Here is a 57,671-nt window from a genome sequence, read left to right as displayed (position 1 = left end):
AATACCTCAAATCCTTTAGTCTGTACAGGCGATTGGTGCGGAGGAAATCGCGTTGAGAGTGCATTCGAGGCTGGACTAGCGACAGCAAATTATTTGAATCAACAACTCGATCGTCGAGTTCTTCCAGAGCAATTTTGGCTCCGACTTTAGACCAACGCCATCAATCGCCTCACCGCAACAATGAATCGCTAACTCAGATTGCTCATTTTCTGCGTGAGCGATCGCTAGGGTTAAGGCACTCGGCTGAAGACTTCTCGAATGAATTCTTCGTCGGTAATTTGTCGAGCTTGAAGACTATTTTTTAGGGTAATGAGGTCGCTTCTAAGCTTTCGTAGAGTCTCCAATTCTGATGAAGGAGAGGGCGTTGGAGAAGGGGTTGGAGCCGCGCCTCGTGCTTCATCATTTAATCGTCTACGAACCGTTAGAGTCGCGATGCCCGTGACGGGTAAGCCGCGGGTACGCTGATAGGTTTTAACTGCACTGTAAGTCGTGCGGCGGTAATTTCCGCTGAGTTCGATCGAAATCCCCAATACTTTTTTCAGGTTGTCTTGCAGAATTCTGACCGTTTTTTCGATCGCGCTTCTGAGCTGCGGCCCGTCGTTTCCGGTTGCAGCCATGTTGCTATCGAGTTGATATTGCAAAATGGCTGCACGGGTGTAGTCTTCGATGTTGGCAAGTTGCCGCAGGGAAGTCGCGTTGCAGTCGATCGCGCCTAGAACCTCGCGATCGCAAGCGCTAACGCTGTTTCCTAATCCATCCAGTCCTCTTGGCCCAAGATAATATCCAAGTCCATCTAAATTCTCTCTAAGATCCTGTAGTGACGTGACTGGCATACTCTTGACACTCCTTTTCTAGTCAGCAAATGCGCGTGATTACAAACGGTGTATGCTCATTTTGCTACAAGAAGCAGCAACAAAATCCGTAAATAATTTGAAGCCAAAGGGCTAAACATCGAGAGTTCACAATCCTCGGTAGAATATCGCATAGTACGTTAAATGCGCTATGACTCCTGAATCTAAAGTTGATCCGGCTGTTGTTCCTTCAAGTTCTGCTCCAAAATGGAAAACTTGGTGGGAGAACTTTCAAATCCTATTTATTGCGTTGATTCTGGCGTTTTTAGTGCGATCGTATATTGCAGAACCGCGATTTATTCCGTCAGATTCGATGATGCCAACGCTGCAAATTGGCGATCGTCTGGTGGTTGAGAAAATTTCCTACCGCCTGCATCCGCCGGAGTTTCAAGACATCATCGTTTTTGATCCACCCACCCAGTTACAAGAACTTGGATATTCTAAAGATCAAGCCTTCATCAAGCGGATCATTGGCAAGCCAGGACAAACGATCGAGATTAAGTCCGGTAAGGTCTTTGTAGACAATCAGCCGCTTCTAGAACCGTATATTGCTGAAGCGCCGTCTTATCAAATGCCACCTGTCCAAGTTCCTGAAGGCTGTTACTTTGTGATGGGCGACAATCGCAATAACAGCAACGATTCTCACGTCTGGGGATTTCTGCCGCAGGAGTTCATTTTAGGTCGGGCTTGGTTGCGATTTTATCCGGTCGATCGACTTGGGAGAGTGTGAACAATGTTAACTGTTAAAGATTTAGAGCAATTTCAGGAGCAACATCCCGACTATCGGATGGAGCTAGTAAATGGAGAAATCATCGTTATGAGTCCGTCTGGCTACGAGTCCGATGAAGTCGCATTTCGGATGGGCGGCAAGTTGTTTAGCTGGGTTGATGAAAGACGACTCGGACGAATTACCGGATCTTCAGCCGGATTTGTCTTGCCAAACTCTGACACTCGCGCTCCCGATGTTTCGTTTGTCCGAGCTGAACGCTTGCGTCAGAGTCCTCGGGGTTTTGCAGAATTAGCTCCTGATTTGATGGTAGAAGTGAAATCTCCAACGGATAGGCTTACCAAATTGAGAGAGAAGATCCAGCAATTTCTGGAGCTAGGAACGCAAGTTGGAATTTTGCTCAATCCTGAAACTCGAACTGTGGAGGTTCACCGTCCAGGGCAAAAGACGATCATGCTTCAAGACGGTGATATTCTCACGATTCCGGATCTCTTTCCGGGGTGGCAAGTTGCCGTCGAGGAGTTGTGGTCGCCCCGGTTTGATTAACCCATTTGATTAACCAACAGGTGCAACTCCAACCTCTTCTGGTGCAAGATACGGTGTGAGAACCTGACCATCTTTGAACCAAATCACGCGACGGGTACAGCGAGCGACATCCGGTTCATGTGTCACCATCACCACGGTCATTCCACTGGCGTTCAATTCGGTGAAAATGCTCAAAATCTCTTGAGTTGTTGTAGAGTCAAGCGCTCCAGTTGGTTCATCAGCTAATAGCAAAACGGGGCGATTGACGATCGCTCGTGCGATTGCCACCCGTTGCTGCTGACCTCCAGATAACTGCGTCGGCTTATTCTGCAATCGCTTTTCCAATCCCACTCGAATCAGCGCCTCTGTCGCTCGATCGCGCCGTTCTGCTGCGGGTACGTTTGCGTAGACCATCGGCAACATCACGTTTTCGAGTGCCGACAACTGCGGCAACAGATGAAACTGCTGAAACACAAAGCCAATTTTGCGATTGCGAATGTGAGCGAGGGCGAGATCGTCGAGTTGAGCAACATCCTCGCTGTCGAGATAGTAGCGTCCAGCAGTCGGGCGATCGAGGCAGCCGATAATGTTCATCATCGTAGACTTTCCCGATCCAGAAGCGCCCATAATCGCGCAATATTCCCCTTGTTCGATCGTTAAATCAACCCCTGCTAAGGCATGAACGGTCGCTTCGCCAATCCCGTAAACCTTAGTGATTTCTTCTAAACGAATGATGACAGACTTCGGCATATTAAGCACTCCGGAGCGCAACGATTGGGTCGAGTTTGGCAGCTTGACGAGCGGGAATCACACCGAATCCGAGACCGATCGAACCCGATACCCCAACTGCCAGAATAATTGCTGCAGGCGAGACGATCGCCTGCAGCGGAGTAACGGCAGCGACGATTACAACTCCTCCGATTCCAATCACCGTTCCAATCAAACCACCCGCCGCGGACAGAATGACTGCCTCGATCATAAATTGCATCAAAATGTCGTTTCCAGAAGCCCCGATCGCTTTTCGCAGTCCAATCTCTGAGGTGCGTTCGGTCACAGAAACCAACATAATATTCATAATGCCGATACCGCCGACGAGTAGAGAGACTCCTGCGATCGCGGCTAACATCACAGTTAAGCCACTGGTAATCGTGCCCACAATCTGCAAAATGTCTTTCTGAGTTTGCACCGTGAAATCATCTTCGTTGACGATTTTGTGTCGCCGTCTCAGTAAGTTTTTGATCTGAAATTCTGCGCCTGGAATACTCGCTTCATCTCTAGCAGAAACCGAGATGAATGTTAGATTCAACCCATACGGAGAAGTCCGTCCGGTGAGTGTACTGGACATCGTTGTGAGCGGCACATAAGCGGCATCATCCTGGTTACTGCCCAGAAACGAGCCTTTTGCTTGCAGGACACCCACAATTTTGAAGCTGACATTACGGATGCGGATTTCTTCGCCGATCGGATTCTTATCCCCAAAAAACCGATTCGCTAAATCTGCACCTAACGTCACTACGCGCTGATTCCGCTTCAGGTCAATCTCTGAAATAAAACGACCCTTTGCCACATCAAAGCTCCGAACCGTCAAAAATTCGGGAGTGGCTCCCACAATCAGCGATGATGAATTCCGATTTCCATAAACCACCGGAAACTGAGCGCTTTTCTGAGGGGCAACGCCTGAAGCCGTCGGAACTTGTTCAGCGATCGCCTTGGCATCATCCCAAACTAGGGTTTGCGGTAAGTTCGTGGTTCTCTGCCGCGCCTGTCCGCTTCCCGGAGTCACAAACAAAACGTTGGGTCCCAACGATTCAAACTGCTCTGAAGCTAACCGTTGAGCCCCCTGCCCAATCCCGATCATCGCAATCACAGACGCATTGCCGATAATCATGCCCAGCATCGTCAAACTACTGCGAAGCTTGTTGGCGGTAAGCGTCTTTGCCGCCATCTTTAAACTTTCAACAAAATCCATTGCTCGTTGCCTTAGCTATTTGCGTTGTCGATTTTCTGACCTTCTGGCGGCTGTACGAAAATGCGATCGCCCGCTTTAATTCCATCTAAAATCTGAGTCTCGTTGTCAAAACTCAATCCAGTCGTCACGCGCTGGAATCGCGGTTTATTGTTCTCACCCGGAACCCAAACGCCCGTTTGTCCCCTCTGTGTCGAAAGTGCCGCCGTGGGAACAACCAGCGTATTTGGAATCGAATCGCCCAAAAAGTTGACGTTGGCATTCATTTTCGATCGCAGCTTATCGCGCCCCGTGAGAATGTCGATCCGCACCGAGAATGAAGTCACATCTCGCTCGGTTACGGCTTCCGGGGCAATCAATCGCACCCGTCCCTTAAAGGATTCCTCCGGATAGGCATCGACTCGAATATCGACTTCCTGACCGCGCCGGATTTGCCCGATATCGACTTCCGGCACTTTCGCCCGCACTTCTAACCCATTTGCCAGCGCAAAGATCGAAGTCGAGGCAGAACCATCCGCTCCTGCGGTTGCCTGTGTCGTCGGGGTCACAAATGCGCCCACGGTCGCGTACCGCTGCGTAATCACTCCTGAAAACGGAGCGCGAATGTACGTGTCTTCGAGCCGATTTTGTACTTGTTGAAGCTGCGCGATCGCCGCTGCTAACTGCGCCTCAGATTGCCGAATTTCTTCTGGTCTTGCACCGTTCTGCCGCTGCGCTAATTGCTGATTCGCCTGATTGAGTTGCGCCTGTGACTGGCTCAATTGCGCCCTAGCTTGGCTCAAAGTTTGGTTTGCATTCTGCTCACGGCGAATAAATTCATCGAGCGAATTTGTCGAGATTGCCCCTTGGTTTGCCAATTCACGCTGTCTTCGGGTTTGCGTCCGGGCAAACTCTGCCGCTTGCGTTGCATCTGACACAAGACCTTGAACGCGATCAACCTCACCTCTTGCCCGCGCCACTTCTGATTCTGCCTGCCGCACCTCCTCGACACGGGTTCCAGCTCTGAGCTGATCTAACCTCGCTTGCGCTTCTGCGACTCGCGCCTGAGCCTGAGCGCGCTCAGCTTCAATATCTTTGTCGTCCATTCGAGCAACCACCTGCCCTTGCGCCACCTGATCGCCTTGATCCACAAGCAGTTGGGCAATTTTTCCGGTCGTTTTGGGGCTGAGATTGACCGTCCGAATTGGAATTACTTCTCCACTGGCTGAGATGCGTGCCGTCACCGTCTTCGATTCAGCAGAAATTGTGGCGGCTTCCTGACGCGGGGCAAACTGCCGTGAAACTAGAAAAGCACCCCCTGGAAGCGCGATCGCGCCTGCTGCAAGTAGCGCCAATAGCCAACGGGTCGGTTTTTTACTAACTTTGCCAAAAAGGGGAACTTGCATGAATCAAACTCGCCAAACTGAGAGCGAAGCGATAATAAGAGCACGAACTTATCTACATTTTAAAGATGCAACTTGAGTGCGAAAGATTCCTGAAGGTTGATTCTGTAAAGGATAAGACCCTTCTTTACAAATTTTAACGCGCTTTTTTAAGGACGAGCGCTTTCTAAAGCAGGATTGGTTCTCTGCACTCTTCTATGCGATAGATTTCAATGTTGAGATTTTCAAACTGGCGGAATGCTGATTCTTTCGTGTTGATCTCAAACTAGCCAGGGGAAAACTTAAAATTATCTATTCGAGAAATCGAAGAGCGCAGCATTAGAAATCAGTATCATAGGCATAGTGCTATTGCTGACACTGTGCCGGAAATGCTAAGAAGTTCTATAAACTGTCTTATTTTTTATTATGGCAGTTTTACCAGAACTAGGGAGATTCCGAAAAAGATGCAAAGCTGGGTGAGTTTTTTGTAAACCCGTTGCAAAGCGTTCGGATTCCGTTAAATCAGCCTGCATTCAGTACAATAAGCGCCTGAAATGCTTTTGCCCTCAGCCTGTGACGATGACAGCCTATGAGTCCCTTGCCAAACCGCCCACCCCAGCCTCCTAAACCCTATGCCGCTCAGAATGCGGCTGAAGGCTCTACCATGCCCCAACCCTCAGAAGCCTCTGATTCAAAACACACGACTGTTCAGCGCCCGTTGGTGCGCCCTGTGGCTCGTCCACAGTCGCCTGCTCCGGCTCCGCCTCCAGCAGTTGAGTCTCCGTCAGAACCAGCGTTTGATCCGGCGAGTTTGAGACAGCAACCGATTCCTGCCCCAAGCGAACCGATGCAGTACCGTGCCATTGGGTTACTGCGCGGTCGGTATAAAGCCTCGGACGAGCAATTCACCCGCGGCGAGATGATCACTGCCGATGGCACGACGATCGAAGCGGTATTGCTCGGTCGCGTCATGAGCCTGGTGAAAAATCATTTAGACCTCGAACAAGAGCATCTCTGGGTTGTGTATCCGCGCACTCGCGAAAAGCAGGAAGATTTGCACGTTCAGATTGTCGGAGTTTGGGAGCCTGAAAATCTCAGTAAGCCTGACGAGGAAGAAGCAGAATCGCCTGCATATCTACCCTCTTCGGAAGTTGAAGATAATTATTTCTCGATTCGGGGAGAAGTTATCTTTCATACACCTGAAGAGAAGTCTGTTGTGGTAAAGATTCAGCAGTCGCCGCGCAAGAAAGACGATCGAGCGAAGTCTTTTAAGCTAAAGCTCAATGGTGAGTTGAGCGGAAAAGTGGTCGGTTATTTCTGGGAACTCAACGTCCAGCGTGAAGGAGCCGATCTCGTCATCAAGAGCGCTAAATCGATCGGAATGATTCCGCCTCGCAAAAAATCGAAGGAGGAAAGCGCTAGGGAGCGCTTAGGCGGTCGTCCAGGATTTCGTCCGGGCGGAAGACGACCGTTTAGTCCGCGTCCGGGTGGAGGTGATCGCCGACCCACAAGTGTCGCTTCTGCGCCAGAAGCACCGCGTCGATCGGAACCGTTGCCCAAGCCCGTGAAGCGTCGGGCTGAAAGCAGTCCTCCTGCGGCAGATAGCGCGATTAGTGAAGCATAGGTTGAACGGGCGGTCTTCGGATCGCCCTTATTTTTTGTAAACGATGAAGCCTGCGATCACATCAAGTAGCGCTTCAGGTTCATCCACTTGAATCAAATGTCCGCTGTTCTCGAAGATGCGGAGATCTGAATTAGGGATCGCTTGGGCAATTTCTTCAGAGAATTCAGGCGGACAAATCCAATCGTGGCGACCTGCGATTACGAGCGTTGGAGCCGTAATTTTGTGGAGCTGATCGAGGACATTGTACGATCGCAAAAATCCGCCAAAGGCTTCGTTAATTGCCTCGATCGAGAGAATTGATCGACGCTGAACCGCTTGAGTTGAATCAGCCGTAAATGAGTAAAGCGGGTGCATGATGCGGAAATAGTCGCTGAGTTGCTCTTCGGTTTCAAAGTTACCATTCCAGAGATATTGTGCGATCGCGATTTGTTCGGGTGTGCCGCGTTCTTGCAAGATTTCCTGGGCACGTTTGAGAAAGCGAGAATCGGGGACTGTGGCAATCACGATCAAGTGTGAGAGGTTTTGGGGGTAGCGAGTTGCGTAAGTGAGCGCCACCATACCTCCGTAGGAGCCACCAATCGCAATGATTTTCTCTAGCCCTAAATATTGTCGCAGCGCTTCCATATCCTCGACGTTTTGATCGAGTGTGTAAGTGGATTTGTCGCCTCTTGCCGATCGTCCTTGTCCACGATGGTCGAAGTAGACAAGCTGCATCTTGTTGTTTAATGCAGAAAAGGTCGGTTTGTAGGAAGTGTGATCGGCTCCAGGCCCTCCATGAATCAAAAAGGCGACTGGTTTTTCGCGCATTTGATTGCCTTGAGGAACAAGTCCTGCACCTTCAATATCGAAATAGATTTGTGTGCCTCGAATGTTGGCGTACATGAGCGTCTCAATGAGGTTTGCATCGGGAGCGCGATCGGCTCAGCAAATTAAATCCGCCGCAGAGTTCAATTTGCTGAGTTTCCGCACGGCTCAACCCGAAGCGCTGTACTTTTCTTCGTGGTTTCAGCATTTAAGCCGAAACTTTGGAGAATCCAGCTCTACAAGGTCAAGCTGCTGTTCCCGATAAAGCTCGATCACAGCATAAATCAGGTTAATGTGTAATGCTTGTAGGCAAAGATTTGCACTAAGTAAGACGAATTCTGATTCACCCGCCCAAATCAGTCCCAAACCTGCTGGATCAAAAGCTTGATTGCTAAATTTTTTCTCCAATTCAATTTTGATCTGATTGATTTGATGACGATCGATCTGCTCACCAGAAGCCTTATTAACGATAAACACAACTTCTAATCTCTTTCCGAGGTATTCTTAATTTGACTTTACATTAGTAATTTGAAACGAATCAAGTAGGACGTGAAAGCCCCGTCAAATTACCGTTAGATCAGATTAGATCTAAGCGAAATTGCTTATATGGTGACCTGAATTAGTTGTGAAGTGAGGAGTGGGGTGTCGTTCCCTTTTCAGCCCCCTACTCCCTACTCCTTTTAGCGTTTACAACTCAAACAGGATCACTATAGTTTTCTTCTACTCTCCAAAGGTATTCAACTGCCGCGCATATCTTGCGGAATAAATGTTCGATCGCTCGGAATCGGTGCCACTGCCTCGGTCAAAGTAAACGTTCCTGACTTGATCCAATGCTTCAACTCAAGGGCGACCTGTCGCGATAAATAAACGCTGGCAAGTGGAGCAACCCGGACAGATTTACCGTCGATCGTTAATCGACCCGATTTCAACTGAGCGTAACTTACAAGCCCAAAGGTTGGACGCACGCGGCGAGGAATAGAAAAATCAACGATCGGAGCCACCAAATCTTTATCGCGAACGGCACAATGAGTGATTACTTCTTCACTCAGCACAGGCAATGGAATGCCAACACCCAACATTAACGAAGCACCATAGCCGCGAAAATAGCAACCCCGTACCCATTTCGCGTCCATTTGTTTCGCATCACCAATCAGCGCCAGTGTAGAAGCAGGCCCGATCGGGGTGCGGTTTGGTAAGCGCTTTTGCAGCGGAAAATGTTGCGTTCCTTCCCAAGCAATATAACCCACTCCACCACCGAGAAAGATTCGTGATCCGATGCCGATTAATTGCAGATCTGGATCGTTGAGCAATGGCGAAATTGCGCCCGGATTTGAAAAGACGGCATTCCCTAAACGCGGTTGAAGTGCGCCTAGATAGGTGTACAAGGGACGATCGCCGCCGTTTACTCCAACGATAAAGTTTTGGTACAGATTGCGAGGATTGAACAAATAGAATTGATTAATCGTATCGCGGGTAATCGTCGTTTCGAAGGACGAGCGCGGATAACAGTCCGTCACCTGCCCGATCGCACGTAGGTTCACCGACTTTCCGGCAATCAAATCCTCGATCACATGGCCGCCGCCGCGCTGTCGTTGCCGTACATCTGGAGACTCGCGATCGTCACTATCGAGCGGCTCTCCTCCACTGGGGTATTCAACTAATTGAGACGCGCCTAAATACAAATCCACCGCTCCAAACCCTGCATAAGCAGGCACGCCATCAATCCAGCACTGGCGAATTTTGATTGGCGGATCGGTCTGTCCTAAGTTCAGAATTGCGCCTGAAGCTTCCATCGGCTCGAAAGTTCCAGTCGTAATCACATCAACGACTTTTGCCGTTTCCGTTATGCCCATTTCCGCCACTTGAGCTTTCACTTCCTCAGCAGTGCGAACGATCGCGGTTCCACGCTGAATTTTTTGATTAATTTCGGCAAGAGTTCGCATACAGTTTGGATAGTCTTGTGATCAGGCGCAATTGAATTATGCAGAATACTCGACTGAGTACGATCGTGAATACCACTGCGGCACAACTTAATCAGGTGTTTCGCAATCCTTGGCGGCGCACGTCCTTGCTGATTATCGGATTGCTGCTCGGTTTTTTCCTTGGTAGTGCCATTTCAACCAGTGCAGGTCAGAAAGCGGAACTCGATATCGTGGAAGCATTTTTTCTGCTGTTATTAACAGAAGCGGTGAGTCGGTTTACTTACAGCGGAAATGCTCGCTTGCGTCGATCGCTTCTGATTGAAGTTGCGAATGCGCTCAAGCTCGGATTGATTTACAGCTTATTTCTCGAAGCCTTCAAACTTGGAAGCTAACCGTAGGTTGATTCTCGCATACCACGAGGGAGATAGGTACGATCGTCGATGCCCGCTAAAATAACAAGTGGGTAGACTGTCGCTACTGCTTGAGAACACCTGATTAACGACTCTGGAGAGACCATGACGGAAATTAACTGCGCTGAAATGTGTCAAAACGGCTGTGTTCTGGGGGATGACTGCCCAAACCGTGAGTACACCGAGAAAGCCAGCCAATTTATCAGTGATACGCCGCTCGATAAGCTGCTGGAAATGGCAGATCAAGCGGTACGGAAAAAATCGCTAGAGCGCATGTCAACCCCGACGCAATGGATTCTCCCGGAAGATTAGACGGGTAAGTCCTTCCGAGGATTAAAAGTCTCAGCTTGCCGCAGCTTCTCATAAAGTTCGCGTTCTTGTTCGCTGAGTTCTTTTGGGACGGCGATCTGAATTTCTACAATTTGGTCGCCCCGATCGCCGTTCACGTCGGGGTAGCCTTTGTTTGCCAGTCGCAAGCGCTGTCCCGATCGCACTCCGGCTGGAATCACCATCTTCACCAATCCATCGAGTGTCGGCACTTCAACGGGTGCGCCTAAGACCGCTTCACTCGGCGTAATCGGCAGTTTACAGCTAATGTCTAATCCTTCTAGTCGGAAAAACGGATGCGATGAGACTTCAATTTTGAGATACAGATCGCCACCGTTCACGCCTTGCTCCCGCAGCCGGACTTTTTGCCCAGTCATCATCGCAGGCGGCATATCCACTTCGAGCGATCGACCATCTTCGAGTCGAATGCGCTCCCGTCCCCCAGAGTAAGCCTTTTCAAGCGGAACTGTTAACCTTGCTTCTGCATCTCGCTTCGGTTTGGGAGGTCTCACGGTGTAACTTTCCTTCGAGGTTCCCGGACGAAATGGATCAGGCTCTTGTCTCGGAGGCGGCGGAGGTGTCGCAGTACGGACGGTGCGGGTGGTTCGGGTCTGACGTGGAACCGGATCGAAGTCTGGCTCTGGTGCGGGAGTCTTCCGGCTGAGAACCTCATCGAAGAACTCATTGAACGTCTTAAATTTGCCATAGGTCGATTTGTCGTCTCGTCCCCCACGCCCGGTTTGAAAGCCGCGCTGTTTCCAAAAACCGCCGTATTGATCATACTGCGCCCGCTTCGTTGGGTCAGACAATACGCCATAAGCTTCTCCCAAAGCTTTGAACTTGTCTTCTGCTGCTATGTTTCCTGGATTGAGATCTGGATGATATTGTCGCGCTAAGCGTCGATACGATCGCTTAATTTCATCAGCCGATGCATCATTAGCAACGCCCAAAATCTCGTAATAATTGCGGAAACTTTGCATAGGAAAACAGAGCTAGGAGGGTTGAAAAGAAGCTTAGGGACTAGAGTGTAGCACTGTTTTGAAATCTCGGCGCATTCCTCTTTGTCCCTGACTTCTCGTTACAGCCAGTCGTCTTCATCATCCCAGTTGTCTTGCTGATAGTTGGGGCGACTGGGACGCTTGCGAGGGGTATCATCGCGGCGAGGCTGATCGCTGCTGCGGGATTGGCGATCGTTGTAATAATCGGCATCGTAATCGGGACGCTTACGAGTTGGGGGTGAATCATAGCTGTCCCGACGCGGCGAATCGTAGTCGCTGTCTTGTCGGGGTGAACGATCCGATTGGGGGGAACCGTAGTCGTAATAATCGGAACTGCGGGATGAACGATCGCTGGTGCCGTAAGAATCCCGCGAACCGTAAGCATCGCCATACGGATCAGCACTGCGGCGCGGCGGCGTGCTGAAGTCAGAATCACGGGTCGATCGACTAGAGCCATAATCAGCATCGCGGGTCGATCGACCACTTGAGCCGTTAGCATCTCGCCCGCCTGAACTGTACGGATCGCTGTAGGAATCCCGGCGCGGATAATCTGGGCGATACAAATCAGGCTCACGAGCGGGATTCAGCGCATAACCACTGCGTCCACCGCTCCAATAGTCATCTCGGTAATCGCGGCGATTGTCGTAGTAGTAATCGTCGTCGTCTTCGAGGAAAAAGTCTTTGATTGATTTGAGGATGCCGCCTTCGCCTTCTTCCTCTCTGTTTTGCTGATAAACTTCACGATTTAGATCGTAAAGGGCATCTCTGAGGTCGGCTTCTGCGATATCAACTCCGCGATCGTCGTTGTTTGCGAGTGCTGCTCGCAGTCGCTGCACCAGCGGTTCAATGCGATTGCGGTAAGGCTGAACAAACTGGAATCCGAAATCTAGAGTGGCTTCTCGCAGTTGGCGCTCTGCCTGATAGGTCATGGCTTCGGCGCGGTTGCGCTTCTCGACTTTGGCTTTGCGGAGTTCATCAATTTCGGCAAATTCTTCGGCGCTGCGAATCATTTGCTTAATCTCTTCGTCGCTTAAGTTCGATGCCCCTTGAATGGTGATGCTCTGTTCGCGTCCAGTGGTGCGGTCCATCGCCGTCACTTGCATAATGCCGTTGGCATCAATATCAAACGCGACCTGAATTTGAGGAATGCCACGCGGTGCAGGCGGAATGCCCATGAGCTTAAACCGCCCTAGCGATTTATTCCCGGATGCCATCGGACGCTCACCCTGTAGGATGTGAACTTCAACGACGGTTTGGTTGTCTTCGGAGGTTGAGAAAACGTCCGATCGCCGAGTTGGAATCGTGGTTCCGCGTGGAATCAGCGCTTTCATAATGCCGCCGATCGTTTCCAGCCCAACTGAGATCGGAGTGACATCGAGCAGCAGAATGTCTTTGACTTCGCCTGCTAGAATTCCAGCTTGAATGGCGGCTCCAACCGCAACCACTTCGTCCGGGTTGACGTTTTGATTCGGCTCGAGATTGATCAACGATCGCACGACTTCTTGCACCATCGGCATTCGAGTTCCGCCGCCGACGAGCACGACTTCATCGATATCGCGGGGACTCATGCCTGCATCGCGGAACGCTTCTCGCAGGGGAAGTCTCAGGCGCGAGAGCAAGTCCTCGCATAAGCCTTCAAACTGCGATCGGGTTAATCGCGTCTCTAAGTGTTTCGGGCCGTCTTTATCGGCTGCAATAAAGGGGAGATTAATCTCCGTTACGCCCACGCCGGAAAGCTCGATTTTCGCCTTTTCTGCGGCTTCCGTGAGTCGCTGTAACGATTGGCGCTCTTTGCGTAAATCAATGCCTTCGCGCTCTAAAAACTGCTCTGCTAGCCAATCAACGATCTTTTTATCGAACTCGCCTCCGCCTAACTGCGTATCGCCGCTGGTGGCTTTTACTTCAAACACACCATCGCCAACATCAAGAATCGAGACATCAAACGTACCGCCACCGAGGTCAAACACAAGAATGGTTTCGCTTTGCACGCGATCGAGTCCATAGGCCAACGATGCCGCAGTCGGTTCGTTAAGAATGCGCTTTACTTCTAGTCCGGCAATTCGCCCAGCATTGCGGGTTGCTTGACGTTGAGCATCGTTGAAATAAGCCGGAACTGTAATCACTGCACCCGTCACAGGTTCGCCCAAATATCGAGCGGCTTCGTCGGCTAATTTCTTCAGAATTTGTGCGGAAATTTCCTCTGGGGCAAAATCACGATCGAGTCTAGGGCACTTCAGCTTGATATTGCCCGCTTCGTCTTTACGGATTGTATAAGGAACGCGCTTCGATTCGGGGTTAAGTTCGGCATATCTGCGCCCCATAAACCGTTTCACGCCAAAAAACGTATTCTGCGGATCAAGCACCGCCTGACGACGCGCCAATTGTCCAACGAGACGTTCGCCTTCTTTACTCACGCCGACTACCGATGGCGTGGTTCGCATTCCTTCGGCATTGGCGATGACTACTGGCTTACCGCCCTCCATGACTGCCACGACCGAGTTGGTTGTTCCCAGGTCAATCCCAACGACTCTACCCATTCGCTTCTTTAACCTTTACTGCGATCATAAGGTTTGCTGGACTTATTCTATCCTGTCGTTTCCACATCCGCTGTTCAGGCTGATCAGATGTGCCGATCAGCGCTTGATTATTTTAACCAGATGATCAGGAATGATAGAAAAAGCGTGAAAGGTGAGTGAGATGAAACGAATTTTAGCTCTCGTAAGCGGATTTTTGCTGATTGGTGGACTGCCAGTGCTAGCGGCTCCAGATTGGCGATCGACGGCTGAAATTCAACTGTCCGAACCAGAGGCTGCACCCTTGCGAGTGGTAATACGGACGAAAGCACGGCGAGCGTTTGTATATGAAGGAAAAGCGGTGGTTGCAAGTTATGCGATCGCGGTGGGTAAATCAGGCTGGGAAACTCCTCCCGGCGAATATAAAGTGTTCTCGAAAGAAGTGAATCCGGTGTTCAAAAACTTTAGAACCGGAAAAATCATCAAGCCCGGACGAGATAATCCCTTGGGTGTGCGTTGGATTGGGTTTTGGACAGATGGAAAAACGCAGCTTGGATTTCACGGTACGAATGAACCGGAGCTAATCGGACAAGCGGTATCGCATGGATGTATTCGGATGCGAAATAAAGATGTGGTGGCGCTATTTGAAAAGGTGTCGATCGGGACTCCTATTATCGTTGAGCCTTAGATTCTTGATAACCTAGACGTACTACTAACCTGGGGGATTTCGTCATGACAACCGAGGTTTTAAGACGACTATTTACGGTTGAGCAGTATCACCGCATGATCGAAACCGGAATTATTCAAGAGGGCGATCGTGTCGAGTTGATTCGAGGGGAAATTATTGAGATGGCATCCATTGGGACAAGACACGCAGCGGGGGTTAATCGGCTGAATCGGCTATTCTTCAAAAAGTTTGGTGATCAAGTGATAGTCGCAGTTCAAAATCCAGTTGAAGTTGATGCACATTCAGAACCTCAACCTGATATTGCAATCTTGAGACCGCGTGAAGATTTTTATGCGTCTGCTCATCCCACTCCAACTGATGTATTTTTGCTGATTGAGGTTTCAGACTCAACCATTCGCTACGATCGCACTGTCAAAATTCCGCTCTATGCCGAAGACAGCATTGCTGAATCTTGGGTTGTTGATGTGAATGCAGAACTAATTGAGGTGTATCGGCAACCAAGTGCTACAGGATATCGATCACTTCAGACCTTTATGCGGGGTCAAGCGATCGAGCTTTTGGCATTTCCCGGAGTCTCAATTACAGCTGATGAAATTTTAGGATGAGTTTTAGCTCAGAAAATTATATTTAGCTAAGTTGCAAGGGCAGTTATTCTTGCAAAGTTTTGACTCTGCCCTGAGTCCGCCAGCGTGTGACGAACTTTGTCAGTCGATAGAATCCAAAGCTGAACAATCCAATCACCAGCAGTCCGGCGACGATCGGGGCGGTGAGCGCTAACACAGAAAGCAGAACTGCGATCGCGAGTTCTACCGCAGCGAAGATCGGATTCGTCAAGCCACCCGAAGCAGCCGTCGATGTGCCTCTGAGTAAGTTTGTTAATAACTTTGTAATGCCTGCGGTTCCGCCTCCTGCAACGATCGCTAATGTCCATTGAATCAATGGATTCATATCCGGTGCAACCGAAGCAGCGACAACCGTTCCGGCAATCATCGCGGCGGGAGTTGCAAGCACATCGAGCGCATGATCAAACCAGGGAATCGAATATCCAATCACTTCGAGAATGCTGGCGATCGCAAACAATCCAAATGCTTGAGAATTTTCCAGCCAGTCGAAGTCAGCAGGTAAATCGTAATGTCCGAATACAGAAACACCACTCACAATCAGCAGGGGAATAAACACGCGAAATCCTGCTGCCGCACTTAAACTGATGCCCAAAAGAATTTCAATAATCGTGTGAAGTGTCGAGTCCACTGACTTTATCCAAATTTCTAATTCGAGTGTAGGGCGCGATCGCGCATTCCTGTCTCTGCTAACCGAATCAAATCGAGTCGAGAAATCCCTCCCAGACGGTAGAGAACTTCGATCAGATACTTAAGATGCAGAGATTCAGGTGTTTGGGATGGATAGTTTAGAAAAAGGTTTTGAATGTTGTCAGCGAGAAGAATATTTAGAGGCAATCAAGCATTTTGATCAAGCAATTGGAACTGATGCAAGTTGCTCGAAGGCTTGGAACTTTCGTGGGAATGCGCTTTCTGCATTAAAACGGTATGCAGAAGCATTGAGTAACTACGATCGTGCCACAGTTCTACAGCCCAATTATCATCAAGCTTGGTTTAATCGTGGATTGTTATTGATGGAAATGGGTGCGTATGGCAATGCGATCAAGTCATACGATCGAGCAATCGATCATTATCCTGATCCGGCTTACATTCATGCGAGAGCGTCGATCGGACTAAAGCACAAATTAGTTTTTGCATAATTAGCGTCGCCTTACTTTACTGATCATTTTGCGCGAGAGTCGGAGGGTGAGATCTTCCTTCTCTGCCCAATCCTGTAGTAATCGATAAAAGGTTTGCCGATCGTCATTCTTCAAGACTGCAACCTGATCGGCTGTCTCAATCACATAAGGATATCCGCCTCCGATCGCCACTTCTGCGCGTACCCAATCTAAAACGCGATCGTGCCAGCCTTCTTCGTAGATCCAGACAGGTAATTCAATTCGAGCCGGATAGCCATCTTGTGTGGTTTTTAGATAGGCGAAGGCAATGCGATCGCAATGTTCAAAATATAAATCTCGAATGCCAGGACGTTGAGAGAGAAAGATCGGAGTGCGATCGCCCCATTGCATCTGGTTCTTAGCGCGATTGAGCAATTGGGCATCATGGATGGTTTTGCGTTCAGGTAGCTGACACAATCGCTGTAGCATTTCTGTGAGATCTCGCGCTGTGGAAGTATCGACATAGCCCACGACAGGAACGCGATAATCTTCACTCGCTTGTAATACCGTGCGAATACATCTGACATAAAAATTCTTTGTCTCTTCGTCGAATGCTTCTGCAAACGTTGCAATCAGTGAGCCATCGAAGAAGGCAAGACAAGATCGACTTCCAGCGTGTTCTTCTATGTATTGAACAATACGATCGCACTCCATTTCAAAGCGACGTAAATTGACTCGTCGATCGGCAAGATCGCCCCGTCCCACTTTCAGATCATTCGGGGTCATCACATCGAGAGCAATGTCTTTTTCATACTTGCCTGATTCAAGATGATCGTTCTCGAACCAGCCAATTTGCACTAAGGCAACCGGAATTGAGAAATCTTTGCTTGGATAGATTTGAGAACCATCGACTGAAAAAGTCGAAACTCCGGTAATGCGATCGCGCACCCACTCTAAACTCTCTTCGCGATTTTGCCAGCTTAGATTTGAGTGCATCATCCATTCGGGAAACAAGCCCAACGGCTCTAACGGTCTTGCCCCACAATCTTTTATCCCCTCTAATGCTTTGAGTAAGGCTTGATCAGACTTTTGCGACATCTGAATCAATGCGGTTCCGTACTGCTGAAGCGCTTGGAGGGCAGTACGATCGAACGACATAAACTCCTCGCGCTTACGATCGAGCAAGCTCAAAATCTGGGAAGGTTTGATAGGCATGAGCAACACAGTTGGTATTTGGGTACTATATCAAACCTTTTGGAGTACAGCGAAATCGAGCCGCAGATCTTGGTATGGTGGAGATTGATAGCAATCTAAATTTATCAATGCCTGCCACGATCAATTCTCAAATTACTGCTTTTCCTCTCGCTGCCGTTGTGGGTCAAGAAGCGATCAAACTGGCGCTGCTGCTTGCTGCGGTTGATCCCGGCTTAGGTGGCGTGGTGATCGCGGGGAGACGCGGAACCGCTAAATCTGTAATGGCGCGAGCAATTCACGCGCTCCTGCCGCCGATCGAAGTTGTGAAAGACTCAGTGAGCAATTGCGAACCGGGTGCGATCGCAGAGTGGGACGACTTCACGCTGGAGCAATTTGGCGATGCCGAAGATGTGCCAACTGAGGTGATTCGCGCCCCATTTGTACAGATTCCTTTAGGTATAACTGAAGATCGATTACTCGGCTCGGTAGACGTGAGCCAATCGATTAAACAAGGCGAAACGGTGTTTCAGCCTGGATTGTTGGCAGAAGCAAATCGCGGCGTGTTGTATGTCGATGAAGTTAATCTGCTGGATGATCAAATTTCAAATTTATTGTTGTCAGTTCTAACCGATGGACGAAATCAGATCGAGCGTGAAGGCATCAGTTTTCAGCATCCTTGTAAGCCGTTATTGATTGCAACCTACAATCCTGAAGAAGGAACATTGCGAGAACATTTGCTCGATCGTATTGCGATTTCTTTGTCGGCAGATATGGTGTTGGGATTAGACGATCGTGTTCAAGCGGTCGAACAAGCGACTAGCTATTCCAATTCGCCACAAGCATTTCTTGAACAATACAACGAAGACATTGACGCGCTGAAAACGCAGATTCTCTTGGCGCGGGAATGGCTCCAAGATGTGCAGATTAGCTTGGAGCAAATTGAATATTTAGTCACAGAAGCCGTTCGCGGTGGGGTTCAGGGACATCGTGCCGAACTGTTTGCGCTGCGGGTTGCGAAAGCTCATGCCGCATTAGAAGGACGCACACAGGTTAATGCAGAAGATTTGAGAAAAGCGGTGGAATTGGTGATTATTCCACGATCGACGATCGTTCAAACGCCACCCGAAGAAGCTCCACCTCCACCGCCGCCCCCCCCTCAAGATCAATCGGATCAAGAGCAAGATCAGCAAGAAGATCAAGAAGACCAAGACGAACCGGAAGATCAACCAGAGCAAGAGACTCCGAACATTCCAGAAGAATTCGTCTTTGATCCAGAAGGAGTGATTCTCGATCCAGAAGTGCTGTATTTTGCACAGATGGCAACGCGGCAAGGGAAATCCGGCAGTCGAACGATCGTGCTTTCCGAAGATCGGGGACGCTATATCAAACCGATGTTACCGAAAGGTAAAGTCCGGCGAATTGCAGTGGATGCGACTCTGAGAACGGCAGCACCCTATCAAAAATCAAGACGATCCAGATCTCAGGAAGCCTCGACTGGACGCAAACGAGTGTTTGTCGAAGAAAGTGACATTCGGGCAAAGCGACTGGCTCGAAAAGCCGGAGCGCTGATCGTTTTTGTGGTGGATGCGTCTGGCTCAATGGCACTCAATCGGATGAACGCTGCCAAAGGTGCGGTTCTAAGCTTGCTGACTGAAGCGTATCAGAACCGAGATCAAGTGTCGTTGATTCCATTCCGGGGTGAACAGGCTGAGGTGCTATTGCCGCCGACTCGATCAATTGAAGCCGCGAAACGCAGGCTCGATCGCTTACCCTGTGGTGGCGGTTCTCCGTTGGCGCATGGACTCACGCAAGCAGTTCGAGTTGGACTGAATGCAAAACAATCCGGGGATATCGGGCAAGTTGTGATTGTGGCAATTACGGACGGGCGCGGCAATATTCCACTGGCTCGATCGCTGGGTGAAACCCTCCCTGAAGGCGAAAAACCTGATATCAAAGGCGAACTTTTAGAACTTGCAGCGAAGATTCGCGCCTTGGGCATTCAGCTTTTGGTGATTGATACGGAAAACAAATTCATTTCAACTGGATTTGCTAAAGAACTTGCCAAACAAGCGGGTGGAAAGTATCATCACTTGCCGAAAGCGACGGACGCTGCGATCGCCGGAGTTGCCCGAAACGCGATCGCCGATATCAAAACCAAGTAGCAGAACTTTGTGAAGTTTTGTACGCTTAAAGAGTACGACTACTTCACAGCGCCATCATGCTAACGGCTCCCACAGTTTCAACCGAATACAAGATCTGGATGTGGAAGGGGTTCCAAGTTGCCTATCAAACTCAGGGAACTGAAGGAACTCCAGTCGTGTTAGTGCATGGCTTTGGTGCATCGTTCTTTCATTGGCGCAAGAACCTGCCAGAACTGGCGAAAACTTGCCGCGTGTATGCGATCGACCTCGTTGGTTTCGGCAAATCGGCAAAACCAAAACCTGTTGAACAGATTGAATATACGTTTGAAACTTGGGGTGATCAAATTGCAGATTTCTGTCGCGAAGTGGTCGGAGAACCTGCGGTTTTAATTGGCAATTCGATCGGCTGTATTGCCGTGATGCAGGCAGTGGTGGATCATCCTGAAATTGCACGATCGCTCTCCTTGCTCAATTGCTCTTTACGGTTGCTGCACGATCGACATCGGGCAACCCAACCTTGGATTAAACGCATTGGTGCGCCCATTCTGCAAAAAGTGCTGAAAAATCAAGCGTTCGGGCAATGGTTTTTCAGCCAGGTTGCCAAACCAAAAGCGGTGCGAAACATTCTGCTCAAGGCATACGCTCGACCCGAAGCGGTGACTGATGAATTAGTTGAACTCTTGCTTGGAGCCGCAAGCGACCAAGGAGCCGCCGCCGTTTTCATTGCATTTACCGGATATTCTTCAGGGCCGTTACCCGAAGATTTGTTCCCGAAATTGCCTTGTCCAACGATCGTTCTCTGGGGCGAAAACGATCCGTGGGAGCCGATCTCGCTCGGTCGCAAATTTGCCGAGTATCCTCAAGTCAAAGAATTCATTCCGCTGCCACAAGTTGGTCACTGTCCGCAGGATGAAGCCCCAGAATTAGTGAATCCTATTCTGCAACGGTGGATCGAGCAAACGACTCATGGTTTTCCGCCTTCGGAGCCGTCACTGTGAGATAAATTCCACCTAAAACCACGACAAATGCGATCGCGCTTCCGATCTGAATCGTTTGCCTGAATAACACCAGCGCTAATCCGGCTGCAATAATCGGAACCGCTAAGAGCGCAACCGAAACCAGTCCGGCTGAAAACTTCTTCAGACTGTACGTTAACAATCCATGCCCTGCAACTTGCGTAATCAATGCGGCAGCAATCACCGCTGAACCACTCTGCCAAGAAGGTGGAAGGATGGCCGAACCACTGAATAGTATTGCGGGAAGAATTAAAACAGCAGCGATCGCCGCTTCGCACATCGCGATCGTTGGGGTTGTCAGTCGCGTCCGCAGTTGTTCGACGATCAGCATTTCGATCGCAATCAATACTGCCGCCAGTAAAGCCGCAGCATCCCCCCAGATTGTTGCATTCGACAAGCTAAAATCTCCCGCTCCGATGGCAACTGCACCCGATAATGCAATGACTAAACCCATCCAGAACTGTGAGCTAAATTGCTGCTTGAGAAACAACCACGCTCCCAAGGTTGTGAAGATGGGCATCATGTGAGTCAGTAATGTCGCGGTTGCGACTTGAGTATGCGCCAGTGCCCAAGCCAGCGAAACGATAAATCCTGCAAAACTAGCACCCGCAGCAATCAGTAACCTAACCTCGCGCCAACGGATTTGATCGGATTCTGGCTCTTTTTTTGAGACAACGGCTCGAATGCTATTCCAACTTGCAAACACGATCGCCGCGATCGCCACTCGATAAAATGCCACTTGATTCGCGCTCATGTCTTGCCGAGCGATCGTCATAAAGATTGAACCACTTGCAAGGGCAAACAAAGCAAAACAGAGCGTGAGGACGGAAAGAATGGACTGTAGGGTGAAAGTTTGAAACCGAGCAGGGCGCTGAATCAAATCGGTCTGAGGTTGGGTCATAACGTCGAGAATTTGAGGATGGCAATGCGATCAACACAGGCTGTTCGCCTCTCTCAAAGTATATTCTTTAAGTTTCTTAACGATTCGACCCTAAATTGTGTTTAGCCAAAATCTGCGACGGAATTTCAATAACCAAAATTGCTAAGATGGCGGAGCCGCCAGAGTACAGAGTGATCAGTGCCAGGATGAGATCTGAGCAGCTCGGAGGATCACGGATGCGTTGCTTAGAATGTGCCCCTTGATCAGTGGATCTGCTATCAGGAATATACTCATATTTTATGTCTATCATAAGACAGATCCCGTCTAGCACAGGCTTGAGTTTGACATGAACGATGCCACTGGCACCCGCGATCGCAATCGCGGCTTCAAGCAAAATTGGCTGCCATTGCTGCTTGGTGCGGGTGGTCTTGTATTCGCACACTACGCCGCACTACTGTTTCGGATACACCCAGCGGTATCGCTCTGGTTTCCGCCGTCAGGAGTCGCGATTACATTAGCGATTTGGTTTGGACCTGCCGCCGCGATCGTTGCTGGACTCGTCTCTACTATTCTCGCGCCGCTCTGGGGCAGTAGCGGCTGGATGCAGTGGGTTGGTATGACCGATGCGGTTGAACCCTTCGTCGCATGGTGGTTTTACCGTCAGTTTTGGCAACGATCGCTGTTTCTGGGGCGGCTCAAGGATGTCAGCGCCTTTATTTTGAGTGCGCCCGTGTTTGCTTGTGCAAGTTCTGCGGTTGTAGGGAGTTTGTCTTTAGCTTTGACTGGCACAATGTCTTGGCAAGCCGTAGTGAACACAATCCCACCCTGGTGGCTGGGAAACGCGATCGCAACGATGGTGCTTGCCCCGATCGCGCTTCTGACGCTGACTCCAACTCTACAGCGCTGGCAATGGTTACCAGAAGATCTGCCTGCTCCGTCTCCCCAGTGTCAAGATTCACCCCGACTGAGAGCAGAGAAGATTGTGATTGTCGGTCTGTGTTTTGCGATCGCGCTGTTGAGCGTTTCCCAAACCAGTCAAACAGGATTTGCGTTTCAGCAATTTTCTTTTCTGAACTTTGTGCCGATTCTCTGGGCAGCACTGCGGTTTGGAACCGTGGGGGGTGCCAGTACAGCTAGTCTTTGTGTCATCTCCGCCTTACTAAGCTATGTGCTGAAATATCCTCAAGCACTAACCTTGCCTGAATTTCCGATTAGTTCAGACGTGCTGATGGTGCATAAGCTCAGTTTGCTGACTCAATGTGTGATTGGATTGTTTACTGGAACCGCGATCACTCAACAGACTCAAGCGCAGGTTAAACTCGCAATTTCTCAAATTCAACTTGCAGAATACGAAGCCCGATCGCGCCTGAACGAAATTCTAGAACAAACCAATCGCGCCTTAGCAAAGACGAATGCTCAATTAGAGCGAACGAATCTAGAAAAAGATGAGCTGCTAGTGCGAGAGCAAGCAACTCGATCGCAAGCTGAGATAGCCAACCGCATCAAAGATGAATTTCTTGCTGTCGTTTCGCACGAACTGAGAACGCCGCTGAATCCCATTTTAGGCTGGGCAAGATTATTACAGAGCGGTAAGCTCGATGCCAGCACCACGCAAAAAGCGATCGAAACGATCAGTCGAAACGCCAAACTGCAATCGCAACTGATCGAAGATTTGCTCGATGTGTCCCGGATTCTGCGTGGCAAGCTGGTGCTGCGACAGATTGAACTAGAGATTGGGTTAGTGGTTCGATCGGCGATCGAAACGGTTAGACTATCCGCAGAAGCAAAAGGCATTTCGATCGCGTTTTCGCCTCCAAACTTGGAGTCTAAGCTGTTAGTCCACGGCGATCCGAATCGATTGCAGCAGGTGGTTGTTAATTTGCTGACGAATGCGGTTAAATTCACCCCACAAAACGGACGAGTCACGATCGCACTTGAATATCCTCCGAACGAGACACCCAGTTTCGTGCAAATCAGCGTCAGTGATACTGGAAAAGGGATTCATCCAGACTTTTTGCCGCACGTATTTGAGCGATTTCGGCAGGAGGATAGCGGCACAACTCGGAATTTTGGTGGGTTGGGGTTGGGTTTAGCGATCGTGCGGCACTTGGTCGAACTGCATCAGGGCAAGGTTGAAGCAAGAAGTGAAGGAGTGGATCGCGGTGCGACCTTCATCGTGAAGCTTCCTGTATTGAATCCTAGTGCTGAATTGATGCCTGAAGTGATTTCCCTGACTCCACAGGTAACTGGATGTCTCAGCGGCTACAAAGTTCTAATTGTTGAAGATGAAGCAGATGCGAGAGAGTTGCTGCGATTTATCTTGGAAGATGAGCAAGCGATCGTTTCGCTCTCGGACTCGGCTCAAGACGCGATCGCTAAATTCTCGTCATTCGCGCCCGATTTGATTCTCAGCGATATCAGTATGCCGGGAATGGATGGGTACGATTTTATCCAGCATATTCGTGCTGTTGAGTCTTGCCGCATCCCGGCGATCGCGCTGACGGCAAATGCGAGAGAAGAAGATCGACTAAGCGCGATTGCCGCAGGATTTGATGCTCACATTGCCAAGCCGATCGTGCTGGAAGTTCTATTCACTGAAATCAAAAATCTGCTGCAATTAGCGTGTCCGGTTCCGTCGGCTCAAAACCGCGAGTCTGCTCCACGATCGTGATCCCTGCGGTAGAGATGGCGCTGATTCGCAATCGCTATTGTAGTGAGTAAATGTTGGGCTAGGGCAGAAATGAGCAGCGTAAAACCCGTGATCATTGTTCATGGCGGGGCGAAAACGATTTCAGAGGACAAAGTGGCAGCGAATCAAGCAGGTTGTCGATCAGCAGCCGAAGCTGGATGGGCAGTGCTGAGTCAAGGTGGAAGTGCAGCAGAAGCCGTCGAAGCCGCGATTCGGGTACTAGAATCGGATCAGACTTTTAATGCGGGTTTCGGTTCGACGCTGAATCGCGAAGGTGAAGTCGAGGTCGATGCTGCAATCATGGACGGAGCAACATTAGGGTGGGGGGCTATCGCTGCGGTTCAGGGAGTACGTCATCCGATCGCAGTTGCTCGAAAAATTATGGAAAAGCGCTCCCGCTTCTTGGTGGCTCGCAGCGGAGAACGGTTTGCTCACGAACATGGCTTAGAGATTTGTGCAAAAGAAGCCTTGGTGAGCGGAGAACAATACCAGGAGTGGAAAGAAGAGGCAGAAGTTTTGGATCGTCCAAATACAGTGGGATGCGTGGCGCTGGATGCGAATGGCAACCTGGTTGCGGGGACATCCACAGGTGGAATCACGGGACAGCCTCAAGGTCGAGTGGGCGATTCGGCCGTGGTTGGGTGCGGACTGTATGCCGATAATCAGGTCGGTGCTTGCTCAACCACAGGCGATGGTGAATCGATTATTCCAGTTGTGTTAGCAAAGACTGCGATCGATGCGCTCAGACACCAGCATCCAGATGAGGCAGCCCAATTTGCGATCGAGACCTTAGTTAGTCGTGTAGAAGGTGAGGCGGGATGTATTTTGCTTGATTCTCAAGGGCGGATCGGTTGGGCGCACAATTCTCAGGATATGGCAGTTGCGTACATGAATGAGGATTTAGAGCAACCTGCTACTTTTACTCGCAAAAAATAACCTCCGCTTCCGGTTCACTATGTCTTTTCAGCACACATTTCAATTTTTTCAAGGGAATTCGCTGTCTGATTTGTTCGCTCAAGACATTCAGCGCGATCGGGATGCGTTGATTTTGAACTATCCTGCAACTGCAAGCTGGGCGGCATATCCAAACACGCGAAAGTATTTTTTGCAGGATGGTAGCAGTGAAGCGACCAAAACTTCGTTTGATAAGATTTGCCAAAAAGAACCTTGGAAAAATTTAGCTGTGTTGGGCGACGGGTTGCCCGGTGTGATGATTGTTCCGCCACCGCCTTTATTGATGCAATACTGGCGTGATCAGTTTGGCTTTCAATATAGTCAGATCGAACGATTGGATTGTTCCACCTATCTGGATGATCTCAGCGAGAGTGGACAGATCGATCGTGTGATTACTCTGTTTCCGTTCGATCGATTGCTTCCCGAAAAACACGCAGTTGATCCAGACATACACTATCATCTGCTGAGTAAAGTGACTCTTTCTAAGCTAGGAGTGCCTTGTCCGAACTATCAAACCTATCAGCTTAAGCAAACTCGTCTTGACGAGATCCAGCTTCCAGAGCAGTTTCCTTACCTGATCAAAACCTCGCATGGTCTTTCCGGTGAGGGAACTTATATCATTCGTAACCCTAGTGATTTGCACTATTGTCTGGAAGAACTAAAGAAGTATCTAAGAATTCATTTATTAGAAACAATCATTGTTTCAGAGTTTGTTCAACACGAAGTTCAAAACTACTGCATTCAGTTCTATGTGAATCAACAGGGTGAGATTACGTTAATCGGTGTGACTCAGCAGCTTACGACTTCTACAGGGGACTATCTGGGCGGCTTGATTGACTATACTGACGACTTGAGCCAGTTCTCTCAATTGATTGCCAACGTCGCGCAGTATGCTCACCAACAAGGCTATTTTGGCGTGATTGGTGTAGATGTGTTGGAAGACCGAGACGGGCAACTGTATGCGATCGATGCCAACTTTCGCATTAACGGCTCTACTCCTCTGTGTCTACAGCGCCATGAGTTGTTGAAGTTGGATAAAGCGATCGCTAAATACTCTAGCGATTACCGGATGGAAGGCACATTAAATTCTATCTTGACCCGCTTAAAGCCAGAGCTAGAGCAGAAAGACTTTTTAATCCTATCAGCCCTAGAAAAAGTGAAATACGGCAAAATCTACACCGAAATTTATGGCATTGTCACCGGAGCCACAATAGAAGAAATGCAGCAAATTGAGCGGCATTTGCACAACAAAGGATTGCAGCGCTCAAGTTGAAAACGTGCTTCCTAGAGTAGAGGAAGGGTCGTTTTGGAGTGAGTATTGTAGCGACTGTAAGCCTTTCAGAAGAGAGGAAGTTATGGTGATGCCGCTAAATGCCACAAACAGAGGCGCGATCGCAACACAGTTATCAGAGATGCGATCGCTGCAACAATTACTAATTTCTAATGATCAATGCTTAATTAACTTAGTTAACGATGATCATATTCGCCAGCGATTGCTAAAAATGCTGGAAGACGATCAAAAAAACTTAGGCATTCTAGAGACCGTGATTATTCAGTCCGGTATTCAATCTCAGCCTAAAAGAAGTATCCAACAGCAGCTAGAAGAGATTCAAACTCAGATGCAAGGTTCTAAACTGTCTGTGTTTGAGAAAGTCTTTCAGCATGAGCTTCTCAAACATCGGCAAACAATGACGGGTCTCACGATTCATAAAGCAGCACAGTTGGTTGGGGCTGATGTTGAGGCTGCGATCGCTCCGATTCACACGGTTAATTTTGAAAATCGCGCTCATCAAGAACAACTCAAAGGCATTTTAGAGATTTTGGGGGTGCGGGAACTGACCGGACAAGAGCCAGATCAGGGACTTTGGGCGCGGGTGGAAGATGCGATCGCCGCGCTCACGGGTGTCGCAGGCAGTGTGATTACTCGCACGGATGATGAGATGTCGATTCGGGATCTGTTGCTGATGGATCACACCAAGTCAGATATTTTGTTTGCTGAAATTCTGGCAACTGATGATCCGGAAAAGATTCAAGAGTGCTTTGTCCAACTTTACAAGGATGTCAGCATTCATGGTCTTGCAGAAGAGCAGATTGTTTATCATGCGGCTAGTCCCTACTATCGAGCTATGCCGGATATTGTGGAGCAAACCGATGAGGCGATCGGAATGTTAGATGAGGTGCGATCGCTTGATGTTAGAGATCCAGACTTCAAATCGAAAGTGAAGCAAGTGAGACAGGCTGTTCGAGACCATATCAATCAAGAAGAAAAAGATATCTTTCCAATTTTGAAGCACAACTTTAGCCCGGAACAGCAAAAGCAAATGGCAACTGACTTCAAAGCAGCGAAAAGCAAACTACAAGCACACGAGCAGCTTCCACATCTACTGCAACAAACCAGCGATCGAAATCATAACCATCAATGGGAGGAAGGTTCGATAAACAATGCAATGAACAACGCAATGGCTTGGAAACGGATGTTTCAAGTTAAAGCAGTGATTAACTGGATTGAAGCGATCGTTTTTCTCTTTGCCGATGGTTGGATTCGGACTGCCTTGAATACTGAATCTCTCATGAATCCTGAATATAACCAACTATTCTATGGTTTTGTAATTGTGATCGGGATTGGTTATTGGTGGGTGGGTCGCGATATTTCTCAAAATCACGACATTGTTAGGTTAGGGATTATTGGTCAATCAAGCGTTTTTGCAATTCTGGCATATCACACGCTGCTGGGTAAGCTTCACCCGTTTTATCTACTTTCTGGTGTGATTGATCTGACCTTTGCAATTCTGTTTATTGTGTTTCTTTCGACTTATCGCGATCGCAATAAAACTGCTCAACTCATTTGATATTTGATATTAGAGGGTGTTTGAAAAGCATCGGTTATTGCGCTCACTCGCCCGAATTCCATTCCGGGGCGAAATCGAACGGAACGAGGAAGCTTTTATACTTTTCAAGCATTCTCTAAGGTGACGTGAGTTCGATACAAGTCTTGGCTGCGTTTGGATCTGCGGGTAGCCCCCTAAATCCCCCACTCGTGGGGGACTTTGAAGGTTAGAAGGCTCCTTAAATTTGGGGAATCGCGATTCTCTAAGTCCCCCACTCGTGGGGGATTTAGGGGGCAGATCCGCTCAAATCGAAGCGAAAAAACTCATCGAACTGACGTTAAAGCGGTTTCGGCATCATTCCCAATCGATCGATAATCAGCTCCTCATCGTGCGATCGTTCTGGATTCGGAGCCGTTAACAGCTTCGCACCCGTAAAAATCGAGTTTGCTCCTGCAAAGAAACACATGGCTTGCAGTTCATCACTCATTTGAGTTCTACCTGCGGACAATCTCACCATCGCTTTCGGAAACAGAATCCGAGTGGTCGCAATCATTCGCACCAAAGCAATACCATCGATCGGAGTCGCAGTCTCAAGCGGTGTCCCTTCAATTGGAATCAAGGCATTGATTGGGATCGATTCAGGGGGCGGATCAAACGTCGTCAGAGTTTCGAGCAGCGAGAGGCGATCGTTCACTGATTCACCTAGCCCCAAAATGCCACCACAGCACACCGAAATCCCTGCCTCACTTACCGCCCGAATCGTCTCTAAGCGATCCTGATAAGTCCGGGTGGTAATAATCTTGTCGTAATATTCTGCGGACGTATCTAAATTGTGATTGTAGGCTGTTAGCCCTGCCCCTTTAAGTTGTTGTGCCTGATGCGGTTTGAGCATTCCAAGCGTACAGCAAACCTCCAGATCCAGCGCTGCCACTTGACGCACCATCTCCAGAACGCGATCGAACTGTGCCCCGTCTCGCACCTCTCGCCAAGCGGCTCCCATACAAAACCGCGTTGACCCGCCTGCTTTTGCCGCCTTTGCTTCTTCAAGCACCGAATCAATCTCCATCAGCGGCTCCGGCTTCAAGCCCGTATTGTGATGCACACTCTGAGCACAATAGCCGCAATCCTCAGGACAAGCACCGCTCTTAATATTTCCTAGAGTGCAAAACTGTACCGTGCGCGGGTCGTGGTGTTCGCGATGAACGCGCTGCGCCTCAAACAGCAAATCAGGGAACGGCTGATGATAAATTTGGGCAATCCGATCGCGAGTTTGAACAGCAGCAATCATAAGTCAACGCTAAAGAACGATTCTTTATCATTATCGATTCTGCCGTGCGATACAATCTCCACTGCCGGATTTTGCGATTGGCACTTCCCGTACACGACTGATGGAAAACTTCTTCACGATGACTCGTACCCCCTCCCGCCGCCCCCCGGCCCGATCGCGCCCCCGATTTCGGATTACGATCACCGATTTGATGTGGGCACTGATTGGACTGATGTTGACGATCGGAGGAACGTTGCTGAGGGCATCAATTGTGGGGCTTCCCTGGGCATCGCAATCGGTTCCGCTGTATTTTCTCGGTGTGAGCTATCAAATCGGAGCCGTGCTGCTGGTGGGTTGCCTAGGTGGGAAAAATGCGGCAATCATGTCACAAATTGCTTATCTGACGCTGGGACTGGCAGGACTTCCAGTGTTTTCGCAAGGGGGCGGGCTTCAGTATGTCAGCGCTCCTAGCTTTGGGTACTTACTGGGATTTGTTCCAGGTGCCTGGATTTGCGGCTATCTTGCATTCAAAACAGTACCCCGCTTGGAAACTCTCGCATTTAGCGCGCTTTGTGGGCTATTCGTGATTCACTTGGTCGGCATTCTATACTTGCTGGTCGGTTCGGTGCTGCGCTGGGTGGATCTCGGAACGGCTTCGATTTGGCAAGCGTTTCTCACCTATTCCGTGAATTTACTACCGGGACAATTAGCTGTGACTTGCGCGATCGCTGTTCTAGCCTTGGTGCTGCGCCGCATCATGTTTTACTAAGCGGATCAATTTTCTGTGAGAATTGGAATCTGCTCCTCTTACCGTCACGTCATGCTAAAAAACCGCTTTTTCTGGATCGTCGCGATCGCGGGATTGATCATCGATCGGCTTACCAAGCTAATCGTGGTCAGAACGATGGCGCTGACGATTCCGCCCCAGGATATTCCTGTCATTCCAGGGATTTTGCACTGGGTTTATGTGATTAATGATGGAGCCGCATTTGGCATTCTCTCTGGCAGTCCGATCTTGCGGTGGTTGTCGCTGTTAGCGAGTGTGGCGCTGATGGCGTGGGCATGGTTTGGCAGACGAATGCTGCGCTGGGAGCAGATCGGCTATGGCTTGATTCTGAGCGGGGCCCTAGGCAACGGCATCGATCGCTTTGTGTTGGGTCATGTGGTCGATTTTATTAAAGTTCCGTTTGTGTATGTCCCTTATCCGAATCCGTTTCCGCGCTTCATCTGGATTCAATTCCCAATTTTTAACTTTGCCGATATTTTTATCAATGTCGGCATTATCTGCTTGTTAATCGGAATTTATCGCACCCCCGACCCGCAAAAGCACCCAAATTAAATCCGTAATACTTCTAGTCTTCTAATAAATTTTCCGTAAATTCTTCCCGGTTAGCGAGGCAAAGTCGGAGAAAACAAGGTAGTTGTCAGAATAACTGCGCGTCCTCCGTTCAGGATTGCCCCGTTGCAATTCCAAACTTAGGGTATGCTGCATAGCTAGATCGAGCCATCCCGCTAAGGTTTACCCCAGCATGACGACCAATCGTTTTCTCAAAAAGGCAATGCGCGTTTCGCGTTCGTATTCGCGCCGTCTTCCCGATCGAGCGAGTCACTGGTTTAAGTGGCTGTCTCCGGGTTTGCTCGTCAAGCGCTGGATGTTTATCAGCGTCAGCGGCATTTTGATGGTGTTACTGGGTGTAGCAATCTGGAGCCGATTGACTCCGGTGTTTTATATTATGCAGTTCTCCGGCGAGTTGCTGGAGTTGATCACGAGCCTGATTCCAAACTACATTAGCGGCCCACTGGTACTGATTCTGGGGCTGCTGCTGGTGTTTTGGGGACAGACGCGCACGTTTGGATCGATTACCGAAGTTTTGATGAGCGATCGCGATGAAGATTTAGTCGATGTGCTGATTAGCCACCGCAAGCTGAATCGAGGCGCGAAAATTGTAACGATCGGAGGTGGAACCGGGCTGTCAACGCTGCTGCGAGGACTAAAAGGCATTAGCGCAAATATCACGGCGATCGTCACGGTGGCGGATGATGGCGGCTCGTCGGGACGCTTGCGGCGCGAAATTGGTGTGTTGCCTCCGGGAGATATTCGCAACTGTATTGCGGCGCTAGCAGACGAAGAAAAACTTCTAACCGAACTGTTTCAATATCGATTCAAAGCAGGCGACGGACTGGCTGGACACAGCTTTGGAAATCTATTTCTCACTGTACTCAGCGACATTACCGGAGATTTTGAAAGAGCGATCGCAGCGAGTTCCAAAGTGTTAGCGATTCGCGGTCAGGTGCTACCCGCCACTTTAAGCGATGTGAAATTGTGGGCAGAACTTGCCGATGGTCGCTACGTTGAAGGCGAATCGAGCATCACGGAAGCGCGAGGAAAAATCGTTCGCATTGGCTGTAAACCCGAAAATCCCCCTGCACTGCCAAAAGCGATCGACGCGATCGAGGACGCAGACTATATCGTAATCGGGCCTGGAAGCCTCTACACTAGCGTTATTCCGAATTTACTGGTGCCTGAAATTGCCGAGGCGATCGCGGCTCGGCAAGTCCCCTGCATTTATATTTGCAACATCATGACGCAACCCGGAGAAACCGATGATTATTCGGTTGCAGATCATATTCGGGCGATCGATCAAGCTTGTGGACAGCAATTATTCGATTCGGTCTTGGTGCAAAAAACGCCGCCTTCCTCCAAGGCGCTCTTACGATACGCTCAAGAACAGTCTCGTCCGGTTGATCTCGATCCAGATCGAGTGATGCAGCTCGGACGAAGGGTGATTCGCGCCAACATCATGACCGAGGATGAAGAAACAGGCTATGTGCGTCATGATTCGCGCAAGCTCGCACGGGTCATTCTTCGCTGGTATGAACGCTCAAGACGATGAAAACGATCGACCTCAAAACCGCCGCCGATACCCGATTGCTCGGTCTTCAGTTCGGGCAGCAATTGCCTGCGGGAACGGTGCTTTTATTGCAAGGCGATTTAGGCAGCGGCAAGACCGCATTTGTGCAGGCATTGGGTGAGGGATTGGGGATCGAAGACTCGATCGAAAGCCCGACATTTACCTTAATTAACGAATACCTTGGCGGACGAGTGCCGCTTTATCACTTCGATCTGTACCGGTTAGAACTGCACCAAACCGCCACGCTTTACCCTGAGATCTATTGGGAAGGCATCGAAGTAGAACCAGGAATCTGCGCGATCGAGTGGGCAGAACGACTCGCCTATAAACCAGAGTCTTACCTGGAAGTTTGCCTAAGTTACCAAGCCACCGGACGTAAGGTAGAAATTCGGGCGATCGGCGCAGCAGTCATTCCGAATTTAGAATTCCGAACTTAGAATTAAGAAAGTTGCCCTTTCTCGCGTGTCTTATGTCTCACACTCCTGCAAAAGTTTGTATTCTCGGTGGTGGCTTCGGGGGCTTGTACACTGCGCTCCGTTTGCATGGTCTTCCTTGGACAAAGACCGAGAAACCAGAAATTACGATCATTGATTCGCGCGATCGCTTTGTTTTCTCTCCGTTGCTCTACGAAGTCGTTACCGGAGAACTGCAATCGTGGGAAGTCGCGCCACCTTACGAAGAACTGCTCGCAGGCACGTCGATCCGGTTCCGTCAGTCGGCGGTGACTGAAATTAACATCGAAACGCAGCAAGTCCGGCTAGAGGACGGCGGATTGCTCGACTACGATCGCCTAGTTTTAGCAATGGGCGGGGAAACTCCGTTGGATCTCGTTCCAGGTGCGGCAGAATTTGCGATTCCGTTTAGAACAATTCAAGATGCCTATCGGCTAGAAGATCGGCTCAGACAGCTAGAAACTTCAGATGCCGATAAGATTCGGGTTGCGATCGTCGGGGCGGGCTACAGTGGCGTAGAACTCGCTTGCAAGATCGCCGATAAGCTCGGCGATCGCGGTCGGGTTCGGTTGATTGAGCTTTCGGATCAAATTTTGCGATCGTCCTCTCCGCATAATCGCGAAGCAGCCACGCAAGCCCTTGAAAAGCGCGGCATTTGGACAGATTTAGAAACTTCAGTGGAATCGATCACGGCTGACAGTATCTCGCTGCTCTACAAAGGCGTAGTCGATACGATTCCGGTCGATTTGGTGCTTTGGACGATCGGCACTCGCATGAATGAAGTCGTGAAGAATCTACCCCTTAAGCAAAATTCACGCGATCAAATCGTCGTTACGCCCACGCTACAAGTCGTCGATCGGCCTGAGATTTTCGCGATCGGGGATCTCGCCGACTGCAAAGATGCTGACAATCAGCAAGTTCCCTCCACGGCTCAGGCGGCATTTCAGCAATCGGATTACGCAGGCTGGAACATTTGGGCATCGCTGAGCGATCGGCCGCTTCTGCCTTTCCGTTATCAATATCTCGGTGAAATGATGACCCTGGGCATCAATGAAGCGACCCTGACTGGGCTTGGAATTCAGCTCGATGGTACCCTAGCTCATCTGGCTCGTCGCTTAGCTTACCTGAATCGAATGCCAACCCTCAGACATCAACTCCGCGTTGGGTTCAACTGGATCACCCGCCCGATCATCAACACATTGACCCAAAACAATTGATAATAGTGGTTCGATTCTTTATTGAGTTTGGCGTGATCGAGCGATGAAGCGTCCCCGTGTGGTGTTTTTTGATGCAGTTGGCACACTGTTTGGGGTGCGAGGCAGTGTCGGTCAAGTGTATCGTGACATCGCTCAGAAATACGGGGTCGCAGTCAATGCTAGCGTGATTGATAGTGCCTTCTACGAAGCGTTCAAAGCGTCTCCGCCCTGCACCTTTCCGGGAGTGGACATCTTAGAAATTCCCCAGCTTGAGCAGCAGTGGTGGAACACGATCGCACAGCAGACCTTCGATCAAGCGGGCGTGTTACACCAGTTCGAGGATTTTTCCGGCTTCTTTTCCGATTTGTATGTGCATTTCGAGACGGCTAAACCTTGGATCGTTTATCCCGATACAGTTCCAACACTGACAAAACTCCGGAGTCTTGATATTCCGCTAGGCATTCTCTCGAATTTCGATTCTCGACTGTACAAAGTTCTCAGAGCGCTGGATCTGGCAGATTTCTTTGCATCGATCACTATCTCAACAGAAGCAGGAGTCGCCAAACCTGACCCGAAGATTTTTGCGATCGCGCTTGCTAAACATCAGTGTGAGCCTGGCGATGCGTGGCACATTGGCGACAGTCTGCAAGAAGACTACGAAGCCGCCAACGCTGCGGGATTAAGGGGAATTTTGCTCAGCCGATAAGACTGGGCTGAAAATTTTCATTAAAAATCTCCGGTTTCGGAATGAAACCGGAGATTTTTAAGCTTCAAACTGCGAAATGCTAAGCCTCAACTGCCTCAGCGACTTCCGGCTCCTCTTGCTTCACCGTCAAATACCGAACCACCTCAGTACTTAACCGCATTGCTCGCTCCATCGGCGCAATCTGGTTGCCATTCGCCCGGAAATTCATCTGCACGTAAATTCCTTCGCGCAGTCTGTCAATCTCGTAAGCCAACCGCCGCTTACCCCGATGCTGAGTCTCGATAATCTCCCCACCGTTCTCTCTCAACATCGATTGATACTTCTCGATCGCCTGATCAACCGCTTCGTCCCCGATGTCAGGACGTAAAATATACATCGTTTCGTACAACTGGCTCATTAAACAACTCCTTACGGACTAAATGGCTCTTTCAAGTTATTCGGGCAACCGCATAAATTAGTGATTCGCACTTGATTTAGGCAGAGAAACCCCAATAATGAAAGGGCAAGGAATTACAATTCTATACCAGTTTCTCGTGAATTCGCCGCGCTCATTGATCTGGTCTACCCCTATCGATTCTGGTTATTCTTATGGCACAGCGTTATGTCCGCGTTCAAACTCCTGATGGCAAAATCTACTATGGATTGCTGCAAATCGATCGCACCGTTCAGGTTTTAGACGCTCCCCCTTGGCTAAAAGGACAACCGACCGATCAGCGACTCACCAACTACCATCTGCTTGCGCCTTGTGCGCCCTCAAAACTCATCGCCGTTGGCAAAAACTACGCAGACCACGCTGCAGAAATGGGAACTCCAGTTCCCCAAGAGCCGCTCTTATTTCTCAAGCCTCCAACGACGGTGATTGCACTGAATGCCGAAATTCTATATCCCGCGCAATCTCAACGGGTTGACTATGAAGGCGAATTAGCACTCGTCATCGGCGATCGCGTCAAAGACTGCCCTGCCCAAGAAGCGCACAGCAAAATCTGGGGCTACACGATCGCTAACGATGTCACAGCGCGAGATTTGCAAAAAAAAGACGGGCAGTGGACACGCGCTAAAGGCTTCGATACGTTCTGTCCGCTAGGTCCTTGGATCGTGCGCGAAATCAATCCCAATGCGCGGCTGCAAACCTTTCTCAACGATCAGCCGGTGCAGTCGGCTTCGATCGGAGACATGGTATTCTCACCGGATAGGCTTGTGTCATACATCAGCCAAATTATGACCCTGCTTCCGGGAGATGTAATTCTCACCGGAACTCCAGAAGGCGTGGGGGCAATGCAAGCAGGCGATCGCGTTCGAGTTGAAATCGAAGGGATTGGATTTCTCGAAAATGGAGTCAGCTTGCGATCGCCGCTTTATCAAACCCAATTACAGGATTAGCGGACGTAGGTGTAAACGGCATCCGAAATCGTGGGAATCTCGGCATAACGCCCTAGAATAGTCTGAACGATCGAGTATCCAACTGCTGCAATCATGCCTAAGAAAACGGCATTGAACAACGTTTGGGTAAGCAGTGTCCCGAATACTGGAGAGAGTGCAAACTGCCAGATAATCTCGACCAAGCTCAGCACAATTCCAAAGAAGATCGCCTGTAAAGTATTGAATCGGATAAAGTGCGGAATGTTTTCGTTTCGCACAACGAGAGCAAACAGCGCAATAAACACAATAAATGGGACAAAGCCTGTGTAAATCGAGAGGAGAGGTCTGAGCGGCGTTTCAACGAGCACAATGAGTGGACTCAGAACAGAGCCTGTGAGCCTCAGAATCTGTCCCACAAAGCGCAGGACATCTAACAGCGGCAAAAGATAGACCAGAGAAGCAAAGATGCGATCGGACACCGTTGTAGATCCGCGCCACGACATAACTAAATTCTCCTAAGCGTTGTCATGCAAATAAGCTATGCCCAGAATAACGCACTTCGCTGACGATGAAAGAACACAGTCTCCGCCTATCACGTCTACAGCCAACGATTACTCGATATTGGCGACTCTAAATCCCATTTGGCACTCAAACTGCGCTGGCAGCTTTTCACCCAATCGGCTAATCGCTTGACCGCAGCGCAATTGCCCTTGTCGCCATCGGGGTTGGCCGCTTTGGTCTGCCATTAAGCAGCCTTGACAGACCTGGTGTACTGAAAGGAGTTGATCGCCCGCTAGAATGACTAACATCGCGCCTCCAACATTTCAATTAAATAACAACTTAAATTCAAACCTGCTTCAGATGATGGGTTGAAGCATTGCTTTGCCGTTTCTGCGTTCATCGACTCAAGGAAGCATTACACCAATTCTAAAGCAGCTTTCCCAAAAAGAAAGATATAGCGATCTTAAATTTAGGTGGGGAGTGAGATGTCGTTCCCTTTTTAGCCCCCCACTCTCTACTTCACTTCTTTTAGCGCTGACCACTCAAACAGGATTCGCCATAGCCTCTTCGCCTAAACGTGATTCTCAAGCTTAATGTACTTTTGAAACCAAACCAGTTCATTCGTCGTTTGCATCTCGATCGCTTGAATAAAGCTGCAAAAGGCTTCGATCAGCTCTGGATTGCGCCAGCCTTGGTTGGTTTCTTTAACAATTTTTCTCAGGGCTTCTTCAGAAGAAAATGCTCTTTTATAAGGACGTTCGCTCGTCAACGCATCGTAAATATCGAGAACCTGAAACACTTGCGCCAGAAAGGGAATGTCATCGCCCTTCAAGCCATCTGGGTATCCAGAACCATCCCACCGCTCATGGTGATGCCGAATAATCGGCAAAACGCCTCGCATCGTCCGTAGCGGCTGACAAATTTTTTCGCCAATCAGGACGTGCTGTTTCATAATGCTGAACTCTTCTACGGTGAGACTGCCTTTTTTCAGCAGCACCGCGTCTGAAATGCCGACTTTGCCAATGTCGTGGAGGTAGCCGCCCCACATCAAATCGCGGATCTGCGATCGCGTTAACCCTAAGTATTCTGCAAACGCTTTTCCTTGCAATACCAATCGTTCACAATGATCCCCGGTGTTGGGGTCGCGGCTTTCTACGGTGCGAGCGATCGAAAATAACACTTTCTCTGCGTGGTCGAGGTCTTCATTGAGCCGTTTTTGTCGAACTAGCGATTTGACTCGCGCAGAGAGTTCGAGTTGATCAAAAGGTTTCGTGAGAAAGTCATCGCCGCCTGCTTCGATTCCCTGCAAGCGCGATCGACGATCGTCGAGTGCCGTAATAAAGACAACCGGAGTTAAACGAGTCTGCTCGTCTTCCTTGAGGCGGCGGCACACTTCGTAGCCGTCCATTCCTGGCATCATCACATCGAGCAAAATCAAATCTGGAGCGGCTTGGTGCAGTTTTGCTAACGCTGAAGCGCCGCTCTCGGCTTCGATCACGTCGTAGCCTTCGATCGTCAGTAGCGCCACAGCCGTCATCCGGCTTGAAGAATGATCATCTACGACTAAAATTCTGGGTCGCTCTAAGTCCAGGTCGTTCACAAAGACAATGCCTACGTCACTGAAACAGTTTGTAAGGTGGGCAAATGACTTGAGCGCTTTAAGAAAGACCCGACACGCTCTTCTAGCCCTTTTGTCAGTATGAGCAAAGTTATGGCTAAAGCAATCAGGTATTCTACGGAGAGAACTCTTTAATTGTGGTGAATTCGTGCTTGTTACTGGGATTGTGAAGGAATGGTAATTCTAAATTCGGTGCCCATTCCTGGCTTTGAAATGCACTCAATGTGACCTTTGTGACGCTCTGTAATAATTTGATGACTGATTGAAAGCCCCATGCCTGTTCCTTTTCCAACAGGCTTTGTGGTGAAAAAGGGATCGAAAAGCCGGGATTGAATTGGTTCTGGAATCCCGATGCCATTGTCGCTGATGCTAATAACGACTAAGGTTGAGTCGAGTAATGCAGTCGTGATTCTGATTTGAGGACTGAAGTTCGGGTGCTGTTGAGTATATTCTTCTAGAGCATCGATCGCGTTACTGATGAGATTCATAAATACTTGGTTGAGTTGTCCGGCATAACACTCAATGAGCGGGAGGTTGCCGTATTCCCTGATAATCTCAATCGCTTTTCGGCGCGGGCTTGACTTTGTACGATACTCCAGGATCATTAAGGTGCTATCAATTCCAGCATGAAGATCGACGGCTTTACAGTCGGCTTCGTCCATGCGCGAGAACGTCCTCAAGGATGCAACAATTTCTTTGATACGATCGGCTCCCACTTTCATTGAAATCAAAAGTTTTGGCAGATCTTCCAGCAAGAACTCTAAATCGATTTCTGCGGCTTTGGCTTGAATGTTGGGCATTGGCTGCGGATAGCAAGCTTGATACAGCTTGAGTAACCCAATCAATTCATCTGCGTACTCGCTGGCATGAACCAGATTGCCATAGATAAAGCTGACGGGATTATTGATCTCATGTGCGACTCCGGCAACCAGTTGACCCAAGCTCGACATTTTCTCACTCTGAACCAATTGGCTCTGGGCTTGCTGTAGTTCTTGTAGCGTTTGTTCGAGGGCTGAGGCGCGATCGCGAATTTGAATGTAAAGATTCGCTTGGCCAATGGCGGATCGAACGCTCTGTAGCAGATTGATTAGACCGAGAAGCGAGTCGTCATCCGGTTGAATGCGCTGATGGTATTTGGCTCGCGTACGCCTGTTGCCAATCAGAATCAGAAATTCAGGCAGCGAGGGTTTCCCGATCGCAAAGCCGACAAACTCGTCCATCTCGATCTGTTGGCTCAAGTCTTGCAGCACCGAGTCATCGTTGTCTTGCTGCACCAGAATAAATTCTGCTCCATTCACAAGCGGCTGGAAGGCTGGATGCTGCCAAGCAAGGACAAGAGATGCGATCGCAGAATCATCGTCGTAGTAGCCTTCACACTGTTCTACGGTGAAGACCTGCTCAGAATTTCTATGTAGAATCAGACAACGCTCAAAATTGTATTCGTAGACGACGAATTGCACAGTGCGCTGAAAGATTTCAGCGATTGAAAACGTTCGGCTAAACTGTCTACCGATTTCATTCAGTCGTCGGTACGTGACGACTTGAGCATCGCGTTTTTCTTGGGATTCAATCATGCGGCGCTCTGCCCGAACGAGTCGTTTGACTTGTTCAGAAAGCTGCTGATTCTCGGCTCGAAGCCGGACAATCTCTTGCTCAGTTGAGGATAAAGGAAGCATACAAATCAATATCGACAAGCGTACTGAGGCTGCTGAAGAATACGCGAGTTCGACAGAAAGAATTCGCTCGACGCTGAATATACCTAAATTTGATAAAAAGAATTCGCTTCGATGCTGCATCCGGGTTGCTCTTAGTCCCCCACTTGTGGGGGACTAAGAGCAAAGAGATTTTCTAGACTTTAGTGATGACTAACTCTTAAAGTCCCCACGAGTGGAGGATTTAGGCGGCAAGAAGCCGCGTAAACCGCAGCGAAGAATCTGTCGAACTTGCGTTAATAAATTGCTGCAAGAACCAGTGTGTAGTTGTGAAAGCTATTTCTATTCTGAAGTGGAGCAATTTCGCCGTGAGTGTACAATCCAATCCAGGGAAGGGAGGTACCAACCTGCTGCTGCAAATGTTGCTCAAGGTGCTGCTTTTTCACTTCACCTAAAACAGATTTTCCGCGTCCGTAGCAATCAAACTGGAAGATCAGCTTCGCAGGTCGATCGCCAAGTTGCGTATTCACAGTTTGAGCAATTAAATCAATGCCTTGTGTAATCTTCTCGACATCGCGGCGAGTAATCCAGATGCTACTTCCTTCTACAACTTCGGTTTGCAGCGTTACGGAACCTGTGACTTCATCTCTACTGGGCAAGTATCGAATGAAAAATTCGTCTTGTGCCTCGTTGGGTGCTTTCAGCCCAAAGCAAAAGGCAACGATCGTTCGATCCCACGCCTTGATTTCTTCGTCGGTGAGATACTCTCTCAGCACGTTGAGTACGGGTTGACCATCAATTTCATAAATTCGGTTCCCTTCAGCACGAGTGATTTTACGCTCATAGCCGATCGGAACGCAGCCATGATTCAGCGCCCAAACCAAATTGCAGTGGCCGGAAATCAGCGTGGCAACGACTCCATCGGAAAACACTTGATCATTGCAGTATTGGAACGTCTCCCGCATTTCAGCATCACTGCCTGCGGCTCCCCCTAAAATGGGAAGTGATCGCGGTAGTTCCGATTCGATGCCGTCACGTAGGAGATCGAAATTTACCGCCATACCATCGGTGAACACGAACATCGCTTGGCTGTCATCGCTAAGATCAACCGATAATTTACTGGCGATCGTTTTTCCAACCTCGGTGGCATCGTCTTTCAATCCCACCGCATACCGAGTGGTGAAGCGAATTTCGTCGGAGCGAATTACCATCACTGCGATCGAGAAATTCGATTCATCGGCTTCGTTTTGCACAATAACGCCTTGCCCTGAACAGCCCGCTAAAGGGCAGTTTCCGGTGGCTTGACGCACGATTTCAACCAATTTTTGCTGATCGTATCCAAGCGAGGCAAAGAGAAAAACGAAATCCGGTTGATCGATGTGGGCAGCGCTGAGCGCTTTCTGTACTGCTTCTTTTGCGGCTTGGGTGACGTTGCGAAGATGACTAATTCCAACCCCAGCTTGAGTTCCCATTACAAGTTTTTGAAAACACTTCAAACTTAGAGTGCCCAATGTATACTCTCGCGGACATAAAATTACTCCACCCCTTCATTCACCGGGAAGCGATCGAGCAGTTGAATGGCGCGATTGGCGTTGGAGCGTAGCGCTTGTGTGAGGTGTGGGGTGTGGGGGATTTGAGAGAGCAAATCTAAGGTGCGACGTAGGATTCTGACGACATCGCCTTCATCGAGGCTGGTATTGCTGCATAGTTCTAACCAGTCTGTGCCCAGCGCCCATTGCTCTACCAGTCCCAGCATCTCGTCTTCGAGCCAGACGGGAAGAGCAACCTCATAACGGCGTTGGATCTGAAACAGTTGACGACGAATGCTGCGGAGTTCGCTCAGGGCTTCGAGCACTGGTTCGGAGACATCGTAACGTGTCCAGGTGTCTGGACGTGAAACCTCAGTTACCAGTGCAGCACAGGCGGCGGCGAGATGATGTGGGTCAAGATGATCGAGATCACCAGACATCAGCGCTAAACCGAGCCAGAGTTCGTTATCCCCCCGGATTGCTGCGGTCGCTTGTCCGAGAGTTGTGGGAATCAAGTCGTCGAGGCAGCCAAATCGCCGCAAGATTTCGATCAGCGCGACGAATTCATCCCAGTGACGCTGCGTTTTTTCGTCGAGTTTAGCTTGACGATCGGTGATCTCTTCTTGCAAGCTTTGCATCCTGCGTTGACGTTTGAGCGTTTGCGGACGATCGCCCCGTTGGTGAACAGGATGCGCTTCGATTTGGGCTTGTACGGCTTTGAGGCGTTGCCCTTGGGCGTAGACTTCAGGTGCTTCGTCGGGTAGCCCGGGTGGATCGGGAACGAGTTCGGCGATCGCTAAGCTGTCTTCTGTCCCTTTGCGGGCTTGTCCAGCCTTGAGCACCAGTTCTGGCGGTGGTGTAAGATGATCGACCTCTTTTAAGCGAGGAATTTCACCGCGCAGGGCGGCAACATCTGAAACCGAGGCAACATACCAGCGATTGTTCTGTCCTAAGCAGACGAGATAAGGAAACTGACCAGAGCCAGAAACTTTCGTGACGAGAACGGCAGGAATGATTGTGCCTCCGTCACCCTTGAGCGCCAAAATCGTACCCGCAACCGCAAACTGTAGCGCGATCGCTCGTTCTCCCGCCTGCATTTCATCCGCTTGATTTTGCAGCGTTTTAAGTAGGCGTTTTTCTTCTTTGAGGCGTTCTTGCAGTTTTTCGTACTGAGCAAGCAGTTTCCAATCCACCTCAGAGACGATCGATTGCAGTTGTTTGAGTTCAAGTTTGCAGCGTTCGAGTTCCTGCTGCTGCGGTCGCAGATAGAGCGTAGAAAGATATTGCCCGAAGCTTCGTTCGATTAAGGCTCTGGTTTCTTCGATCGAATGCGTTTGCAGCAAGTTCAACACCATGCCGTAACTCGGTGTAAATTGGCTCACCAACGGATCAGCTCCGGAGGTTGCAAGATATGCCGCTTCTTTTGACCCCTCGAATGGAGTTTGCACTGTAACGACATAGCCGCGATCGTCCATGCCGCGCCGTCCTGCTCGCCCTGACATTTGCAGAAACTCAGACGGATTGAGCAGGCGGTGTCCGGCATCAGTGCGTTTAGACAGACTGGAAACGACTGTGGTTCGAGCAGGCATATTGATTCCAGCCGCAAGCGTCTCAGTCGCAAAGACGACTTTGATCAAGCCTTCTTGAAACAGTTCTTCGACCAAACCTTTCCAAGCCGGTAAAATTCCCGCATGATGGGCAGCGACTCCGCGATACAGGGGTTCGACTTGTCCAGCGCGACCTGCTTCGGGGTTGCGATCGAGAAACGCATCAATTCGCTCTTTCAGTTGTGCGGCTTCTGCTTCATTCACTAGCGTCAGATTGTCGAGTTCTGTCACCGCTTTATCACAGCCGCGCCGACTGAAAATGAAATAAATCGCAGGCAGCATATCTTTGGCTGCAAGCTGACTGATCACAAAGCTGAGGCTGGGACACTCTGGACGAGGTGCGCCCCGCTGGTTTGCGCCTCTGGGGCGGTATTCACTTCGCTTTGGCTTTAAGCGGGGACTTAAGCGCTTGCCCGATTCATCCAGCAAGGGAAACAGCCCTTTCGTGTTGCAGAACGAAAACTGAAGCGGAACTGGACGAAAATCAGAATAAATTAGCTCTGTCGCGCCGTGAACTTGAGCAATCCAGTCGGTGAGTTGATCGCTATTTGCGACCGTTGCAGAAAGAGCAACGAGCTGAACTTCCGACGGGCAGTAAATAATTGACTCTTCCCAAACTGTCCCGCGCTGACGATCGTTCATGTAGTGACATTCGTCCAGCACAACGGCTTCGACACCCACTAGAGAGGTTCCCACTTCGCCGATCGGCGTTCCGTACAGCATATTGCGGAAGATTTCGGTCGTCATCACCAGAATGGGGGCATCGCGATTAATCGAGACATCGCCGGTGAGGAGTCCAACGTTCTCGGCTCCGAACTGATCGCGAAAATCCCGGAGCTTCTGATTAGAAAGCGCTTTGAGCGGGGTGGTGTAGAAGACGCGCCGACCTGCTGCTAATGCTCGATGAATCGCATATTCCCCGATTAATGTTTTTCCTGAGCCTGTAGGAGCGCAGACGACAACAGATTTTCCCGCTTCTAGAGCCGCGATCGCTTGGAGCTGAAATTCATCGAGTTCAAACGGATAAAGCTGAGCAAGATCGACTCTAGGAGAGGGAGTATTCACAACAGGGAGTAAGCTGTAAAAATCAAGGAAAATACTTCTTTATCCTAGCGCGAGGATTGCAGTTCTTGACTTTCACTCTCGGTCGCTAAGAGATCTTAAGCACTTCGTTATCCGCTCACCGGCAAAGTAGAGTAAATTATTCTATGCTTTGGTCTGGGGTTCGGAGCGGAAATATGGCGGTAGAAAGCTCGTCGATCGATGCGATGTGGTCGCAAGTGCTGGAAATTTTGAAGCTCAAGTTTAGTCCGCCAACCTTTGACACTTGGGTCAAAACTGCCGTTCCAGAGGAGTTGACCGAGAATTGCTTGACGCTGCGAACGGCGAATCCGTTTGCGAAGAACTGGATTCAGAAGCATTACATGAAGACGGTTCAAGAAGCCGTTCACAGTATCGTAGGGCGACCCGTTGAGGTGCAGTTTCGCTTTGTGCCGAACGCAGAAGGTGACGATACGGATTTGTTTTACCCGTTTGTAATCGAGTCTTCGGCGCAGCCGGAATTACCGGTGCTGGCGGCGCGATCGAGCAGTTCAGCCGATCTCAACTCGAAGTATGTGTTCTCGCGTTTGGTCGTGGGGCCAAATAACCGCATGGCACACGCAGCATCGCTAGCGGTGGCGGAATCTCCGGGGCGCGAGTTCAATCCCCTCTTTCTCTGTGGTGGCGTTGGATTAGGCAAAACGCATTTGATGCAAGCGATCGGGCATTACCGCATCGAAATTTCGTCAGATGCCAAGGTCTTTTATGTCTCAACTGAAAAATTCACGAACGATCTGATTACAGCAATTCGCAAAGACGACTTACAGAGTTTTCGCGATCGTTATCGGGCAGCGGATGTGTTACTGGTCGATGATATTCAGTTCATTGAGGGCAAAGAATACACCCAGGAAGAATTCTTCCATACGTTCAATACGCTGCACGAAGCGGGCAAACAGGTGGTGCTGGCTTCCGATCGTCCCCCCAATCAGATTCCTCGTTTGCAAGAACGGCTTTGTTCTCGCTTCTCGATGGGGTTGATTGCAGATATTCAACCGCCGGATCTCGAAACCCGGATGGCAATCTTGCAGAAAAAAGCCGAATACGAGAATATGCGCTTGCCGCGTGAGGTGATCGAATATATTGCCTCAAGCTATACCTCGAATATTCGGGAGCTAGAAGGGGCATTAATTCGAGCCGTCGCCTATATCTCGATCTCTGGCTTGCCGATGACTGTGCAAAATATTGCCCCAGTGCTCAATCCTCCGGTTGAAAAGGTTGAAGCCTCGCCGGAAGTGGTGATTCAGGCGGTTTCCGAAGCGTTTGGGGTGTCGATCGATGACCTCAAAGGCAATTCGCGCCGCCGGGAAATCAGCGTAGCGCGGCAAGTTGGCATGTATCTGATGCGGTATCACACCGAGCTAAGCTTGCCCAAAATCGGCGAGGTCTTTGGTGGCAAAGATCACACAACCGTCATGTATAGCTGCGAAAAGATCGGACAGCTTAAAGAGAAAGATTCCAGTATGGCGCAGACTTTACGCCAGCTTGGGGATCGAATTAATCTTGCGAGCCAAGGGCGAAAGTGATGGTATCGAATATAGCGATCGTCCTGTTCGAGAACTGTCCATTACCCATGACAGAATGAAAAAAAGCTTTTAGATTGTAATCACACAAGCCCCCTAATTATTTTTTTAAGATCGTGTCTGATATTCTGTCTCAGCTTCACCAGGGGCAACTGCTAATGGTGAATAGCCGTAGACGAAATGGATTAATTCTTTTTAAGCAATTTCACGCTGAGTTTGCAGGGCCGGGAGCAGCGGTCGGCAACCTGTTTGATCGAGATTGTAAGGCGGTGATCGAGGTCGGGGATTCGTCGCCACTCATTGATCCGAGAGCGCATGAGGAACGCCAGAAGGCGTATCTAATTCGCCGTCAGTGGATTCGCCTGACGCAGCAGATTACCGACAATCCGATGCCGTTTCAGCGGGCGCAAATGATTTTGAATCAGTTTGAGAACTATTTTGGTGCGGAAATGGTGGCGCGGTTGCCGAGTGAGGCGTTTGCGCTGATGGTAGGTGTGTTGCCGCAAACGGTGGAAATTGTCAGATATTACCCGGACTATCCAGGACTAAAAGGACGGGGCTAAGTAGATTGGAGATGTTGAAATTAATCTTCAGAGATTAGGCTATCGCAGATCCGATTGTTAAAATTGGAACCTAATTTCTGAGCAAATCTCTGCAAATGCCAAATCAATCTGTTGTCGATCAGATTCGGGAATTCAATCGAGGACGCAATCTCGAATTGCTGAGGCTGAAATACAAAACGATGCAAAAAGATGCGTTTGGGTTTCTGCGAGGAACTTGCCATCTGTTTTATCAGGATTTGCCTGTGGAGGGCATGTTTCGATCGGCTCCGCCTGTTTGGATCTGTGGCGATTTGCATTTGCAGAATTTCGGCACGTTTAAAGGAGACGATCGTCTCGTTTATTTCGATGTGAATGATTTTGATGAGGCGCTGTTAGCCCCCTGTACGTGGGATATTACGCGACTTGTAACCAGTATTATTGTCGGTGCTCATACGCTGAATATTAGTGATGAAGATGCACTTGCGCTTTGTGACTACTTCCTTGAAATCTATACAAAAGAACTCTCAACCGGAAAAGATCGAACCGTACACAGCGAAATTTCAACGGGATTGGTGAAAGAGTTAATCGATAATTTGAAAACGCGAAAACGCAAGGATTTCTTAGATGAGCGAACTGAAGTTAAAGGCAAACAGCGATCGCTCAAACTGATCGAAGGTAAAACTACACCTGTAACCGAAGCCGAACGTCAAAAAGTGACGGACGCGATCGCCGAATGTGCCGCGACCCAACCGAACCCGGAATTTTATCAAGTTCTGGATGTGATGCACCGGGTTGCGGGGACTGGGAGTTTGGGACTCGATCGCTATGTGATTTTGGTTGAGGGCAACGGTTCACCGAATCAGAATTATTTACTAGATCTCAAGGCTGCCCGATCGTCTTCGCTACAACCTTATACGCCTTATTCACAGCCTAACTGGAAAAACGAAGCCGATCGAATAACCGCCATCCAAGACCGATTTCAAGAATCTCCGCCCGCGTTGTTGACTTCCTTACTAATTGGGAATCAACCTTACGTTCTGCGAGAGCTTCAGCCGACTGCCGATCGAGTCAATCTTGAAAGCAAAGATGGCAAAACGAAGCAGCTTAAAAAAGTGATCAAAACAATGGCAGAAGTGACCGCTTGGGGACAAATGCGGAGCACCGGACGACAAAACTCTGCGATCGCAGATGATCTAATCGCGTTTTCTCAAACTGCTCAAGAATGGCATCCGAATGTGATTGATTATGCACGATCGTATGCGGCACAAGTTGAACAGGATTATCAGGAGTTCAAAACCCAGGCGGAAGAGGTGTAATTCTTACTGTCTTGCTTGTCGTTGCCGCGCTATCAACTCCTCGTACATTGCCTGAGTGCCAAACTGCCGCGCTAACTCGATCGCTCTCTGCATATCGGCGCGAGCGGCTTGAGCTTGTCCGGCCTGCTCGTAGGCACGGGCGCGGTACTCATACGCCTTGACGTAGAACGGATTGAACCGAAGCGCAGTCGAGAAATCAGCGATCGCAGATCGATAGTCCTGCATCCCAAAGTACGCAACTCCACGATCAATATAAGGACGCTCTGATCCCGAAGGCATTAATTCAACTGCCTGGTTAAGCGTGGTCAAGGCTGCCCGAAAGTTGCGATCGTTAATTTGGCGATTTCCTTGTTCAATTAGCGCCCACATTTGAGCTTTTGAAGGTCGTCCGGCAGTCGCGACGGAAAGTTCAAGCATGCTCAATTCACTGTGATAGAGATGTCGGGCTGTTTGGTGAGCGAGTAGCGCCGCGCTTTTCTCGGTATCCAGCTTTGCTTGGCGATCGTCACCCAATCGCGCTCTCACCAGCGCCAAACCCGAATAAGCGATCGCAGATTTCGGCTCGATTTGCAAAATTCGACGATAGCTTTCGAGCGCCTGTGAGAGTTCACCGCTTTGCAGTTGTGCGAACCCCCGTCCGCTGTACGCCTCTTTGAAATTGGGATCAAGCTGAATCGCACGATTAAACTCTGCGATCGCGGCTAGATAACTCCGGTTCTTGAGATGCCTTAATCCTTGCTCAAAAGCACGATGGCTTGGAGGAGTTTCTTCTGCAAGCGCCGGAGGTGTTACTTGGGCAAGACTTTCGGCTGGTGCGATGAGCAGTGGAGTCAAGAAGACCGCAAACGCGAAATGCGGTGCAAGCAACGATCGCCAAAATAGTTTCATAAAGGCATCTAGTCAGAAGCGGCGATCGCTCTGTAAATTTTCTACAGCATCGCCGTGTGCTTCTTATTAGTGCCCAGTCATACTGCGTCCGATCTCATTAAAGTCCGCATTGGCAATTGTACTTTCGTATAAAAATCGTCCGCCGCTAATGACGAGGATACGATCGGACAGTTTTAGCAGTTCGTCTAAATCCTCGCTGACGAGCAGCACTGCAACACCGCGATTCCGCGCTTGAAGAATCTGGTTATGAATGTCTTCGACTGCCGCAAAATCTAGCCCAAAGCAGGGGTTTGCAGTAATCAAGAGCTTGACGTGATCCGACGAGAGTTCCCGCGCTAAAACCGTTCGCTGGACGTTACCGCCTGATAAATTTCGTACCGGGGTTTCTGGAGAAGGCGTTTTAATTTTGAACTGTTGAATCAGCCCTTGCGCCGCTTCCCGAATCGCCTTGAAGATCAGCAGTAAGCCTTTTGATTGAGGGGGACGATCGAACGTTCTCAGCGCTAAGTTTTCCGCCACGCTCATATGCGGCACACAGGCATTTTTTAGCGGCTCTTCGGGCAAGAGAAATACGCCATGCTGAAACATTTGCGATCGGCTTGCCTGATAGAGTTCCCCGTTGACGATGACTTCGCCCGATGTTGCGGTGCGCTGTCCCGCTAAGACCTCCACAAATTCGCGCTGTCCGTTGCCGGAGATGCCTGCAATGCCAACAATTTCGCCGCTACGAACATTCAGGTTGATACCTGCAACCGCTTCGAGTCCATTGTCTTTATCCGCATGAAGATCGCGAACTTCGAGCACCGGAACCGGATTATCGTGCGGCACTTTCTCGACGGGTTGCGCCTCCCGCCGTTCGCCCATCATCATTTCAGTAATATCGGGAACGGCTAGAACACTCATGCTGCCCGTGCCTGCAAGCTTGCCGCGCCGCAGAACGGTAATTTCATCGGTAAAGCCTGTGACTTCGCGCATTTTGTGGCTGATGAGCAGAACGCTCAGTTGTCCTGCGCTCACTTGTTCCCGCAGCAATCCGAGAATTTCGTCGGCTTCGTTCGGGGTGAGAACTGAAGTCGGTTCGTCCAGAATCAGAATTTTGCTTTTGAGATAAAGCAGCTTGAGAATTTCTAACTTTTGTTTTTCGCCTGCTGCTAGCTGTGAAACCGATGCGTCTAGGGGTAACTGAAACGGAGAAGTTTGCATAAATGCCGCCAGCTTTTCTGTTTCCGCTTTCCAGTTGATCACTAGATTGCCGCCCGATCGTGCAATCACCAAATTTTCTGCAACCGTCATCGCTGGAACCGAGGTGAAGTGCTGATACACCATGCCGATTCCGTATTTCTGGGCATCGCGGGGAGAAGCGATCGTGCAGTCTTGTCCATCTAGCTGAATACTGCCGCTTGTGGGGGTGTAAAAGCCCATAATGCACTTCACAAGTGTACTTTTTCCGGCTCCGTTTTCCCCCAAAAGCGCGTGAAAGGTTCCGGGCTTGAGCGTCATCGAGACGTGATCCAACGCCGTAAAGCTTCCGAAGCGCTTGGTCATTTCCCGAACTTCGAGCAGTGGCGGGAGGTTTTGAGTGTTTGATATGGAAAGTTCAGTTGCGGTTGTCATAGATTTAGATGCGATCGCTTTGTCGGGTTGTACACGCCATTCCGTAATTCTGGCGGAATGGCTGTACGGATTCGAGAAACCAAAATTGTTTTAGAGAAACCAAGATCGTTTTGGAGAAACCAGGATTGCTTTAGAGAAATCGGTTTGGGAATCGAGAAACCAGAATTGTTTTAGAGAAAACAGAATTGTTTGAGAAAAATCAAGTCTGTTTTAGAGAAACGAAACTGAGAATCGAGAAATCAAACTGAGAATCGAGAAATTAAACTGAGAATCGAGAAATTAAACTGAGAATTGAGAAATTGGATTAATTCAGCGTTCCCAATGCCCCCGGCGCACCCGAAATTGTGCGTTTTGGAGAACAAGTCAAAATCATAATCACCAGCGTCAGAACATACGGTGCTGCATTAAACAGATAGGTACCCCCGTCAATTCCGACTGCTTGTAGCGAAGGCCCGATCGCCTGTGCTCCACCAAACAGCATCGAAGCCCACAAACACTGAACCGGATTCCATCGGGCAAAAATCACCAGCGCGACCGCCATCAAACCCTGACCGCTCGAAATCCGCTCCGACCAGCTTCCGGGATAATACAGCGACAAATACGCTCCACCAATTCCCGCCAAAAATCCGCCTGCCATAATGCAGAGCATCCGCACCCTAGAAATCGAAATCCCCATCGCCAATGCTGCATCAGGATTATCGCCGACGGCTCGGATGAACAGCCCCCAGCGTGTAGCTTTGAAAAACCACGACATCAGCGGCGCGATCGCAATTCCCAAGACAAACAATAAGTTAATCCTGAAAGTCTGCTGCATTTGCGAAATGCCTGTCCAATCGGCAAGCCCGATCGACGGTAATCCGGGTGCAGAAGGCTGAATAAACGGTTTACCCAAAAAGAACGCGAGTCCACTGCCGAAAATAATCATCGCGATGCCCACCGCAACATCATTCACCTTTGGCTGTTGAGATAACCAAGCATGAATGAATGCCAAGAGCATTCCGGCAATTCCCGCCGCCAGCACACCGAGCCAAGGAGAGATTGCACTCCCAACGGTGCCTTGAGTCAGATACGACACTGCATAAGCGCTCATCGCGCCCAGCAGCAAATTGCCTTCTAAACCGAGGTTAATCTTGCCGCTTTTCTCGGTCAAACATTCCCCTAAGCTGACAAACAAAAAGGGTGCGCTTCCTCGCAGCGTTCCCGCTACAATCGCTAAGGGCACTCCCCACCATCCGATCGCTTCTGTCGCCATGTGTTAACCTCCCTGAATGGCTGATGTTGCGGGCATTTTTGGTTCTGGTTCTTTGAAAATTTTGAACCGTCCGTACAGCGATTCGCTATACAGCACCACAAGAAAAACTAAGCCTTGTAAGACAAAGACTGTTGCATCGGGCAAATCCAATCGTCGCTGCAAGATACTGCCGCTTGCGAGAATTCCACCAAATAGAATGGCAATGATACTGGCTGCGATCGGATTATTTCGGGCGACAAATGCTACCAGAATTCCCGAATATCCGTAATTGGCGTTTAGAGATTCATTTGCGCGTCCATGCACGGCGGCGATCTCAACCATTCCCGCCAGTCCCGCACAAGACCCCGCAAGAAAGCAAATTGCCAGGGTTAACTGTCCGACGGGAAGCCCGGCAATTCGCGCTGCTTTGACGTTGCCACCTGCCGTCCGCGCCGCAAATCCAAACGTTGTGCGCTGAATCAGAAAATAAGCAATCACACAGGCAAAAATTCCATAGATTAATCCGTAGTGAACTCTAGGAAATAGCGGAATGGCGCCTAAGCGATCAAGATCCGGAATCGCGTAGCTAGAGGGTTTATTCAACGAACTCGGATCGCGCATCGGGCCTCCAACCAGATGATTCAACAGCGCGATCGCAATATAGTTCATCAACAAACTGCTGATGGTCTCATTGACGGCGCGGTAATGACGCAACGCTCCGACTGCTCCAATCCACAGTCCGCCCCCGATCATGCCCGCAATCGCCATCGAGACTTGCGTAACGACCGCAGGCGCTTGATTCAGGCTGGAGAGTCCAACGATCGTCGCTGCAATTCCGCCGATGACTAACGCCCCTTCATTGCCGATGATCACCAATCCCAAACGAGCGGGCAAGGCTGTACAGAGCGAAGTCAGCATCAATGGAGCCGCTCGAAGCAGAGAGTTCTGAAACGACGACCAGTTCCCAAAGGCAGCTTGATAAATTGCAGAATAAACCTCAAAGGGATTTGCACCCGCAGCAAAGCAAAATATTCCAAACAAAACCAGTGCGAAGAGTAGAGCCGCGATCGGGATACAAATCGCCTCCAAGGTTTTGCGCCAATTTCCGACAGTGAGCATCTCAACAACCTATCGCTGAATTCCCCATATTTTTACTCGTTTACTGCGCCAAAATTGTACTCCTGCTCACGAATACAAAATTAGTTACTTATAGACAAAGTTAGTTACTCACATCGTTGGATTGCACGTTCAAAATTGCGCGTTAGCCTGAGCAGTAGCAATCTCTGACTTTACGTTATGAATCTTTTAACTCAAGTTCTGCATATTATTGGCTCAGGTGCAAGCGCTTACATTCTGTCGAGCAGCATTCGCGACTCTAAAACTCGTCCGAATCTCATCGCTGGTTTTCAGATGGCAGAATCGGGTTCAGTGCCGTTTTTACAAGCACTCCGCGATCGTGCCGCCACAGAAGGAGAAACTTGGCTAGCTGAACGGCTCGATCGCCACGCCAGCGATGAAAAGCGGCATGGTCAAATCTTTGCTCACGGGCTGAAACAACTGAATCGCCGCGTGATGGACTTTAGCAAGATGCGAGAGCGAGAGCTGGACGAACTCGGCGAAAAACGGAGTCCGTTTTTTGACGCTTATTTCAAGGGCTATTCTCAAGAGCAATTAAAACCTCAGAATATAGAGTGGAGTACGTTTCTTGCCAGCACTTACATTCTCGAACTCGATGCCAGCAAGGACTTTTTACGACTTGCAGATGCACTTCCCAATGATGCGGTCAGCGCAAATTTGAAAAAAGGAATCATCAGCGTTGCTCAGGATGAAACCGGACATGCAGCCTATCTTCGGGAAGCAATGGAGCGACGATATGGAGCGCGTGAAACTCAAAAGCTGATTGATGAATGGCGCACTCGTAAAGTGGATGCCATGCTTGCGGCGATGCAAGGCTTCATCAACAAGGGCGGAAAGATGGCGCAAATGGTGGAAGAAGGTGCGCCTGTCGATATGACTGAGACACAAGCAGAGCCAGTTGCGGCATAGTCGCTTCTTAAGTGGGAACAATCGAAGTGGGCAATTTCTTAATTCAGATGAAGTGAACTATCCACGATCGCCGATCGTGCGCCATCATAGAAATCGCTCTTCTCGATTGTTCCTGCGGATATGATTGCAAAACTCTCTCGGTTTTTGAAACATTGCGTCATCTTACTGGTGGTCTGTCTGGTGACGACTGGATGTGTCAACTATGATGTCGGGATTCAGTTTGATAGCCCAAACCGGGGCGCAATCGTACAGCGAATCCAACTCGACGATCGCTTAAGCACGTTTACGAGCGGAACAGCGCAAACCTGGTTAGCCAACCTTGATCAGCGAGTCAAACGACTGCAAGGAAAAACGCGCAAACTTTCAAGCCAAGAAGTTTTGGCAACCATTCCATTTAGCAATGGGCAGGATTTAGAGAAGAAATTTAATCAGTATTTTAGTGCTGAGCTAGCTGCGAAAATCCGTAACAAAAAGCCTTTAGATTTGCCGAAGATTGATTCTAAATTAGTGGTAAAACAAGGCAATTTTATTCTATTTGAGCGGACGCGATTAATTTACGATGTGGATTTACGATCGCTTGGTATCCCTGCTCCTGATGGTAGTGCTTTAGTCAATCCAAATTCACTTTTAGATTTGCAGTTTAGCTTAGATGCACCCTGGGGCGCGAAGAGCATCACAAAAGGGGCTGTCCGTCGCGAGGGTAAGCAGTTAGTCTGGACGCTTCAGCCCGGACAACAAAATCATATTGAAGCTGCATTCTGGATGCTAAACCCATTAGGAATTGGAACTGTAATTGTTGCTGCGATCGTTGCTGTTGGAATCTATCTTAAAAATCAGCAATTACCGCCTGCGGCAAAGCCAGCGAGTTAAGACACTATGGCGCGTCGTCAACCTGATTTACAACGATGGTTAGTGATTGGATTGATTGGCCCGATCGCTGCTCTGAATATTTGGTTGTTAAGCCAGCTTTTCACTTATTTTGATCATTTAATTGCGGTGTTGACGATTGCAGCAATTCTGTCATTTCTGCTAGATTATCCAGTCCGCGCTTTCCAAAAAGTAAGAATTAAACGCCAAGGTGCGATCGTGATCGTCATTTTGATTACGATCGCACTTCTGGCAATCCTAACGCTGACTCTGATGCCGATTCTATTGGCTCAAACCTCGCAATTACTCGAAAAAATCCCCGGTTGGTTAGAATCGAGTCGATTGAATTTGGATGCTTGGGATAGTTGGGCAAAAGCGCGAAATTATCCGATCGATCTCAAAGGTTTTGGCAGTCGATTAAGCACTCAAATCGAGAACCAAATTCAAAACTTTGCGCCGCAAGCATTAGGTCTTGCGTTGGGAACAGTGACCGGATTAGTAGACACAATCTTAGTCATTGTTTTGGCATTTTATATGCTGCTATATGGAGAAAAACTTTGGCAGGGATTGCTTAATTTAATTCCGCCTAAGCTTGCTGTGCCTTTTGGTGAATCACTGCGGAAGAATTTTCATAACTTTTTCTTGAGCCAAATTCTTCTAGCGCTATTTATGGCATTAGCAGTCATTCCCGTATTTACTGCTTTAAAGGTTCCATTTACTTTAGTTTTTGCCTTAATCATCGGTGTTGCTGAAATTATTCCATTCATTGGTGCGGCGCTTGGAATCGGAGTGGTAACGCTGTTGGTCGCGTTTCAGAGTGGCTGGCTAGCGTTGCAGGTGGCGTTTGCGGCGATCGTTCTTCAGCAAATTCGCGACAACCTGCTTGCTCCGAAAATTATGGGAGACTTTACCGGGCTGAATCCGCTTTGGATTTTTATCGCGTTGTTAATCGGGCTGCAAGTGGCGGGCGTGTTAGGAATTATTGTTGCGGTTCCCGTCGCAGGCACGATTAAGGGCACGATCGATGCGATTCGGCTTGCGGACTCTACGATCATTGTTGAACCTGAAACCAAACTGCCACCGCTTGATTAGATTTTCTTTTGATCAGTTTGGAGCGAAGCTTGCTAGACTAGCGGCGTGATTTGGAGCATCAGCGATGAGACAGATTAACTTTTTAATCATTTTCGTGATTTGTTTAGCTCTGGTTTTTTTCGGAATTGAGAACACCGAACCCACGACGATTCATGTCGTCAAAGATATTCAAGTTCAAGCGCCTTTGTCGATCGAGCTAATTTTAGCGGGTGGAATCGGTGCGGTTTTAGCGTGGGTCTTTAGTGTTTGGTCGCAAGTTCAGCGAATGGTTGAAATTCGTAAAGAAGTGACGGTGCGCGAAAATCGCATCCACGCGCTTGAAGATGACCTTGAGCGCTACAAAGCAGAACTCGAAGAGCAGCAGCGCCTCTTACCCGCCGCTCAGACTGTACAAGATGCAGAAGCTCGCGAGATTTACGCTCAGTAGGACGCGAGAATGTCGCTCTTATTAATGCCCCTCGCATTTCTGAATCTAGACGAGTTAACGAGTCGAGATTGGAGTTTTTGTGTACCATTGACCCTATTAGCCTTTATTGTGCTGGCTGCTGTTTATTTCGCACGGGTCAAGATTCGCTAATTCTCCCAATCTATGCCAGTTTCTCTCGCTCAAGACGCGATCGCGCTTTTAATTGATTTAGCTGAACGCGGTGAAATTGATCCGTGGGATGTGAAGGTGATCGATGTGATCGATCGCTTTCTGAGTGAGCTTGCCCCGGCGACCGGACGAGAACTCTACGAAGCGAATCTCACCCAGTCGGGGCAAGCATTTCTCTATGCGTCGATGCTGCTCTTGCTCAAAGCCAACACTTTAGCGCAAGTAGACATCACTCCAGAGATTCCAGAGTTTCCCGAAGGTGACGAATTTCTCGATTCTTTAGAGTTGGGTCAAACGGCTTTGCCGCTCAATTTGGAGCGCCAGTTACGCCGCAGAGCCGTCGCCCAACCTCCTCAACGGCGGCGCGTCACCCTCAAAGAACTCATCGAACAACTGCAAATTATTGCCACTGCGCTGGAAGAAAAAGAGCCGCGCCATCGAGCGAAGCGCACCAAGATTCCGAGATCAGAAGCCGTCAAAGCGATCGCTGCTCTTGCACACGAAGAAAATTTGTCCGAAATGGCGGTGGCGATCGAGGGCTTTTTCGCCGATTACTGGTCGGAAGTTGCCAAAGGGCAAGACTGGATTGATTTTGAACTGGTTCTAGAATTCTGGGTGGCACTGCAAGAGCGCAACAATAAGATCGATCCACATCATTCGGAGAATCATGAGCGCGTGGGTGTCTTTTGGGCGTTATTGTTGCTTTCCGCTCAATCGAAAGTGGAATTATCGCAGGATGAGTTCTATCAAGAATTGCGAGTGAAATCGCTGGTCGGCTTACCAATGGAGCTTGCAGAAAGCGTCTTACTGGATTAGCAAGGAGGATAAGCGATGTCTGCACTAATCATCAATCTGCGTCCGACGATCGAACTCACCGACGATGAATTCTACGAATTCTGTCAGCAAAATCCAGATCTTAAGCTTGAGCGCACTGCGAACGGAGCATTAATTATCATGCCACCGACAGGAGGAGAATCAGGATACCGTAATGCAGACTTGATCACAGATGTCAGCATTTGGAATCGACAAACAGAATTGGGAGTTGTTTTTGATTCTTCAACGGTCTTCAAACTGCCGAATGGAGCTAATCGATCGCCCGATGTGACGTGGATTGAGTACGATCGCTGGAGTACGTTAACGCCCGAACAACAAAAGAAATTTCCGCCGATCGCGCCTGACTTTGTGATCGAATTGAGATCCGAAACTGATGCTTTGAGCGATCTTCAAGAGAAAATGCAGGAATACATGGACAATGGAGTGCGGCTCGGTTGGCTGATTGATCCACAAACAAAACAAGTTCAAATCTACCGCCAAGGTCAACCCGTCGAAATCTTACAAAACCCATTCACGCTCTCTGGTGAAACGGTCTTACCCGGACTTGTTCTCGATCTCAGCCGCATTTTTCGCTGAATCAGAGTTGCAAAGTTTTAGGGGATGGACAAAAATGAGCAATTTTTTCTCACGGACGAGGCTCAGAGACTCGCGATCGAGTCTCTGAGCCTCGTCCGTGAGCTTCTGAGAGTCGCGATCGAGTTTCTAAGAGTCGCCGTCGAGTCTTTGAGCCTCGTTCGTGAGTTTCTAAGCCTCGTTCGTGAGGTTCTAAGCCTCGTTCGTGAGTTTCTAAGCCTCGTCCGTGAGTTTCTAAGACTCGTCCGTGAAGTTCTAAGCCTCGTTCGTGAGTTTCTAAGCCTCGTTCGTGAAGTTCTAAGACTCGTCCGTGAGGTTCTGAGAGTCGTCAACGAGTCTTTGAGACTTGCGAATGAGTCTTTGAGGTTCAGGGTTGAGTGTTTTGACCTCAGCTATCACGTAGTTAACCTGAGTTCGGGATAAGGAATGGGACAAGAAAGGGGCAAACTCGATAGGCTGAAATTGCTAAAAATCCCGCCCAATTTGCCCTCATGTCTAGTCTAGAAGAACTCTTTTGC

The 57,671-nt window shown here is 49.3% G+C and carries 55 protein-coding genes (1 of these 55 running past the window's edge); 31 read left to right on the top strand and 24 right to left on the bottom strand.

The features are described from left to right. Nucleotides 1-150 carry the final stretch of an FAD-dependent oxidoreductase gene (locus NC980_RS17010; protein WP_190377232.1) on the top strand. It extends 903 nt beyond the left edge of the window, so 150 of the gene's 1,053 nt are visible here — the last part of the coding sequence; its start codon lies beyond the left edge, outside the window; its stop codon occupies nt 148-150. Nucleotides 151-230: 80 nt separating this feature from the next. On the opposite strand, the gene NC980_RS17005 is transcribed toward NC980_RS17010, so the two are convergent. Continuing rightward, nucleotides 231-833: a peptidoglycan-binding domain-containing protein gene (locus NC980_RS17005; protein ID WP_190377231.1), complete on the bottom strand. Its 603-nt coding sequence runs from the start codon at nt 831-833 to the stop codon at nt 231-233. 169 nt (nt 834-1,002) lie between these two features. Between NC980_RS17005 and lepB the strand changes: the two genes are divergently transcribed. Then, nucleotides 1,003-1,581 (top strand): signal peptidase I, encoded by a 579-nt coding sequence (gene lepB, locus NC980_RS17000; RefSeq protein ID WP_190377230.1) that lies wholly within the window; start codon nt 1,003-1,005, stop codon nt 1,579-1,581. Between the two features lie 3 nt (nt 1,582-1,584). Further along, on the top strand, nt 1,585-2,124 hold the full coding sequence (locus tag NC980_RS16995; RefSeq protein WP_190377229.1) for a Uma2 family endonuclease: 540 nt from the start codon (nt 1,585-1,587) through the stop codon (nt 2,122-2,124). Between the two features lie 9 nt (nt 2,125-2,133). Here NC980_RS16995 and NC980_RS16990 read toward each other — a convergent pair whose 3' ends face one another. From NC980_RS16990 to NC980_RS16980, 3 genes are read right to left on the bottom strand one after another with little or no spacing between them, the layout of a single operon-like run. Then, nucleotides 2,134-2,853, bottom strand: coding sequence for an ABC transporter ATP-binding protein (locus NC980_RS16990; protein WP_199298557.1), 720 nt, complete (start codon nt 2,851-2,853; stop codon nt 2,134-2,136). 1 nt (nt 2,854) lies between these two features. Continuing rightward, on the bottom strand, nt 2,855-4,072 hold the full coding sequence (locus NC980_RS16985) for an ABC transporter permease (RefSeq protein ID WP_190377228.1): 1,218 nt from the start codon (nt 4,070-4,072) through the stop codon (nt 2,855-2,857). An 11-nt stretch (nt 4,073-4,083) separates the two neighbouring features. Next, nucleotides 4,084-5,454, bottom strand: coding sequence for an efflux RND transporter periplasmic adaptor subunit (locus NC980_RS16980; protein ID WP_190377227.1), 1,371 nt, complete (start codon nt 5,452-5,454; stop codon nt 4,084-4,086). Nucleotides 5,455-6,019: 565 nt separating this feature from the next. Between NC980_RS16980 and NC980_RS16975 the strand changes: the two genes are divergently transcribed. Then, nucleotides 6,020-7,054 carry a hypothetical protein gene (locus NC980_RS16975; protein WP_242027006.1) on the top strand — a complete coding sequence of 345 codons (1,035 nt, stop codon included), beginning with the start codon at nt 6,020-6,022 and terminating at the stop codon, nt 7,052-7,054. Between the two features lie 27 nt (nt 7,055-7,081). On the opposite strand, the gene NC980_RS16970 is transcribed toward NC980_RS16975, so the two are convergent. The 3 genes from NC980_RS16970 to NC980_RS16960 form a co-directional block, all read right to left on the bottom strand. After that, a complete protein-coding gene (locus NC980_RS16970; RefSeq protein WP_190377226.1) occupies nt 7,082-7,936 on the bottom strand; it encodes an alpha/beta fold hydrolase in 855 nt (284 codons plus the stop codon). Nucleotides 7,937-8,059: 123 nt separating this feature from the next. Then, complete coding sequence (locus tag NC980_RS16965) at nt 8,060-8,335, bottom strand: hypothetical protein (RefSeq protein ID WP_190377225.1); 276 nt, start codon at nt 8,333-8,335, stop codon at nt 8,060-8,062. A gap of 260 nt (nt 8,336-8,595) precedes the next feature. Beyond that, nucleotides 8,596-9,801 (bottom strand): homocysteine biosynthesis protein, encoded by a 1,206-nt coding sequence (locus NC980_RS16960; protein WP_190377224.1) that lies wholly within the window; start codon nt 9,799-9,801, stop codon nt 8,596-8,598. A gap of 38 nt (nt 9,802-9,839) precedes the next feature. Between NC980_RS16960 and NC980_RS16955 the strand changes: the two genes are divergently transcribed. Both NC980_RS16955 and NC980_RS16950 read left to right on the top strand, forming a co-directional pair. Further along, nucleotides 9,840-10,172, top strand: coding sequence for a DUF565 domain-containing protein (locus NC980_RS16955; RefSeq protein WP_190377223.1), 333 nt, complete (start codon nt 9,840-9,842; stop codon nt 10,170-10,172). Nucleotides 10,173-10,295: 123 nt separating this feature from the next. Next, nucleotides 10,296-10,502 carry a hypothetical protein gene (locus NC980_RS16950; RefSeq protein WP_190377222.1) on the top strand — a complete coding sequence of 69 codons (207 nt, stop codon included), beginning with the start codon at nt 10,296-10,298 and terminating at the stop codon, nt 10,500-10,502. Here NC980_RS16950 and NC980_RS16945 read toward each other — a convergent pair. Both NC980_RS16945 and dnaK read right to left on the bottom strand, forming a co-directional pair. Then, on the bottom strand, nt 10,499-11,497 hold the full coding sequence (locus tag NC980_RS16945; protein ID WP_190377221.1) for a J domain-containing protein: 999 nt from the start codon (nt 11,495-11,497) through the stop codon (nt 10,499-10,501). The two genes, NC980_RS16950 and NC980_RS16945, sit on opposite strands and share 4 nt — an antisense overlap. A gap of 98 nt (nt 11,498-11,595) precedes the next feature. Next, on the bottom strand, nt 11,596-14,052 hold the full coding sequence (dnaK, locus tag NC980_RS16940; protein WP_190377220.1) for a molecular chaperone DnaK: 2,457 nt from the start codon (nt 14,050-14,052) through the stop codon (nt 11,596-11,598). 160 nt (nt 14,053-14,212) lie between these two features. Between dnaK and NC980_RS16935 the strand changes: the two genes are divergently transcribed. Beyond that, entirely contained in the window at nt 14,213-14,716 is a 504-nt protein-coding gene (locus NC980_RS16935; RefSeq protein ID WP_190377219.1) for a L,D-transpeptidase, read from the top strand. Between the two features lie 44 nt (nt 14,717-14,760). Beyond that, nucleotides 14,761-15,321, top strand: a complete 561-nt coding sequence (locus NC980_RS16930) for a Uma2 family endonuclease (protein ID WP_190377218.1) — start codon at nt 14,761-14,763, stop codon at nt 15,319-15,321. A 43-nt stretch (nt 15,322-15,364) separates the two neighbouring features. On the opposite strand, the gene NC980_RS16925 is transcribed toward NC980_RS16930, so the two are convergent. Then, complete coding sequence (locus tag NC980_RS16925; RefSeq protein ID WP_190377217.1) at nt 15,365-15,967, bottom strand: DUF4126 family protein; 603 nt, start codon at nt 15,965-15,967, stop codon at nt 15,365-15,367. A gap of 148 nt (nt 15,968-16,115) precedes the next feature. Between NC980_RS16925 and NC980_RS16920 the strand changes: the two genes are divergently transcribed. Then, on the top strand, nt 16,116-16,475 hold the full coding sequence (locus NC980_RS16920; protein ID WP_190377216.1) for a tetratricopeptide repeat protein: 360 nt from the start codon (nt 16,116-16,118) through the stop codon (nt 16,473-16,475). Here the strand turns inward: NC980_RS16920 and NC980_RS16915 are convergent, their stop codons facing one another. Then, on the bottom strand, nt 16,476-17,648 hold the full coding sequence (locus tag NC980_RS16915) for a DNA double-strand break repair nuclease NurA (protein ID WP_190377215.1): 1,173 nt from the start codon (nt 17,646-17,648) through the stop codon (nt 16,476-16,478). It abuts the gene before it with no gap. A gap of 107 nt (nt 17,649-17,755) precedes the next feature. Here NC980_RS16915 and bchD point away from each other — a divergent pair, with 107 nt between their 5' ends. Both bchD and NC980_RS16905 read left to right on the top strand, forming a co-directional pair. Then, entirely contained in the window at nt 17,756-19,789 is a 2,034-nt protein-coding gene (bchD, locus tag NC980_RS16910; RefSeq protein ID WP_190377269.1) for a magnesium chelatase ATPase subunit D, read from the top strand. A gap of 56 nt (nt 19,790-19,845) precedes the next feature. Continuing rightward, on the top strand, nt 19,846-20,766 hold the full coding sequence (locus tag NC980_RS16905) for an alpha/beta fold hydrolase (RefSeq protein ID WP_190377214.1): 921 nt from the start codon (nt 19,846-19,848) through the stop codon (nt 20,764-20,766). On the opposite strand, the gene NC980_RS16900 is transcribed toward NC980_RS16905, so the two are convergent. Beyond that, nucleotides 20,702-21,685, bottom strand: coding sequence for a DMT family transporter (locus NC980_RS16900; protein WP_190377213.1), 984 nt, complete (start codon nt 21,683-21,685; stop codon nt 20,702-20,704). The genes NC980_RS16905 and NC980_RS16900 overlap by 65 nt on opposite strands. 325 nt (nt 21,686-22,010) lie before the next feature. Between NC980_RS16900 and NC980_RS16895 the strand changes: the two genes are divergently transcribed. The 4 genes from NC980_RS16895 to NC980_RS16880 all read left to right on the top strand — a co-directional run bounded on the left by NC980_RS16895 (nt 22,011) and on the right by NC980_RS16880 (nt 28,156). Beyond that, nucleotides 22,011-24,335, top strand: a complete 2,325-nt coding sequence (locus NC980_RS16895) for an ATP-binding protein (RefSeq protein ID WP_190377212.1) — start codon at nt 22,011-22,013, stop codon at nt 24,333-24,335. A gap of 69 nt (nt 24,336-24,404) precedes the next feature. After that, nucleotides 24,405-25,289, top strand: a complete 885-nt coding sequence (locus tag NC980_RS16890; RefSeq protein WP_190377211.1) for an isoaspartyl peptidase/L-asparaginase family protein — start codon at nt 24,405-24,407, stop codon at nt 25,287-25,289. Nucleotides 25,290-25,308: 19 nt separating this feature from the next. Further along, nucleotides 25,309-26,580, top strand: coding sequence for an ATP-grasp domain-containing protein (locus NC980_RS16885; RefSeq protein ID WP_190377210.1), 1,272 nt, complete (start codon nt 25,309-25,311; stop codon nt 26,578-26,580). An 82-nt stretch (nt 26,581-26,662) separates the two neighbouring features. Further along, nucleotides 26,663-28,156: a hemerythrin domain-containing protein gene (locus NC980_RS16880; RefSeq protein ID WP_190377209.1), complete on the top strand. Its 1,494-nt coding sequence runs from the start codon at nt 26,663-26,665 to the stop codon at nt 28,154-28,156. Nucleotides 28,157-28,472: 316 nt separating this feature from the next. Here the strand turns inward: NC980_RS16880 and bioB are convergent, their stop codons facing one another. Beyond that, nucleotides 28,473-29,423, bottom strand: coding sequence for a biotin synthase BioB (bioB, locus tag NC980_RS16875; RefSeq protein ID WP_190377208.1), 951 nt, complete (start codon nt 29,421-29,423; stop codon nt 28,473-28,475). Nucleotides 29,424-29,613: 190 nt separating this feature from the next. Between bioB and NC980_RS16870 the strand changes: the two genes are divergently transcribed. The 6 genes from NC980_RS16870 (at nt 29,614) to NC980_RS16845 (ending at nt 34,668) form a co-directional block, all read left to right on the top strand. Then, nucleotides 29,614-30,171, top strand: coding sequence for a biotin transporter BioY (locus tag NC980_RS16870; protein ID WP_199298561.1), 558 nt, complete (start codon nt 29,614-29,616; stop codon nt 30,169-30,171). A gap of 51 nt (nt 30,172-30,222) precedes the next feature. Then, nucleotides 30,223-30,741, top strand: coding sequence for a signal peptidase II (gene lspA / locus NC980_RS16865; protein ID WP_190377206.1), 519 nt, complete (start codon nt 30,223-30,225; stop codon nt 30,739-30,741). A 190-nt stretch (nt 30,742-30,931) separates the two neighbouring features. Further along, complete coding sequence (locus NC980_RS16860) at nt 30,932-32,296, top strand: gluconeogenesis factor YvcK family protein (protein ID WP_199298556.1); 1,365 nt, start codon at nt 30,932-30,934, stop codon at nt 32,294-32,296. Next, a complete protein-coding gene (gene tsaE / locus NC980_RS16855; protein ID WP_190377205.1) occupies nt 32,293-32,751 on the top strand; it encodes a tRNA (adenosine(37)-N6)-threonylcarbamoyltransferase complex ATPase subunit type 1 TsaE in 459 nt (152 codons plus the stop codon). The genes NC980_RS16860 and tsaE overlap by 4 nt, the downstream gene beginning before the upstream one ends. Nucleotides 32,752-32,783: 32 nt before the next feature. Beyond that, the gene (locus NC980_RS16850; RefSeq protein ID WP_190377204.1) at nt 32,784-33,983 is read left to right on the top strand and encodes an NAD(P)/FAD-dependent oxidoreductase; all 1,200 of its coding nucleotides are present in this window, start codon (nt 32,784-32,786) and stop codon (nt 33,981-33,983) included. A gap of 43 nt (nt 33,984-34,026) precedes the next feature. Beyond that, nucleotides 34,027-34,668 carry an HAD family hydrolase gene (locus tag NC980_RS16845; protein ID WP_190377203.1) on the top strand — a complete coding sequence of 214 codons (642 nt, stop codon included), beginning with the start codon at nt 34,027-34,029 and terminating at the stop codon, nt 34,666-34,668. Between the two features lie 79 nt (nt 34,669-34,747). On the opposite strand, the gene rpsF is transcribed toward NC980_RS16845, so the two are convergent. After that, nucleotides 34,748-35,065 carry a 30S ribosomal protein S6 gene (gene rpsF, locus NC980_RS16840; protein WP_190377202.1) on the bottom strand — a complete coding sequence of 106 codons (318 nt, stop codon included), beginning with the start codon at nt 35,063-35,065 and terminating at the stop codon, nt 34,748-34,750. 191 nt (nt 35,066-35,256) lie between these two features. On the opposite strand from rpsF, the gene NC980_RS16835 reads away from it, so the two are divergent. Further along, nucleotides 35,257-36,048 carry a fumarylacetoacetate hydrolase family protein gene (locus NC980_RS16835; protein ID WP_190377201.1) on the top strand — a complete coding sequence of 264 codons (792 nt, stop codon included), beginning with the start codon at nt 35,257-35,259 and terminating at the stop codon, nt 36,046-36,048. Here NC980_RS16835 and NC980_RS16830 read toward each other — a convergent pair. From NC980_RS16830 to NC980_RS16805, 6 genes are all read right to left on the bottom strand, one after another. Further along, nucleotides 36,045-36,530: a Tic20 family protein gene (locus NC980_RS16830; protein WP_190377200.1), complete on the bottom strand. Its 486-nt coding sequence runs from the start codon at nt 36,528-36,530 to the stop codon at nt 36,045-36,047. The two genes, NC980_RS16835 and NC980_RS16830, sit on opposite strands and share 4 nt — an antisense overlap. Nucleotides 36,531-36,638: 108 nt before the next feature. After that, the gene (locus tag NC980_RS16825; RefSeq protein WP_190377199.1) at nt 36,639-36,836 is read right to left on the bottom strand and encodes a hypothetical protein; all 198 of its coding nucleotides are present in this window, start codon (nt 36,834-36,836) and stop codon (nt 36,639-36,641) included. Between the two features lie 263 nt (nt 36,837-37,099). Beyond that, nucleotides 37,100-38,128 (bottom strand): HD domain-containing phosphohydrolase, encoded by a 1,029-nt coding sequence (locus NC980_RS16820; protein WP_190377198.1) that lies wholly within the window; start codon nt 38,126-38,128, stop codon nt 37,100-37,102. 173 nt (nt 38,129-38,301) lie between these two features. After that, on the bottom strand, nt 38,302-39,822 hold the full coding sequence (locus NC980_RS16815; RefSeq protein ID WP_242027005.1) for an ATP-binding protein: 1,521 nt from the start codon (nt 39,820-39,822) through the stop codon (nt 38,302-38,304). Nucleotides 39,823-40,094: 272 nt separating this feature from the next. Next, complete coding sequence (locus tag NC980_RS16810; protein ID WP_190377196.1) at nt 40,095-41,270, bottom strand: FIST N-terminal domain-containing protein; 1,176 nt, start codon at nt 41,268-41,270, stop codon at nt 40,095-40,097. A gap of 62 nt (nt 41,271-41,332) precedes the next feature. Beyond that, a complete protein-coding gene (locus NC980_RS16805; protein WP_190377195.1) occupies nt 41,333-43,999 on the bottom strand; it encodes a DEAD/DEAH box helicase in 2,667 nt (888 codons plus the stop codon). Between the two features lie 173 nt (nt 44,000-44,172). Between NC980_RS16805 and dnaA the strand changes: the two genes are divergently transcribed. The 3 genes from dnaA (at nt 44,173) to NC980_RS16790 (ending at nt 47,413) form a co-directional block, all read left to right on the top strand. Continuing rightward, nucleotides 44,173-45,558, top strand: a complete 1,386-nt coding sequence (dnaA, locus tag NC980_RS16800) for a chromosomal replication initiator protein DnaA (RefSeq protein WP_190377194.1) — start codon at nt 44,173-44,175, stop codon at nt 45,556-45,558. A gap of 155 nt (nt 45,559-45,713) precedes the next feature. Then, nucleotides 45,714-46,118, top strand: coding sequence for a hypothetical protein (locus NC980_RS16795; protein ID WP_199298559.1), 405 nt, complete (start codon nt 45,714-45,716; stop codon nt 46,116-46,118). 95 nt (nt 46,119-46,213) lie between these two features. Beyond that, complete coding sequence (locus tag NC980_RS16790) at nt 46,214-47,413, top strand: DUF2252 domain-containing protein (protein WP_190377193.1); 1,200 nt, start codon at nt 46,214-46,216, stop codon at nt 47,411-47,413. 3 nt (nt 47,414-47,416) lie between these two features. On the opposite strand, the gene NC980_RS16785 is transcribed toward NC980_RS16790, so the two are convergent. The 4 genes from NC980_RS16785 to NC980_RS16770 form a co-directional block, all read right to left on the bottom strand. Continuing rightward, nucleotides 47,417-48,301, bottom strand: a complete 885-nt coding sequence (locus tag NC980_RS16785; RefSeq protein ID WP_190377192.1) for a tetratricopeptide repeat protein — start codon at nt 48,299-48,301, stop codon at nt 47,417-47,419. A gap of 66 nt (nt 48,302-48,367) precedes the next feature. After that, nucleotides 48,368-49,915, bottom strand: a complete 1,548-nt coding sequence (locus NC980_RS16780; RefSeq protein WP_190377191.1) for an ABC transporter ATP-binding protein — start codon at nt 49,913-49,915, stop codon at nt 48,368-48,370. A 304-nt stretch (nt 49,916-50,219) separates the two neighbouring features. After that, nucleotides 50,220-51,167, bottom strand: a complete 948-nt coding sequence (locus NC980_RS16775) for an ABC transporter permease (RefSeq protein WP_190377190.1) — start codon at nt 51,165-51,167, stop codon at nt 50,220-50,222. Between the two features lie 3 nt (nt 51,168-51,170). After that, a complete protein-coding gene (locus NC980_RS16770) occupies nt 51,171-52,265 on the bottom strand; it encodes an ABC transporter permease (protein WP_190377189.1) in 1,095 nt (364 codons plus the stop codon). A 177-nt stretch (nt 52,266-52,442) separates the two neighbouring features. On the opposite strand from NC980_RS16770, the gene NC980_RS16765 reads away from it, so the two are divergent. The 6 genes from NC980_RS16765 (at nt 52,443) to NC980_RS16740 (ending at nt 57,156) form a co-directional block, all read left to right on the top strand. Continuing rightward, entirely contained in the window at nt 52,443-53,192 is a 750-nt protein-coding gene (locus NC980_RS16765; protein WP_190377188.1) for a ferritin-like domain-containing protein, read from the top strand. 120 nt (nt 53,193-53,312) lie between these two features. After that, nucleotides 53,313-54,062: a DUF3153 domain-containing protein gene (locus NC980_RS16760; protein ID WP_190377187.1), complete on the top strand. Its 750-nt coding sequence runs from the start codon at nt 53,313-53,315 to the stop codon at nt 54,060-54,062. Between the two features lie 6 nt (nt 54,063-54,068). Further along, nucleotides 54,069-55,151: an AI-2E family transporter gene (locus NC980_RS16755; RefSeq protein WP_190377186.1), complete on the top strand. Its 1,083-nt coding sequence runs from the start codon at nt 54,069-54,071 to the stop codon at nt 55,149-55,151. Between the two features lie 64 nt (nt 55,152-55,215). Further along, complete coding sequence (locus NC980_RS16750; protein ID WP_190377185.1) at nt 55,216-55,578, top strand: LapA family protein; 363 nt, start codon at nt 55,216-55,218, stop codon at nt 55,576-55,578. A gap of 162 nt (nt 55,579-55,740) precedes the next feature. Continuing rightward, on the top strand, nt 55,741-56,562 hold the full coding sequence (locus NC980_RS16745; protein WP_190377184.1) for a ScpA family protein: 822 nt from the start codon (nt 55,741-55,743) through the stop codon (nt 56,560-56,562). A gap of 15 nt (nt 56,563-56,577) precedes the next feature. Next, on the top strand, nt 56,578-57,156 hold the full coding sequence (locus NC980_RS16740; protein WP_190377183.1) for a Uma2 family endonuclease: 579 nt from the start codon (nt 56,578-56,580) through the stop codon (nt 57,154-57,156). The last annotated feature ends 515 nt before the right edge of the window (nt 57,157-57,671 follow it).

Origin of the sequence: Leptolyngbya sp. AS-A5, assembly GCF_039962495.1 — a bacterium.
Classification (GTDB): Bacteria; Cyanobacteriota; Cyanobacteriia; order Leptolyngbyales; family Leptolyngbyaceae; genus Leptolyngbya.
This window is presented reverse-complemented; position numbering and strand designations above follow the sequence as displayed.

Bases quoted from the DNA above. Each gene is read 5' to 3' on its own strand.
- NC980_RS16905 (WP_190377214.1), top strand. From the start codon at position 19,846: ATGCTAACGGCTCCCACAGTTTCAACCGAATACAAGATCTGGATGTGG.
- NC980_RS16815 (WP_242027005.1), bottom strand. From the start codon at position 39,822: ATGCTTCCTTTATCCTCAACTGAGCAAGAGATTGTCCGGCTTCGAGCC.
- NC980_RS16755 (WP_190377186.1), top strand. From the start codon at position 54,069: ATGGCGCGTCGTCAACCTGATTTACAACGATGGTTAGTGATTGGATTG.
- NC980_RS16960 (WP_190377224.1), bottom strand. From the start codon at position 9,801: ATGCGAACTCTTGCCGAAATTAATCAAAAAATTCAGCGTGGAACCGCG.
- NC980_RS16920 (WP_190377216.1), top strand. From the start codon at position 16,116: ATGGATAGTTTAGAAAAAGGTTTTGAATGTTGTCAGCGAGAAGAATAT.
- NC980_RS16880 (WP_190377209.1), top strand. From the start codon at position 26,663: ATGGTGATGCCGCTAAATGCCACAAACAGAGGCGCGATCGCAACACAG.
- NC980_RS16975 (WP_242027006.1), top strand. From the start codon at position 6,020: ATGAGTCCCTTGCCAAACCGCCCACCCCAGCCTCCTAAACCCTATGCC.
- NC980_RS16760 (WP_190377187.1), top strand. From the start codon at position 53,313: ATGATTGCAAAACTCTCTCGGTTTTTGAAACATTGCGTCATCTTACTG.
- NC980_RS16885 (WP_190377210.1), top strand. From the start codon at position 25,309: ATGTCTTTTCAGCACACATTTCAATTTTTTCAAGGGAATTCGCTGTCT.
- NC980_RS16795 (WP_199298559.1), top strand. From the start codon at position 45,714: ATGGTGAATAGCCGTAGACGAAATGGATTAATTCTTTTTAAGCAATTT.
- lspA (WP_190377206.1), top strand. From the start codon at position 30,223: ATGCTAAAAAACCGCTTTTTCTGGATCGTCGCGATCGCGGGATTGATC.
- NC980_RS16830 (WP_190377200.1), bottom strand. From the start codon at position 36,530: ATGTCGTGGCGCGGATCTACAACGGTGTCCGATCGCATCTTTGCTTCT.
- NC980_RS16990 (WP_199298557.1), bottom strand. From the start codon at position 2,853: ATGCCGAAGTCTGTCATCATTCGTTTAGAAGAAATCACTAAGGTTTAC.
- NC980_RS16995 (WP_190377229.1), top strand. From the start codon at position 1,585: ATGTTAACTGTTAAAGATTTAGAGCAATTTCAGGAGCAACATCCCGAC.
- dnaK (WP_190377220.1), bottom strand. From the start codon at position 14,052: ATGGGTAGAGTCGTTGGGATTGACCTGGGAACAACCAACTCGGTCGTG.
- NC980_RS16740 (WP_190377183.1), top strand. From the start codon at position 56,578: ATGTCTGCACTAATCATCAATCTGCGTCCGACGATCGAACTCACCGAC.
- NC980_RS16780 (WP_190377191.1), bottom strand. From the start codon at position 49,915: ATGACAACCGCAACTGAACTTTCCATATCAAACACTCAAAACCTCCCG.
- NC980_RS16945 (WP_190377221.1), bottom strand. From the start codon at position 11,497: ATGCAAAGTTTCCGCAATTATTACGAGATTTTGGGCGTTGCTAATGAT.
- NC980_RS16970 (WP_190377226.1), bottom strand. From the start codon at position 7,936: ATGTACGCCAACATTCGAGGCACACAAATCTATTTCGATATTGAAGGT.
- NC980_RS16900 (WP_190377213.1), bottom strand. From the start codon at position 21,685: ATGACCCAACCTCAGACCGATTTGATTCAGCGCCCTGCTCGGTTTCAA.
- NC980_RS16790 (WP_190377193.1), top strand. From the start codon at position 46,214: ATGCCAAATCAATCTGTTGTCGATCAGATTCGGGAATTCAATCGAGGA.
- bioB (WP_190377208.1), bottom strand. From the start codon at position 29,423: ATGATTGCTGCTGTTCAAACTCGCGATCGGATTGCCCAAATTTATCAT.
- NC980_RS16860 (WP_199298556.1), top strand. From the start codon at position 30,932: ATGACGACCAATCGTTTTCTCAAAAAGGCAATGCGCGTTTCGCGTTCG.
- NC980_RS16915 (WP_190377215.1), bottom strand. From the start codon at position 17,648: ATGCCTATCAAACCTTCCCAGATTTTGAGCTTGCTCGATCGTAAGCGC.
- NC980_RS16950 (WP_190377222.1), top strand. From the start codon at position 10,296: ATGACGGAAATTAACTGCGCTGAAATGTGTCAAAACGGCTGTGTTCTG.
- bchD (WP_190377269.1), top strand. From the start codon at position 17,756: ATGCCTGCCACGATCAATTCTCAAATTACTGCTTTTCCTCTCGCTGCC.
- NC980_RS16930 (WP_190377218.1), top strand. From the start codon at position 14,761: ATGACAACCGAGGTTTTAAGACGACTATTTACGGTTGAGCAGTATCAC.
- tsaE (WP_190377205.1), top strand. From the start codon at position 32,293: ATGAAAACGATCGACCTCAAAACCGCCGCCGATACCCGATTGCTCGGT.
- NC980_RS16810 (WP_190377196.1), bottom strand. From the start codon at position 41,270: ATGGGAACTCAAGCTGGGGTTGGAATTAGTCATCTTCGCAACGTCACC.
- NC980_RS16745 (WP_190377184.1), top strand. From the start codon at position 55,741: ATGCCAGTTTCTCTCGCTCAAGACGCGATCGCGCTTTTAATTGATTTA.
- NC980_RS16980 (WP_190377227.1), bottom strand. From the start codon at position 5,454: ATGCAAGTTCCCCTTTTTGGCAAAGTTAGTAAAAAACCGACCCGTTGG.
- NC980_RS16895 (WP_190377212.1), top strand. From the start codon at position 22,011: ATGAACGATGCCACTGGCACCCGCGATCGCAATCGCGGCTTCAAGCAA.
- rpsF (WP_190377202.1), bottom strand. From the start codon at position 35,065: ATGAGCCAGTTGTACGAAACGATGTATATTTTACGTCCTGACATCGGG.
- NC980_RS16935 (WP_190377219.1), top strand. From the start codon at position 14,213: ATGAAACGAATTTTAGCTCTCGTAAGCGGATTTTTGCTGATTGGTGGA.
- dnaA (WP_190377194.1), top strand. From the start codon at position 44,173: ATGGCGGTAGAAAGCTCGTCGATCGATGCGATGTGGTCGCAAGTGCTG.
- NC980_RS16825 (WP_190377199.1), bottom strand. From the start codon at position 36,836: ATGTTAGTCATTCTAGCGGGCGATCAACTCCTTTCAGTACACCAGGTC.
- NC980_RS16845 (WP_190377203.1), top strand. From the start codon at position 34,027: ATGAAGCGTCCCCGTGTGGTGTTTTTTGATGCAGTTGGCACACTGTTT.
- NC980_RS16775 (WP_190377190.1), bottom strand. From the start codon at position 51,167: ATGGCGACAGAAGCGATCGGATGGTGGGGAGTGCCCTTAGCGATTGTA.
- NC980_RS16835 (WP_190377201.1), top strand. From the start codon at position 35,257: ATGGCACAGCGTTATGTCCGCGTTCAAACTCCTGATGGCAAAATCTAC.
- NC980_RS16850 (WP_190377204.1), top strand. From the start codon at position 32,784: ATGTCTCACACTCCTGCAAAAGTTTGTATTCTCGGTGGTGGCTTCGGG.
- NC980_RS16985 (WP_190377228.1), bottom strand. From the start codon at position 4,072: ATGGATTTTGTTGAAAGTTTAAAGATGGCGGCAAAGACGCTTACCGCC.
- lepB (WP_190377230.1), top strand. From the start codon at position 1,003: ATGACTCCTGAATCTAAAGTTGATCCGGCTGTTGTTCCTTCAAGTTCT.
- NC980_RS16890 (WP_190377211.1), top strand. From the start codon at position 24,405: ATGAGCAGCGTAAAACCCGTGATCATTGTTCATGGCGGGGCGAAAACG.
- NC980_RS16785 (WP_190377192.1), bottom strand. From the start codon at position 48,301: ATGAAACTATTTTGGCGATCGTTGCTTGCACCGCATTTCGCGTTTGCG.
- NC980_RS17005 (WP_190377231.1), bottom strand. From the start codon at position 833: ATGCCAGTCACGTCACTACAGGATCTTAGAGAGAATTTAGATGGACTT.
- NC980_RS16955 (WP_190377223.1), top strand. From the start codon at position 9,840: ATGCAGAATACTCGACTGAGTACGATCGTGAATACCACTGCGGCACAA.
- NC980_RS16870 (WP_199298561.1), top strand. From the start codon at position 29,614: ATGTGGGCACTGATTGGACTGATGTTGACGATCGGAGGAACGTTGCTG.
- NC980_RS16750 (WP_190377185.1), top strand. From the start codon at position 55,216: ATGAGACAGATTAACTTTTTAATCATTTTCGTGATTTGTTTAGCTCTG.
- NC980_RS16770 (WP_190377189.1), bottom strand. From the start codon at position 52,265: ATGCTCACTGTCGGAAATTGGCGCAAAACCTTGGAGGCGATTTGTATC.
- NC980_RS16765 (WP_190377188.1), top strand. From the start codon at position 52,443: ATGAATCTTTTAACTCAAGTTCTGCATATTATTGGCTCAGGTGCAAGC.